Source organism: Aquimarina sp. RZ0 (genome assembly GCF_008370685.1).
Lineage (GTDB): Bacteria > Bacteroidota > Bacteroidia > Flavobacteriales > Flavobacteriaceae > Aquimarina.
In genome coordinates, this window is record NZ_VTZU01000021.1 from 1 (window position 1) to 57671 (window position 57671).

49 protein-coding genes and 1 tRNA gene (1 of these 50 running past the window's edge) are annotated in these 57671 nt (G+C 33.0%); 20 read left to right on the forward strand and 30 right to left on the reverse strand.

All coding sequences use genetic code 11. From position 1 onward, the window contains the following. Positions 1-509: 509 nt before the first annotated feature. From murA to F0000_RS09560, 7 genes are all read right to left on the reverse strand, one after another. Positions 510-1823 carry a UDP-N-acetylglucosamine 1-carboxyvinyltransferase gene (murA, locus tag F0000_RS09530; protein ID WP_149624491.1) on the reverse strand — a complete coding sequence of 438 codons (1314 nt, stop codon included), beginning with the start codon at positions 1821-1823 and terminating at the stop codon, positions 510-512. A gap of 27 nt (positions 1824-1850) precedes the next feature. Continuing rightward, entirely contained in the window at positions 1851-2537 is a 687-nt protein-coding gene (locus F0000_RS09535; protein ID WP_255452686.1) for a DUF4290 domain-containing protein, read from the reverse strand. Between the two features lie 179 nt (positions 2538-2716). Then, positions 2717-3010 carry a DUF493 family protein gene (locus tag F0000_RS09540; RefSeq protein WP_149624492.1) on the reverse strand — a complete coding sequence of 98 codons (294 nt, stop codon included), beginning with the start codon at positions 3008-3010 and terminating at the stop codon, positions 2717-2719. Positions 3011-3067: 57 nt separating this feature from the next. Then, positions 3068-3679: an NTP transferase domain-containing protein gene (locus F0000_RS09545; protein ID WP_149624493.1), complete on the reverse strand. Its 612-nt coding sequence runs from the start codon at positions 3677-3679 to the stop codon at positions 3068-3070. Then, the gene (locus F0000_RS09550; RefSeq protein ID WP_149624494.1) at positions 3672-4736 is read right to left on the reverse strand and encodes an XdhC family protein; all 1065 of its coding nucleotides are present in this window, start codon (positions 4734-4736) and stop codon (positions 3672-3674) included. The genes F0000_RS09545 and F0000_RS09550 overlap by 8 nt, the downstream gene beginning before the upstream one ends. A gap of 3 nt (positions 4737-4739) precedes the next feature. Beyond that, positions 4740-6893 (reverse strand): xanthine dehydrogenase family protein molybdopterin-binding subunit, encoded by a 2154-nt coding sequence (locus F0000_RS09555; RefSeq protein WP_149624495.1) that lies wholly within the window; start codon positions 6891-6893, stop codon positions 4740-4742. A 22-nt stretch (positions 6894-6915) separates the two neighbouring features. Then, positions 6916-7377, reverse strand: a complete 462-nt coding sequence (locus F0000_RS09560) for a (2Fe-2S)-binding protein (protein ID WP_149624496.1) — start codon at positions 7375-7377, stop codon at positions 6916-6918. A gap of 182 nt (positions 7378-7559) precedes the next feature. On the opposite strand from F0000_RS09560, the gene F0000_RS09565 reads away from it, so the two are divergent. The 5 genes from F0000_RS09565 (at position 7560) to F0000_RS09585 (ending at position 12122) form a co-directional block, all read left to right on the forward strand. Then, positions 7560-8117, forward strand: a complete 558-nt coding sequence (locus F0000_RS09565; RefSeq protein ID WP_149624497.1) for an AAA family ATPase — start codon at positions 7560-7562, stop codon at positions 8115-8117. 5 nt (positions 8118-8122) lie between these two features. Beyond that, positions 8123-10015, forward strand: coding sequence for an ATP-dependent DNA helicase RecQ (locus F0000_RS09570; protein WP_149624498.1), 1893 nt, complete (start codon positions 8123-8125; stop codon positions 10013-10015). A gap of 7 nt (positions 10016-10022) precedes the next feature. After that, on the forward strand, positions 10023-10970 hold the full coding sequence (gene fmt / locus F0000_RS09575) for a methionyl-tRNA formyltransferase (protein WP_149624499.1): 948 nt from the start codon (positions 10023-10025) through the stop codon (positions 10968-10970). Positions 10971-11156: 186 nt separating this feature from the next. Next, positions 11157-11429 (forward strand): HU family DNA-binding protein, encoded by a 273-nt coding sequence (locus F0000_RS09580; protein WP_149624500.1) that lies wholly within the window; start codon positions 11157-11159, stop codon positions 11427-11429. 132 nt (positions 11430-11561) lie between these two features. Beyond that, on the forward strand, positions 11562-12122 hold the full coding sequence (locus F0000_RS09585) for a YqgE/AlgH family protein (protein ID WP_149624501.1): 561 nt from the start codon (positions 11562-11564) through the stop codon (positions 12120-12122). Positions 12123-12131: 9 nt separating this feature from the next. On the opposite strand, the gene F0000_RS09590 is transcribed toward F0000_RS09585, so the two are convergent. Both F0000_RS09590 and F0000_RS09595 read right to left on the reverse strand, forming a co-directional pair. Further along, complete coding sequence (locus F0000_RS09590) at positions 12132-12977, reverse strand: aminotransferase class IV (RefSeq protein ID WP_149624502.1); 846 nt, start codon at positions 12975-12977, stop codon at positions 12132-12134. Between the two features lie 65 nt (positions 12978-13042). Next, positions 13043-13432: an START-like domain-containing protein gene (locus F0000_RS09595; RefSeq protein WP_149624503.1), complete on the reverse strand. Its 390-nt coding sequence runs from the start codon at positions 13430-13432 to the stop codon at positions 13043-13045. Between the two features lie 144 nt (positions 13433-13576). On the opposite strand from F0000_RS09595, the gene F0000_RS09600 reads away from it, so the two are divergent. The 3 genes from F0000_RS09600 (at position 13577) to F0000_RS09610 (ending at position 17541) form a co-directional block, all read left to right on the forward strand. Next, positions 13577-13650: transfer RNA gene (locus tag F0000_RS09600), tRNA-Met, on the forward strand. Positions 13651-14624: 974 nt separating this feature from the next. Continuing rightward, on the forward strand, positions 14625-15752 hold the full coding sequence (locus F0000_RS09605; RefSeq protein WP_149624504.1) for a hypothetical protein: 1128 nt from the start codon (positions 14625-14627) through the stop codon (positions 15750-15752). Between the two features lie 82 nt (positions 15753-15834). After that, a complete protein-coding gene (locus F0000_RS09610; protein WP_149624505.1) occupies positions 15835-17541 on the forward strand; it encodes a T9SS type A sorting domain-containing protein in 1707 nt (568 codons plus the stop codon). 92 nt (positions 17542-17633) lie between these two features. On the opposite strand, the gene F0000_RS09615 is transcribed toward F0000_RS09610, so the two are convergent. Beyond that, positions 17634-19580: a hypothetical protein gene (locus F0000_RS09615; RefSeq protein WP_149624506.1), complete on the reverse strand. Its 1947-nt coding sequence runs from the start codon at positions 19578-19580 to the stop codon at positions 17634-17636. Between the two features lie 425 nt (positions 19581-20005). Here F0000_RS09615 and F0000_RS09620 point away from each other — a divergent pair, with 425 nt between their 5' ends. Beyond that, on the forward strand, positions 20006-21805 hold the full coding sequence (locus F0000_RS09620; protein WP_255452687.1) for a M12 family metallopeptidase: 1800 nt from the start codon (positions 20006-20008) through the stop codon (positions 21803-21805). A gap of 311 nt (positions 21806-22116) precedes the next feature. On the opposite strand, the gene F0000_RS09625 is transcribed toward F0000_RS09620, so the two are convergent. From F0000_RS09625 to hisG, 15 genes are all read right to left on the reverse strand, one after another. Continuing rightward, the gene (locus F0000_RS09625; RefSeq protein WP_149624507.1) at positions 22117-24171 is read right to left on the reverse strand and encodes an OmpA family protein; all 2055 of its coding nucleotides are present in this window, start codon (positions 24169-24171) and stop codon (positions 22117-22119) included. 3 nt (positions 24172-24174) lie between these two features. Next, positions 24175-25092 (reverse strand): type IX secretion system membrane protein PorP/SprF, encoded by a 918-nt coding sequence (locus tag F0000_RS09630; protein ID WP_149624508.1) that lies wholly within the window; start codon positions 25090-25092, stop codon positions 24175-24177. Positions 25093-25095: 3 nt separating this feature from the next. Continuing rightward, positions 25096-27891, reverse strand: a complete 2796-nt coding sequence (locus F0000_RS09635; RefSeq protein WP_255452688.1) for a gliding motility-associated C-terminal domain-containing protein — start codon at positions 27889-27891, stop codon at positions 25096-25098. A gap of 549 nt (positions 27892-28440) precedes the next feature. Next, a complete protein-coding gene (locus tag F0000_RS09640) occupies positions 28441-29319 on the reverse strand; it encodes a hypothetical protein (RefSeq protein ID WP_223148891.1) in 879 nt (292 codons plus the stop codon). A gap of 618 nt (positions 29320-29937) precedes the next feature. Further along, a complete protein-coding gene (locus F0000_RS09645) occupies positions 29938-30168 on the reverse strand; it encodes a transposase (protein WP_149624509.1) in 231 nt (76 codons plus the stop codon). Positions 30169-30267: 99 nt separating this feature from the next. Continuing rightward, positions 30268-30462 (reverse strand): transposase, encoded by a 195-nt coding sequence (locus F0000_RS28585; protein WP_149624561.1) that lies wholly within the window; start codon positions 30460-30462, stop codon positions 30268-30270. A 275-nt stretch (positions 30463-30737) separates the two neighbouring features. Next, entirely contained in the window at positions 30738-31334 is a 597-nt protein-coding gene (hisIE, locus tag F0000_RS09655) for a bifunctional phosphoribosyl-AMP cyclohydrolase/phosphoribosyl-ATP diphosphatase HisIE (RefSeq protein ID WP_149624510.1), read from the reverse strand. Between the two features lie 81 nt (positions 31335-31415). After that, positions 31416-32171 (reverse strand): imidazole glycerol phosphate synthase subunit HisF, encoded by a 756-nt coding sequence (hisF, locus tag F0000_RS09660; protein WP_149624511.1) that lies wholly within the window; start codon positions 32169-32171, stop codon positions 31416-31418. Between the two features lie 228 nt (positions 32172-32399). After that, entirely contained in the window at positions 32400-32909 is a 510-nt protein-coding gene (locus F0000_RS09665) for a DinB family protein (protein ID WP_149624512.1), read from the reverse strand. A 205-nt stretch (positions 32910-33114) separates the two neighbouring features. Next, positions 33115-33840 carry a 1-(5-phosphoribosyl)-5-[(5-phosphoribosylamino)methylideneamino]imidazole-4-carboxamide isomerase gene (gene hisA, locus F0000_RS09670; protein WP_149624513.1) on the reverse strand — a complete coding sequence of 242 codons (726 nt, stop codon included), beginning with the start codon at positions 33838-33840 and terminating at the stop codon, positions 33115-33117. Between the two features lie 158 nt (positions 33841-33998). Continuing rightward, the gene (gene hisH / locus F0000_RS09675; protein ID WP_149624514.1) at positions 33999-34586 is read right to left on the reverse strand and encodes an imidazole glycerol phosphate synthase subunit HisH; all 588 of its coding nucleotides are present in this window, start codon (positions 34584-34586) and stop codon (positions 33999-34001) included. A gap of 261 nt (positions 34587-34847) precedes the next feature. Then, positions 34848-35981 (reverse strand): bifunctional histidinol-phosphatase/imidazoleglycerol-phosphate dehydratase HisB, encoded by a 1134-nt coding sequence (gene hisB, locus F0000_RS09680; protein WP_149624515.1) that lies wholly within the window; start codon positions 35979-35981, stop codon positions 34848-34850. A 47-nt stretch (positions 35982-36028) separates the two neighbouring features. Beyond that, positions 36029-37078, reverse strand: a complete 1050-nt coding sequence (gene hisC / locus F0000_RS09685) for a histidinol-phosphate transaminase (protein ID WP_149624516.1) — start codon at positions 37076-37078, stop codon at positions 36029-36031. A 73-nt stretch (positions 37079-37151) separates the two neighbouring features. Beyond that, positions 37152-38438, reverse strand: a complete 1287-nt coding sequence (gene hisD, locus F0000_RS09690; protein ID WP_149624517.1) for a histidinol dehydrogenase — start codon at positions 38436-38438, stop codon at positions 37152-37154. A 13-nt stretch (positions 38439-38451) separates the two neighbouring features. Next, the gene (gene hisG, locus F0000_RS09695) at positions 38452-39309 is read right to left on the reverse strand and encodes an ATP phosphoribosyltransferase (protein ID WP_149624518.1); all 858 of its coding nucleotides are present in this window, start codon (positions 39307-39309) and stop codon (positions 38452-38454) included. A gap of 345 nt (positions 39310-39654) precedes the next feature. Here hisG and F0000_RS09700 point away from each other — a divergent pair, with 345 nt between their 5' ends. From F0000_RS09700 to F0000_RS09725, 6 genes are all read left to right on the forward strand, one after another. Further along, positions 39655-40569 (forward strand): OmpA family protein, encoded by a 915-nt coding sequence (locus F0000_RS09700; RefSeq protein ID WP_149624519.1) that lies wholly within the window; start codon positions 39655-39657, stop codon positions 40567-40569. Between the two features lie 12 nt (positions 40570-40581). Beyond that, complete coding sequence (locus F0000_RS09705; protein ID WP_149624520.1) at positions 40582-41085, forward strand: hypothetical protein; 504 nt, start codon at positions 40582-40584, stop codon at positions 41083-41085. Between the two features lie 448 nt (positions 41086-41533). Continuing rightward, positions 41534-41896: a hypothetical protein gene (locus F0000_RS09710; RefSeq protein ID WP_149624521.1), complete on the forward strand. Its 363-nt coding sequence runs from the start codon at positions 41534-41536 to the stop codon at positions 41894-41896. A gap of 232 nt (positions 41897-42128) precedes the next feature. Then, complete coding sequence (locus F0000_RS09715; RefSeq protein ID WP_149624522.1) at positions 42129-42746, forward strand: YqaA family protein; 618 nt, start codon at positions 42129-42131, stop codon at positions 42744-42746. Between the two features lie 48 nt (positions 42747-42794). Continuing rightward, positions 42795-44033 carry a mechanosensitive ion channel family protein gene (locus F0000_RS09720; protein WP_149624523.1) on the forward strand — a complete coding sequence of 413 codons (1239 nt, stop codon included), beginning with the start codon at positions 42795-42797 and terminating at the stop codon, positions 44031-44033. 64 nt (positions 44034-44097) lie between these two features. Next, complete coding sequence (locus tag F0000_RS09725) at positions 44098-44376, forward strand: DUF3817 domain-containing protein (RefSeq protein WP_149624524.1); 279 nt, start codon at positions 44098-44100, stop codon at positions 44374-44376. On the opposite strand, the gene F0000_RS09730 is transcribed toward F0000_RS09725, so the two are convergent. Together F0000_RS09730 and F0000_RS09735 are read right to left on the reverse strand one after the other, a co-directional pair. Continuing rightward, positions 44366-44953 (reverse strand): hypothetical protein, encoded by a 588-nt coding sequence (locus F0000_RS09730; protein WP_149624525.1) that lies wholly within the window; start codon positions 44951-44953, stop codon positions 44366-44368. The two genes, F0000_RS09725 and F0000_RS09730, sit on opposite strands and share 11 nt — an antisense overlap. A gap of 364 nt (positions 44954-45317) precedes the next feature. Next, entirely contained in the window at positions 45318-47363 is a 2046-nt protein-coding gene (locus F0000_RS09735; RefSeq protein WP_149624526.1) for an HD family phosphohydrolase, read from the reverse strand. 181 nt (positions 47364-47544) lie between these two features. On the opposite strand from F0000_RS09735, the gene F0000_RS09740 reads away from it, so the two are divergent. From F0000_RS09740 to nhaC, 4 genes are all read left to right on the forward strand, one after another. Continuing rightward, positions 47545-48723: an acetyl-CoA C-acyltransferase gene (locus F0000_RS09740; RefSeq protein WP_149624527.1), complete on the forward strand. Its 1179-nt coding sequence runs from the start codon at positions 47545-47547 to the stop codon at positions 48721-48723. 42 nt (positions 48724-48765) lie between these two features. Next, complete coding sequence (locus tag F0000_RS09745) at positions 48766-49515, forward strand: C40 family peptidase (RefSeq protein ID WP_149624528.1); 750 nt, start codon at positions 48766-48768, stop codon at positions 49513-49515. A gap of 820 nt (positions 49516-50335) precedes the next feature. Continuing rightward, positions 50336-53032: a carbohydrate-binding protein gene (locus F0000_RS09750; protein ID WP_149624529.1), complete on the forward strand. Its 2697-nt coding sequence runs from the start codon at positions 50336-50338 to the stop codon at positions 53030-53032. Between the two features lie 683 nt (positions 53033-53715). Beyond that, the gene (gene nhaC, locus F0000_RS09755) at positions 53716-55197 is read left to right on the forward strand and encodes a Na+/H+ antiporter NhaC (RefSeq protein WP_149624530.1); all 1482 of its coding nucleotides are present in this window, start codon (positions 53716-53718) and stop codon (positions 55195-55197) included. 115 nt (positions 55198-55312) lie between these two features. On the opposite strand, the gene F0000_RS09760 is transcribed toward nhaC, so the two are convergent. Continuing rightward, complete coding sequence (locus F0000_RS09760) at positions 55313-55711, reverse strand: acyl-CoA thioesterase (protein WP_149624531.1); 399 nt, start codon at positions 55709-55711, stop codon at positions 55313-55315. An 89-nt stretch (positions 55712-55800) separates the two neighbouring features. Between F0000_RS09760 and F0000_RS09765 the strand changes: the two genes are divergently transcribed. Beyond that, positions 55801-56430: an NAD(P)H-dependent oxidoreductase gene (locus F0000_RS09765; protein ID WP_149624532.1), complete on the forward strand. Its 630-nt coding sequence runs from the start codon at positions 55801-55803 to the stop codon at positions 56428-56430. 205 nt (positions 56431-56635) lie between these two features. Here the strand turns inward: F0000_RS09765 and F0000_RS09770 are convergent, their stop codons facing one another. Further along, positions 56636-57436 (reverse strand): DNA alkylation repair protein, encoded by an 801-nt coding sequence (locus F0000_RS09770; protein WP_188112076.1) that lies wholly within the window; start codon positions 57434-57436, stop codon positions 56636-56638. 76 nt (positions 57437-57512) lie between these two features. Continuing rightward, a protein-coding gene (locus tag F0000_RS09775; RefSeq protein WP_149624533.1) for a hypothetical protein crosses the window boundary here: on the reverse strand, positions 57513-57671 show its 3' portion. The gene runs 156 nt beyond the window's last position; 159 of the gene's 315 nt are visible here — the last part of the coding sequence; the start codon falls outside the window, past its right edge — the gene reads right to left on this strand; its stop codon occupies positions 57513-57515.

Consider the following 57671-nt stretch of genomic DNA (forward strand, 5'->3'; position numbering starts at 1 on the left):
AAAAATATAATAACCGTTTTTTTGAGTCCGCAAAACTACAACCTTTTTACAACTAAACAAGCATAATTAAAACCCTTTTTTTGAAATAATCCCAGAGAGACTGACAAGTAATAAGTTAGCATTAAAATTACTAAAATTTATTGGATTAAAAAAGCAAAAAAATCACCTATATCTCTATTGTATATTTTCGACCCTTTTAAAAAATGACAAACTCTAGTTTTATAAAATCATGTGACAATTATCAAAACGGTGATTGCACAAATTGTATACAACTGAAAACTGTATCGATTTACTATTAGGTTTGCCAGTGTTTTATGAGAAACAATAGAATTTATTACAAATACATTCTATCTTTTAACTGTATTTTGTTTTTTGAAGATTTAAACAAGTCTATCTTTGATGATACACTCTAAATGATATTGAATTCAATTTTATATAACAGTATAATTATAACAATATACATTATTGGGTTATTTAAGAAAGTGTTCAATGATAAGATAACCTCCTACCTATTCTATCCGGATTATTTTTGCACCAATAGCTCTTAATCGTTCATCTATATTTTCATATCCACGATCAATCTGTTCTATATTATGAATCGTTGAAGTACCTTTTGCACTAAGGGCTGCAATCAACAAAGAGATCCCTGCTCTAATATCAGGAGACACCATCGTTGTCGCTTTGAGTGTAGATTTAAAATTATGTCCAATAATTGTTGCTCTATGTGGATCGCAAAGAATAATCTTAGCACCCATATCGATGAGTTTATCTACAAAAAATAATCTACTTTCAAACATTTTCTGATGTACCATTACCTCTCCCCTTGCCTGCGTCGCAACTACTAAAATAATACTCAATAAATCAGGAGTAAATCCAGGCCACGGTGCATCTGCAATAGTCATAAAGGATCCATCAATATAACTTTCTATCTGATACCCATCTTTATGGGCAGGGATATAAATATCATCTCCAGAACGTTCTAAAGTAATTCCTAATTTCCTAAATGTATGAGGTATAACACCTAGATGATCCCAACTCACATCTTTAATAGTTATTTCGCTTTTGGTCATTGCCGCCAAGCCTATCCACGATCCAATCTCAATCATATCTGGCAATACTCTATGCTCACAACCCCCTAAAGATTCTACCCCTTCAATTGTTAACAAGTTAGACCCTACCCCTTTGATCTTTCCTCCCATGGAATTGATCATTGCACACAATTGCTGTAAATAGGGTTCACAAGCAGCATTATAAATAGTAGTAGTTCCTTTGGCAAAAGAAGCTGCCATAACAATATTGGCGGTCCCTGTTACAGAGGCCTCATCCAACAGCATATAAGTCCCTTGCAGACCTTCTGGTGCTTCTACACCATAAAAACGTTCTTCTTTATTATATCTAAATTCTGCTCCAAGATTAATAAAACCTTCAAAGTGTGTATCTAACCTTCTACGTCCTATTTTATCTCCACCTGGTCTGGGAATATATCCTTTACCAAATCTACCTAATAATGGACCGATAATCATAATAGACCCTCTAAGACCACTCCCTGCAACCTTAAATTGTTCGCTTTCCATATAATCCAAATTCAGATCATCACTTTTAAAAGTGAATTTACCTTTACCTAGTTTCTGAATTTTCACTCCAAGATTTCTGAGGATCTCAATTAATTTGTTAACATCTCTAATATCTGGAATGTTAGAAATTGTTACTTTTTCTGGAGTTAATAATACGGCACAAAGAATTTGTAGAGCTTCATTTTTAGCACCCTGAGGAGTGATTTCTCCTTTGAGTTGATGCCCTCCTTCGATCTGAAAAGTACTCATAAAAGTTGAATAGTTATTGGGGGTGGATTAATAACGTTTTTTACCGCGATTGTTGTTATTATTATTATTTCTATAATTCTTTTTGTTCGAACTGTTAGAATTACTACGATAATTTTTCTTTTTCCCTCTCATTAAATCTGAAGATGTACTAAGATCTTCCTCACTATTTCTCAAATCAATCATACCATCACTAAGTTCAAAAAGATGGTTAAAAATAGCTGAATCATCTACTACATCTTTATTCCAGTTCAAATAACATTTTTTCATGTGATTAGCAATCGTAAATGTTAATGCATTTTTCAGATCTCCATCTTCCCAACTATTAGCAACATCAATCATTCTTTTAATATTATTACCATAGTAGCGATATTTTGGAAAGTTTTGGGGATATTCTAATGGCTCTGGTCTTTCTTCTAGCTTCTCTTTTGTAAGTATAGGATAAGGAGCATCTACATCTAATTTGAAATCACTTATAATAAATAATTGATCCCATAGTTTATGCTGAAAATCAGGAACGTCCCTCAGATGTGGTTGTAGATTTCCCATAACAGAAATAATTGCTTTTGCAACCTTATTTCGTTCTTCTTTGTCTTCAATAACTATTGCGTGGTCTATCATTTTCTGCAAATGGCGCCCATATTCTGGTATGATGAGCTGATCACGTTCAGTATTATATTCTAAATTATTAATCTCCATAAAATTATTAACATCCATAAAAAAATATATGTAGTATGAGTTTATCTAAAAAGGGGCGGCGAGTTATTAAACTGACATTCCGGGGGTAGTAGACTTTTCAGTAGCCTCATTAATTGGTTTGCAAAATACTAAAATAAAAACAAGTACGTCTATTTTACCGTCAGAAAATCCATATTATCTAAAAATTGCATTTTTGATTATAACGAAATGACTCCTTCTACCTTTTCTGCGACTTCTTTATATTTTGTAATTACGTGATCTGGATTTTTCATTCGCACATTAATAGATACACTTGTATATTTTGCATTTTTAGACTGCTTTGTCGTAATAACTGCTCCTAAATTATCAAAGATACCTTCTACTTTTTTAATCTTCTCCGTATCCGTTGGAATAATAAATTTATATAAATATGCAGCTGGCCACAGCGCTGTATCTGCTAATTGGATTTTTAATTTTTTATAAAACTCTTCTGTTTTAGAATCATCACTCATCTATTTCATAATTTTGACAAAGATACATCTTCTGTTTTATAAAATAGAAAATGTATCTTACTCTTTCATTCTTTGTAATAAAGCTGTGTATTGTTCTAGCGTATCAATATCGGCTGTTTTATTATAGTCATCCACTACTGAAACTATAGAGTCTTTGTATTGCTTTAACAGATATCTGGCTCCGTAGTCCTCTGCAAGATTATACAATTCTTTAAAATAGCGTTTGGGAAAAATTGCCGGTACACCAAAATTATTCTTCCTTTGAGTGGCTATTATTTTATCGGGATGTTTTACACTTTTTTGCATTAAAGAATCTAGATGTTCCATATCTATTAGCGGTTGATCAATCAGCGTGATTAAAACATTTGTACAGTATCTCTGCTTTTCTAAAGCATATTGTATCCCACAACTAATGGATGTTCCCATCCCTGATTTCCAGTGTTGGTTATAAATAATTACAATTGGAAAATGAGCGATTTCTTTTTTTATAATTTCAAAATTAGCTCCTAAAACAACTACTGTAAAAACTTGAGCTAATTGTAATGATTTCTCAATCTCAAATACAAGTAATGAACTGTTTTTCCAAGGTAATAATTGCTTAGGACATCCCATCCGACTAGATGATCCGGCGGCAAGGATAAGTTGGACAGTATGAACAGGTTTAATCAACAAAACTATTTAGTATTCGCTCTGCGGAATTTCCATGAATTCCTCCTACTTTTTCTTGTAACGAAATTGGTTTTTGATTCCTGATAACCGAAAGTAATTCGGCAATAATAGAAATTGCAATTTCTTGTGGAGTTTCTGCGCCCAGATTAAGACCTGCCGGTCCATAGATACAATCTAAAAATTCATTATCAACATCCGGAAAATACTCTATAAACGCGGACAACAACTTTTCTCTTCGTCTTGCCGGACCAAGAAGACCAATATAAATTGGCGATACATCTTTTAATGCTTGTAAATACAATACATCTTTTGCAAAATTATGGGTCATTAAAACAATCCCTGTTTGCTTATCTACATTTTCAATAACAAGATTTTCTGGTGAAAGATTCGATACTTTATGAGCTTCTGGAAAATCCTTAGGAAATTTAGGGCTTTTGGGTCCGCTCACAACCTCAACTTCCCACCCTGTAGCGGATGCCAATTTACATAATTCTTTTGCGTCATGTTCTGCCCCAATAATTATCAGTCTGAAACACGGTAACATAACACGATCAAAGCATTGGAATAAGGAATTTTGCCTGAGATTCCTCACATCCATTTGATTAGAAAATGAAAAATCATTGACTCCATCAAAACATACTACTGAGCCCATCTGATTGTTATTTTCTTCTTCTTTAGAATAATATGATTTTATTACAAAAGAAGTTCTAGATGCCAGATACCTGTTAATATTATGAATCACTACATTACTAATAATAAATGGTTCAATTAATATGTATAAAATCCCTTCACATCCTAATCTATATCTGCCATTATATGTCATTATTTTAGCAGTTCCAGAAGCAAATACTGATTGCGACTGTCTAAACACTTCTTTCTCTACGCATCCTCCGCTAACAGCACCTATCATCTCTCCATTCTCAAGAAGAAGCATTCCAACACCAGGTCTGCGGTAGGAAGAGCCGTCTATATCTACAACAGTAGCTATAACGGCTCTAATTCCTTTTTTACTTGCTTTTTGATATGCGTTAATTATTTCTTTAAATTCATGTGTCATGAGTTATCCTAACAAATCTTTTTTATCCATATTATTAATAAAAGGCTGTTTTGTTAATCTAATTCCTTTTGCCGCTTTGATCGCATTAGCAATAGCAGCACCTGCAGGAGGCAATGTAGGCTCACCAAGACCTGTAGGTGCAATTTTACTTTCAATAAAATGAGTTTCCACCACAGGAGTTTCATTCATTCTGATAAGGCGGTAGGTATCAAAGTTTTTATGACTGGGGATTCCATTTTTAAAAGAGAATTCGCCAAACATAGCGTGGCCAATACCATCAATTACCCCACCTTCAATTTGGTTTTTTGCTCCCAGTGGATTTACGACGATTCCACAATCAACTACACAAGTTACTTTTTTTACCACAGGTTGATCATTTTCTAAGACAACATCTGCCACTTCTGCCACGTGTGTATTATGACAATAATAAGCACTAAATCCCTGATAGACTCCTTCTGGCTTATTACCCCATTCAGATTTCTCTACAGCTGTTTTAATAACTTTCTCAAGACGTTCTGGAGAATATTGTATCCGTTCATCCGTATTTCCCTTAACGTTTTGAAGTAAATTCAACCTAAGTTTTATACGATCAACTTCCATTATTTCGGCTATTTCGTCAAAAAAACTTTGTTCGGCAAACGCTAAGAAATTGGTATAAGGTGCTCTCCAGGCACCAATTGTAATATTGCTATCATATTTTGCAACATCTACCTGATAATTTTCAATAGCGCCTGCTGGGAAAAAATTAGGAATTAATCCATACATATTAGAATTCACTGCAGCTTCTTTAAGATGATAACCAGTTAACTTTCCTCCTTTAACAGAAGCGCTTATTTTATATTTGATTGCAGGACGATAAATCCCTGCAGACATATCATCTTCGCGAGAATATACCAGTTTAACAGGTTTCTTTGATATATTTGATATTTCTGCTGCTTCTAAAGCAAAATCACCGTATAACCTTCTGCCAAATCCACCACCCATTCTTGTCATATCTACAGACACTTCTTCTGGTTTTCTATCTAGCAGTTCTGCCACTCTTTTTGCAGTTCCGTCCGGAGTTTGTATTGGACCAACCAAGCGAACTTTCTCATCGGTAACATGGGCAAAAAAGTTCATAGGTTCCATACAATTGTGAGGTAAAAACGGAGATTCATAAACTCTCTCTATTACCTGATCAGCAGTAGCAAATGCTTTTTCAACATCTCCATCTTTGCGCATGGTATTAAATTCTTTCCCATTCAGCAGATCAGTAAGTATTTTATCATGATCTTCTGTGCTTTCTAATTTAGAACCATCTATCCAATTTGCTTTTAAGGATTTCTTCCCTTTCATAGCTGCCCAGGTATTTTTGGCCAATACAGCTATTTTATCCCCAAATTTAAACACATCAATTACCCCAGAGACTGTTTTAGATTCTGTAGCATCAAAACCTTCTAATTTTTTTCCGAAAGCAGGAGGTCTCAACACAGATACATATACCATTCCTTCTTCCTTATAATCCATACCATACAAAGGCTTTCCAGCAATGATATTGTCTACATCTACATTAGGAATATCTTTTCCTATAATGTTAAAATCTTTTGGATCTTTGAGCTTAACTTTTTCTGGTACTGATAAAGCTGCTGCTGCTTTTACCACTTCTCCATACCCCAGTTTATCTCCTTTGGCATTTGTAATCACACCCTGATTGGTAGTACACTCTGATGGATTTACACCCCATTTAACCGCAGCTGCATTTATTAACATTTGTCTAGCAGTTGCTCCTGTCTGTCGCAAAGGTTCCCAACCGAGTCTAATCGATTGACTTCCCCCGGCAACTTGTCTTGTATAATTTTTTGTATCCAAAGCTCCCTGAACTACAAGTACATTTTTCCAAGCTACATCTAATTCTTCTGCTATAAGCATAGGCATAGATGTTTTTACTCCTTGCCCAATTTCTGGGTTTGGAGAAAAAATAGTGACCATACCATTGTCAGCAATTTTGATGAATGCATTAAAATCATTAAAATTTATGTCTGCAATATCTACTGGAGGCACAACCTCTGGCTTACAAGCTTGAAAAAGGTTAAAACCAATTAAGATTCCTCCTCCAGCCAATGCTGATGTTCTTATGAATGACCTTCTGTTTAGAGAAGGTGTCGTGATTGTTTTCATTTTTCTTAGAATTTTAGGTTGGTTAACTCAGTTTACTTGCTGCCAATTCAACTGCTTTCTCAATCCTATTATAGGAAGCACATCTACAAATATTACCACTCATTGCATCTCTAATCTCTGATCTGCTAGGGTTAGGGGTTTCTTTAAGAAATGCAGCAGCAGACATCATCTGACCAGCCTGGCAATATCCGCATTGGGGCACATCAATCTCCTTCCAGGCTTGCTGTACAGGATGCGACGCATCTTCAGACAAACCTTCTATTGTAGTAATTTCCATTTCTGTAGCTACAGCTACCTGAAGCAAACAACTTCTGGTAGCCACACCATCTGCGTGAACGGTACAGGCACCACATTGCCCGATACCACATCCGAACTTTGTTCCTACAAGATCAAAATGATCTCTTAACACCCATAAAAGAGGTGTGTCTTCATCAGCCTCTACAGAAAGAGACTTACCATTTACTTTTAGATTAAAAACAGGCATGAATAATATTTTTAGGATTTGTGTTTAATTAGTCTAAATAAGACTTTAGCAAGTAATTTGCTAATGAAGTTACTAAAAAAGATAATGTCGAAATTAAATTTTAACAGACCTTTATGGTATCCGCCTTTCGCTATTTTTAGAAATCCCTTAATTATCACGAGATTTGCAATAAAAATATTCTTTTGGCAAAACATAAGGTTGTAATCACAGGAGGTCCGTCTACAGGAAAAACATCTATTATAAAAAAACTCGAAGAAGAAGGTTTTTTTTGTTTTCCAGAATTTATACGAAGTATTACTCAAGAAGTAAAAAGCAGTAAAAAAACTACCACTATAGTATCTAATCCCATTGCATCGGTATCTGATCCATATGATTTTAACAAAAAACTGATACAAGGCAGGATTCTTCAATATATAGATTCTAGAGCTGATGATAAGGATATTGCTTTTTATGATAGAGGTATCCCGGATGTTTTGGCCTACATGAAGCTCTTCAATCAATCGTATGATCCTTCATTTATACAGGCTTGTAATGATCATAAATATGATCAGGTTTTTTTATTACCTCCCTGGAAAGAGATTTATGTTTCAGATGAAGAACGCTATGAAAGTTTTGAAGAAGCACAGCAAATTTATCATCTTTTATTAGAGACATATTCATCATTTGGGTATAATTGTATAGAAGTTCCTTTTGGAAATGTAAAAGAACGTAGTACCTTTATATTACAATACGTAATATAGTTTTGATGAATACCCCGATCCAACTATTACAGCAAAATTGGAATTATAATACCTTTAAACCTTTACAGGAAGAAATAATAACTTCTGTAATAGAAGGTAATGATACCTTTGCATTACTTCCTACGGGTGGTGGAAAATCTATTTGTTTCCAGATTCCTGCACTTGTAAAAGAAGGAATTTGTATTGTTATTTCTCCGCTTATTGCACTTATGCAAGATCAGGTTCTCGGTTTGCAACAAAAAGGTATCAAAGCCATTGCATTATCCAGCGGAATCAAATATTCAGAACTGGATGCGCTATTAGATAATTGTATCTATGGCAATTATAAATTTCTATACCTTTCACCTGAACGCCTCCAGCAGGATTTAGTAAAAGAGCGGCTAAAAAAGATGAATATTAATCTCATTGCCGTGGATGAAGCTCACTGTATTTCTCAATGGGGAAATGATTTTAGACCATCCTACAGAAAAATTAAGATACTGCGAAAACTAAAACCTGCAGTTCCGATAATAGCCTTGACTGCTTCGGCAACAACGGATGTTGTAGATGATATTATAACTGAATTAGATCTTTTTCAACCCAAAGTATGCAGACAATCTTTCTCAAGAGATAATCTTGGGTATATAGTTTATTATACTTCTGATAAAAATTATAAAATACTACAAATACTTAAAAAGTATACAGGAAGCGCTATAATTTATGTACGAAATAGAAAATCCGCAGTAGAAATCAGTGATTTTCTAAATTCGAACGGTCATGCTGCTACCTATTATCATGGCGGTGTCGACACCAAGGAGAAAACAAAAAGATTTCAACTATGGCTTCAGGATGATGCCAGAATTATGGTAGCAACCAATGCTTTTGGGATGGGAATTGATAAACCTAATGTAAGAACTGTAATACATTTTAATATTCCCGAAAGTATTGAAAGTTACTTTCAGGAAGCTGGAAGAGCTGGAAGAGATGGTAAAAAGGCTTATGCTTTCTTGATAAAAAATGAAAATGATATTCTTAGAGTAAAAAATCAATTTATCAAAGTCTTACCAGATGTTGATTTTGTGAAACTAGTCTATAGAAAACTGAGCAACTTCTTTAGGATATCATACGGAGAAGGAGAACAGACTATACATGGTTTTAATTTTAATCATTTTTGCAAAACCTATGAATTTAATACCCTGCTTACTTACAACGCTTTACAATTTCTAGATAGATGCAGTATTATTAGCTTTGCGCAAAGGTTTACCAAAAAAAGCAGCATTCATATCACTACTACGGGAAACCAACTTTTGAGATATTTAGAAGAGAATCCACAATATGAAAATATCACCAAAGCAATATTACGTACATATGGAGGTATTTTTGATGAAGAAGTGCCAGTAAACCTATCCTTGATTGCTTCAAGAGTACAATCTCATGAATATGAGGTGATTGAGGTATTAAAAAAATTACAGGATCTGGACTTATTACAATTCAATCATACACTTACAGATGCAGAAATCATTTTTTTGGTCCCCAGAGAAGATGACCATACTATAAATAGAGTAAAACCAGATATTAAGGAACAACGATCATCAAAAGTAAAAAAGGTAGAAGCTATTATTAATTTTGTCCAAAATGACGTTATTTGTAGAAGCAAACAACTACTTACCTATTTTGGAGAAAAAAACACGCAGGATTGTGGAATCTGCGATGTATGCAATTCCAAGAATCATACAATAGGAAATACCAATAAAATAAGCAAAGAGATTATAAGATTATTACAAGAAAACCACTTATCATCCAGAAATATTATATCACAACTGGCATATCCAGAAGATATCGTATTAACTGTATTACGCGAGTTAAATGAACATAAAGTCATAAAGATCAATCAAAATAACAAATATCAACTAGTCTAAAATATCAATGAGAGATTTACGAATCCTTTTTATGGGTACTCCTGATTTTGCAGTAGAAACCCTAAAAACAATTATAAAACACAATTATAAAGTGGTTGGTGTTATTACGGCCCCGGATAGACCTGCAGGCAGAGGTAGAAAACTAAAAGCCTCTGCAGTAAAGGAATATGCTTTATCACAAAATCTAAACATCCTACAACCCACTAATCTAAAAGATGAAAGCTTTATTGATGAACTAAAAGTATTGGATGCAAATCTAAATGTAGTTGTTGCTTTCAGAATGTTACCAAAGGTAGTATGGAATATGCCGGTATATGGTACTTTTAATTTACACGCATCATTACTACCTGATTATAGAGGGGCGGCTCCAATAAATTGGGCGATTATTAATGGAGAAAAAAAATCAGGTATTACAACTTTTTTTATTGATGAAAAAATAGATACTGGTCATATCATTATGCAAAAAGAAGTTATGATCGGCAAAGATGAAACTGCCGGCAGTCTTCATGACAAATTAATGGTCGATGGCGGAGAATTGGTTGTTGAGACTATTAAAATGATACAAGATGACAACGTTCTTACTAAGGCGCAACCCAAAGATGGTGAATTAAAAACCGCATATAAGTTACATCGCGATAATACTAAGATCAATTGGAATGATGATCTACAAACCATTCATAATTTAATAAGAGGTTTAAGTCCTTATCCAGCAGCTTGGTGTCTTCTTTATAATAAAGGAGAAGAAGTTTCTATAAAAATTTATGAATCTAAAATAGAAGACTCCATTCATAATTTTACTATCGGAAAAATTATTGTTGAAGATACTGAAATTAAAGTAGTGGGAAAAAACGGATACATTATTATAAATAAAATTCAGCTTCCCGGAAAAAAAGCTATGGATTCTAAATCCCTATTAAATGGTTACACCTTTTTTAAAGAGGCAAAAATGGGCTGAGCCCACGCTATTACTAGAGTAATAAAATTCATATAAAACGTAGTTCTTTATTAACAATAGCCTTGAGTTATCAACAAAACCCCGTATTTACTGGGCTAATCCTTGCATGAATCATAAATCCGTATAAATTTGTAGAGCGTTTAACAAAAATTTGGTATAACCAACAATTAATTTAAAAACAGAATTATGAACAAAACAGAATTAATCGATGCAATGGCAGCTGATGCTGGAATTACAAAAGCAGCAGCAAAAAAAGCTTTAGAATCTTTTTTAGGCAATGTTGAAGGTTCTCTTAAAAAAGGTGGCCGTGTTTCTTTAGTTGGATTTGGATCTTGGTCAGTTTCTCAAAGAGCTGCTCGAGAAGGTAGAAACCCTCAGACAGGAAAAACTATCAAGATCGCTGCAAAAAATGTTGTGAAGTTCAAGGCTGGTGCAGATTTATCGAGTTCAGTTAACTAATAAAATTAGTTTTTGATATTATAGAAGCTCTCTATTTTTAGAGGGCTTTTTTTATGAATATCCTACAAAAATTGTATATCTACTTTGATTATTAGAAATAATTATTTAGTTTTAATATAAACTAAACCATCCATGATATCATTACAACCTGCAAAAGGACATCTACTTATTGCTGAACCATCTATTATTGGAGATGTTTCTTTCAATCGATCGGTTGTACTGCTAGCGGATCATAGTGATCAAGGATCCATTGGTTTTATTATGAATAAGCCACTGGATTATATTATTTCTGATTTAGTTCCGGATATAGAAGCTGAATTTAAAATTTATAATGGAGGTCCGGTAGAGCAGGATAATCTTTATTTTATTCATAAAATACCTCATTTAATTCCTAATAGTGTAGAAATTTCCTGTGGTATTTATTGGGGAGGAGATTTTTCTATTGTATCAGATCTAATTGCAAAGGATAAGATCACTCCAAATGAAATTAGGTTTTTTCTAGGATATTCAGGTTGGGATGCCGAACAACTTAATCAAGAGCTTGAAGCAAATTCCTGGGTAATTGTAGAGAATACCTATAAAAAAAATATTATAGGTAAATCTTATAATACCTTTTGGAAAGAAAAAATGATTGAATTAGGAGGAGATTATCTGCTTTGGTCAAATGCTCCAGAAGATCCTAGTTATAACTAACCTAAGCTCCTATCCCATTCTTATTTTAGCATTCAATATGCCTAGTAATTTTCTTGTGACTGTAGATTGATATTCTTTTTTTCTAAACTTAGTAACCGGTTGCAATCCTATTATCACATTGGTGACAAATATTTCATCTGCTTTTTGTAACTCAAAAGGAGAAATAGATGATTCTTCTATCTCATATCCGGTTAGTCCTTCTAAAATTCTGATCAATTGAGTTCTTAGAATTCCTTTTAAACAACCATCAGAAATCGGTGGTGTTTTTATTTTATTTCCTTTTACCAAAAAAATATTTCCATTTAGTGCTTCGACTACGTTTTTATGAGTGTTTAGCAAAAAACTATTTTGAAAACCATTTTCTTTTGCGAAAATCCCTCCTAAAATATTAACCAATCTATTATTTGATTTTAATGTAGAAAGAAGGTCTTTGGCAACATAATGATCTTTAAACAATGTCATTTCATATACAGTATCAGAAATACTATAAAATGGAGTTGTTAATGAGGCTAAAGAAATGCAGTAATCGATTTCATTTTGTAATGGAGTGTATAAACCTCCATCTTTTCTATGCACCATTATCTTGATTCGTACTGATGAATTCAGAAAATCATTTTCTTTAATAAGGCGTAAAATCTCCTCTTGCAAAAATTCAGGAGTGAAACTCATAGGAATCTCCATTCGTAAGATTCTCATAGAGGCCATTAATCTAAAATAATGATCTTCCCAAAAGAGAATAACTCCTGCATTAACTCGTATTGTTTCAAATAAAGCATCACCATACGTAAATCCACGATTGGTGACAGACAGGGTAGCTTGATTATCAGCTACCATATTTCCGTTAATATTAATCATAAAAAAAAGCCCCTATTACCAATGATCATTGGGCGGGGCAAATATACATTATAAAAGAGTAAGAATTAAGCGGAACCTAATACATGTTTTAAGTTACTGATCATATTTTCCCATAGCATTTTACTTTCCTCCATCTCATCATCATCAGAAAAATCTGTAACCATTAATGAAACATCTTTAGTGATTTCATCAACCTGAATACGCATCTCAAAAAAATAATCCGTACCATCGTCATCATCTATCCATCTAAATTTAATTCTTTCCCCACTTTTTTTACTTAAAAGCTTTGCTTCTTCTTCACTATCATCCCATATAAATGTAAACAATTCTCCCCTAGAGTTAACATTATCAGAAAACCATTCTGAAAGACCAGAAGGCGTTGAAATGTATTGATATAATAACTGTGGAGAAGATTGTATTACAAATTCAAGTTCGTATTTTATTTTTTCAGACATATTGCAAAATTGTTAGTAAGCCAATATATAGATTAATTATTTACTTTAAAAGTATTTGAAAAAAATTAATTCTACTTTATTGTTTGCTACAATGTATTTTGTTTTTATATTTGCACCCGAATTAAAATGATGTAGCATCTATTTGGCGAGGTAGCTCAGCTGGTTAGAGCGTTGGATTCATAACCCAGAGGTCGGGGGATCGTGCCCCCCTCTCGCTACATTAATTCAAAAAAAGCTGACTTATACTGGTCAGCTTTTTTATTTTAAACTTGTAATACCAATTTGAACGGATCAATTTTTATGTACTAGTAAACTACCTCGGGGCAGGCCCACGAGGCATTTATTGAAAAAAACATTTTGATTTCGAGGCAGGCTTCGGAGCATTTAAATCTCGATTATCGAGTAAAAACGGAAAAGAGCAAATCTTAGGGGTAATTTTTTATCAGGATGGTATTAGTTTCAGAAAACATATAATCAGTTAAGATACTTACTAGCTGTTTAAAACAATGCTCTATTTAATTGATTGAACAATCATTCTCCAAAATATGTAAGATATCTAACTTTTTTATATATAAATCCTTACTATTATTGTATACCCAACTTAAAAATATAACATTTTGAAGAATTTTTACTCCAGCGAACTTCTATTATCGCATATTACAATCTTTCTCCAATTAATTAACCTCTTATTACTCATCATAGTTCTTATTTTCATAACAAATCTTAAGAAAAAATTGCGAACCTTTATTACCTGAAAAATATTATAGCAAGCAACCATTGCTTATTTTACATACTTATTTTATCTAGTAAGAACTTATTACTCATTTAATTTTTTGATGATTTATCTTAAAATGTTTTACTACAGTGTATACTCTACATGCTGTTATCACTATTAGCACACCACTTTGAAAAACATTTTGAGTTATGCTTAATTATACAATTAACCATTGTTAAGAGTCCATATCAGTCAGTGATAAAATTAGTACCAATCTTAATCTTATACGATTTACGGGTGAGAATTTCGTAAAAATAGTGGCAAGGATTTTTCGCTAGATTGATGAATCAAATTAAAGAATAGCCATAGCTATTGTTTAATTTTATGAAGAAAATATAGTAGAAAAAGAATGTCATTAGATGCGGAATTTTTATTCGTAAATCGTATTAAAACCTAAATATAATTACACGAAAAATTATGAAAACACAAACTACTTTATTAATACTAATAATTGCTACCATTTGCAGTTATGGGCAATCACAGGACGAAATCCCAAAAGACATTTATGAATCTACATCTATGAGAAAATCACCATCATTGATGTCAAGAGGAGATGATATATTTCTACTGGACATAAATAGAAATAAACGTGTACAAGATAATAGTCAATCTAAACATCATAATATCTTATCCAATAAGATGATATCAAATCAACTTGAACAATCATTTGATGTAGTGACTAATTTACGCAGAAATCTAAGATCTAACCCTTCTTTAGCTGTCGGTACGGATCATATTCTTTTTACATATCGAGAAGGTTTTTCTATTTATGACAAAAAAGGGAATGATCTTTTGGGGGCTCTTTCTTTAAGGAATATCTTTAATTCTCGTATAAGATTGGACTATATCACAGTAAGTCATGATCATGCTTCTGATCGATGGGTGCTCACACGTATTGGGCGTTTCAACACTCTGGAAGTTGCTATATCTGAAGGTTCTAATCCCATTACAAGTGAGTGGACAATCTATGTTTTTAATGGATTTGACTTCAATGTTCGTCTTTCTGTCTGGAGTGATGCCTATTATGTAACTGCAAAGAATGGATCTAGCTCCAATAATTTATATGCATTAGATAGGGATGCGATGCTTGCAGGAGAACCTAGCGTGACTATTATCCGTTTTGAGCTACCAGGCGCCAATCAAGCATCGGGAAGAGTTCTTAACCCACAGGCGTTTAATGTAAGTAGTGAGCAAATGCCTGCAAAGGGTAATGCGCCAATCGTATATATGCAAGATGAAGAAACCTTTCTTAATACCACTCGCGATCATTTAAAAATATGGACTGTAAATGTAGATTTTGATACTCCAGCGGATTCCAGGATATCACAGCCCTCAGAACTTGATACGACACCGTTTACAGCGATCTTTAATAGTGGTCTAGGGCAACTGGCTCAACCCAACGGAGGAGATAAAATTGATACTCAGGATGCAGCTATTATGAATCAAGCACAGTTCAGAAAATTTGACACCTATAATTCTGCTGTGTTCAATTTTACTATAAATACAGGTATTAGGAAGACAACGTGCAAGTGTACGCTGGTATGAACTGCGACAAAGTGGAGATGGTCAGCCCTGGTCCATTTACCAGGAAGGTACCTATAATTCTCCAGATGATAAGCATGCCTGGATGGCTAGTATGTCTATAGATGCCCTTGGTAATATAGGTCTGGGATATACAGGTATGGGTGGAACAACCGATACATTTGTAAGTTCATACTTTACTGGTAGGTCTGTAGACGACCCTCTAAACACTATGACTATTCCAGAAACTCTTATTGCAAAAGGTAAAGAAAATATTCCTAATTACTTATACGGTTATTTTAGCAAAATGGATGTAGACCCAACCACAGATAGAAAACTTTGGTTTGTAACTGAGTATATGGGAGAAAACGGTAGATCAAATGTAGCAGGATCTTTCCAGATTGGCGAAAATTTTGATACTGATGTAGCCATTACTGATATAGACCTCCCTGAAGAAGGAGTTTTGAGCGATAGTGAAGAGATCACCATTACTCTTGCTAATTTTGGGAGCACTCCAGTGAGTAATCTTGAGGTAAGTTATCAGTTAAATAATAATCTTGCAGTAATTGAGACTTTTACCGGAACTATTGAGCCTAATAGCAGTAGTGAATTTTCTTTTTCTACAACAGCAGATTTATCAGTAGAAGGCTCAACATATATAGTTTCTGCTAATGTTGAATTATCCGGTGATAAGTTATTAAGTAATAACCTAAGACAACAAGAAGTTATTAGCTTGTTTAATCATGACATAGGTATTACAGAGATTATCAGTCCTAATACGGATGGAAATGAGTCACAACAAATAGTGAAAGTACTCATTTCTAATTTCGGTCAGTCAGCACAATCCAATTTTGACATTTCATATGCAATTAATGGAGGAACTCCTGTGATAGAAACCTTTACAGATACGATACCTCCGTTAGAAAACGTAGAATATAAATTTAGTACCCTTCCAGATTTCTCTAATCTGGGAATCTATACTATGTCTTCATCTACGATGTTACCTACAGATACCAGAGAAGGTAATAACAGCTCAGAAAAGACTTTTGATATCCTGCCAGGTGTTTGCTTGACTATTAGCAATGACGAAACCATGATCATACCGGATGACGATGTATTTCCAAGTTCAGCCATTTCTTCTATACAGATTGAGGAAGATTTTATAATAACAGATGTTAATGTTACTGTCAATATTGAACATGAGGAAGCCAGAGAGATTTATATTAGACTTAAGCCAGCAGAAGAGGATCCTGTTTTTGGAGATATAAGACTATTAAAAGCTCGAAGATTACCCAGAGGTATTGCAAATTTCACAAATACAACTTTTGATGACGATGCTGATATATCAATCCTTGATGGTACAGCTCCTTTTACAGGTAGCTTTATATCAATGGCACAAAGAGATGCATTAAGTGGTATAAACGGAACTTCTCCTAAAGGTGAATGGGTCTTAAATGTTTCGAATTTTTCGTCTCCCTTAGAAGGAAAATTACTTGATTGGACACTTGATATATGCGGGTATAAAAACCTGACACTGGATACAGGAGAAAATACTGTAAAAACCAATGCGTTCATGATATTTGACAAAGGAGATAACCAATTCGAAATTAAACTTATTACGACAAAAACAACAGATGTTGTAGAAATGAGCGTTTATAATCTCCTTGGAAAACGTATTTCTCTAAACAGCATAGAGCATAAAAATGGTATATACGTACACCACCTTGATATGTCTCACGTATCTTCTGGGATTTATTTCGTAAAACTGAATGATGATCAAGGCACCAAAACTAAACGATTTTTTGTTAAATAAAATTTTAATTTGACAGTTAGAAACGTCTCAAAAATGTGTTTTTTGAGACGTTTTCTGTTTTTAGCATATTGATCAATATTCGTTACCAAAGATCATTTTTTTACTCCATTACTTTTAAGAAAATAAAAAGAATATCCAAATTGTAACTGTGAGAAATTATTATTGATATTATCAAATTCATGAATTAATTTATAACGTAAGAATAATTTCCCTGTACTCGAAGTATCAAGATTTAAGTCTATATTAAAACTATTCAACCATCTGTTTTGTGATGTAACCAATTGATCCTCTATAGAACTTAATGGAATATCAGCATCCAGATTCTCAAACCAGGACAGCCTGTCTGTCAAAGAAATACTAAATCTTTTTTCTGGTAGTAGATGAAATTTATATTCTATCGGGATTTCAATATTATTGACAAACACTCCTTCTGTAATATCAGGATTATTAGCAACTCCTACCGGTACAAATCCACTGCGACCAAACAGAAATCCTGCATTAAAATACATATTTAGTTTTGCATTCTGATTCTCCATATTTATAATATTCAATATCCCTCCTATTGCATAGTTTCTATGCTGTAATAATGACAACGGTGTAAAAAAGGGATTTGATGTTACGACAATACCATTTTCATTTAATAGCATGCCTGTTTCAGCTTCCAGAAACTTATTATTCTTTTCAATCTTGGATACTTGTAATTGCGCATCAAAGTATTGAAAAAAACCTACTCCTTCAATTATCAAACCAGGAAAAAAAGGAGGTATTATCCCTGCCCACTTATTTAATCCTTTTCTTCTGGTGTTAATATTAAATCTTTTGTTTACCTCGGTTTGCACCAAACCATTAGGGTTTTCTTCATCAAACAGACTTAAAAAATCGGTATACACAATCGCTTCAAAAAGACGGGTAGATTCTTCTTTATACAACTTCGTTTTTTTCTGAGCTTCGCTATCCAATAACACCAATTGCTTTTTAGGACTCACATCATTGGCATTTACATCTACTTTTTTGACATATCTGATGACATCACTTAGATTTATTTTTAGTGAAACAACCTTAGGTTGCTGCTTGATACTTTCAAGCCTTAATATCTCTGAATACAATTTTAACAAAGCCGCTTTAAATTCCTTTTTTTTATTTTTTTCGAATTTAGATTTCAGTTCCAGTAATAAGGGTTCAATTTTTATTTCATCACTTTCTATATATTTTTCTATAAGTAATTTACTCAATAGTTTAGTAAATGCTTCTTTTTGTTTTGTCACATCATTAATATAAGAGTCTGGCAAGTAATCATCTAATATATTTTCTATTTGTATTCTACTATTATAAATGATGTCTTTAGTAAACCTATCTTCTGAATAAAGCATTACGGTAGATAGTTTTTTAATATTTTTAGTAGAACTAATACCTATAGAGTATTTATTACTAAAAGTTACAGCTTGATTTTTTACAACTCCTCTTATTTGTACTTTTTCTATAAACCCATCATAAAAAGTAATTTCTGCAGTTGCGTTCTTTAAGACACCTATAAGAGTGGAATTTAATGTCTCTTGCCTGACACTACTATATACATTAATAGTATCTTTTAGATAAATAGTGGCAACCTGTGGTCTTTCTTCTTCAGTATTAAAAAAAGTAACAATTTTGGCAAATTCTGTTACAGAAAGATTCTTAAATTTCTTAGTATTTATATCTTTCAGTAGTTTTAAAGTAAAGTTATTACCATCCATATTTTTTCTGGATTCTAAAAGATTTCTTAAATACATTTTGAATTTAGATTGAAAACTAGGATATGTTAGAGGTTTGAGTTTAAACTTTGTTGGAGTTTCCTGATATATCATTTCTATTTCATAAAATCCATCTTCATCTATTGCATACTTAATTTTTACATCCATATCACTTACTGTATTTTGTACAGCATTAGCATCTATAAATTCATCAATTAGTACTGTTGGTAATATGGATTCTTGCGCAACTACGCTTTTAACAAATACTAAAAAAATGAAACATACAATTCTTAAATAATTTTTCGTCATTACAAAAAGTTTATTAATTAATAAATACAGTATTAATTATGACGATGTTGTGAATCTTTAAAAATTATAACAGATCCTCGTATCCCTTACCTTAGTCACTCATATCAAATAAGTGATTATTAAGTAAAAGAGGAATTACAATTTTTGTTTGTCATTCTGGGATATCTCTAATTCTAAAAGTGAGTTAAAAAAATACTAGTGCTTTTTCATAAAAAATAGTCTAAATAACTAAAAGTACTTATAGAGCTATCATCTTCATTTTAGTATTCTAAAAATATATTCTTGGTCTGACAGTTAAGTTCGTGTTTTTTTTTGAAATTACAAGGGGAAAAGAACCCTTTTATTTACCAGTAATTCCCTGATTTTATAACAAATGTAACACGCTTATATTTGACCAAAATAATTAACTATAATCTAAAATAATAATGAAAACAAACATCGTATTAAGAGGGTTTATTGTAGCATTTACAATGAGTCTATTCATGGCTTGTGAGCAGGATTCTGTATCAGAAACAGAAAAAGTGGAGAATGTTATTCTCACTGAAGAAAGCTTACTGGAAAAAGCATTTCCCGAAGAAACCATCGGAGAGCTTTTAGATATCAATTATTTAGGTCAAGAGGTGACTGTGGAGAAAATTGAAGAACACTACATTTTTGAAGGAGATATCAAAATGATTCCAGATACCAAAAACTCAATACTAAAGAGTACTGGTCGAACACAAGGCAGATGGCCTAATAATACAGTATACTATGCTATAGAAAGTGGTTTACCCAATCAGGCACGAGTGACAGATGCAATAGCACATTGGGAATCTAATTCTTCTCTTCGTTTTATACCCAGAACGAGCCAGTCGGACTATGTTTATTTTAAAAATGGTGGAGGTTGCTCATCTTTTGTAGGGCGTATCGGAGGTAGACAGGACATCACATTAGCTAATGCCTGTTCTACAGGAAATACGATACATGAGATAGGACACGCAATTGGTTTATGGCACGAGCAGAGCAGAAAAGACAGGGATCAATATGTTACTATCAATTTCCAAAATATTCTGGCAGGGAGAGAACATAATTTTCAAACGTATATCCAAAGAGGTCATGATGGCGATGAATATAGTGCCACACTAGATTTTGGAAGTATTATGATGTATGGACCCAATGCTTTTTCTAAAAATGGACAGCCTACGATAATGAGATTAAATGGCAGTACCTATAGTGTACAACGTACTGCTCTTTCTGCGGCAGATATAGCTGGGATCAATCGCATGTACCCTGGTAATCTTATCCTGAGACGATGGGCTACCAGACAAGGTGGGTTCTGGGATGCTCAAAAATGGCTTAGCGGAGATTTTAATGGAGATGGAAAAGATGATTATGCCAAAGTATTTAAAGATGGTACTCAGGCGAGTATTGATGTACATATCTCTAATAGCACTAGTTTTACTATGAGACGATGGGCTACTAAACAAGGTGGATTCTGGGATGCCCAAAAATGGGTTACAGGAGATTTTAATGGGGATGGAAAAGATGATTTTGCCAAAGTATTTAATGATGGTGGAAAAGCTAGTATCGATGTGCATTTATCCACTGGGACAGGGTTTATTATGAAACGATGGGCTACTAAACAAGGTGGATATTGGGATGCTCAAAAATGGGTTACAGGAGATTTTAATGGAGATGGAAAAGATGATTTTGCTAAGTCATTTAAGGATTCCGGAAAAGCAAGTATCGATGTACATATCTCTAGTGGGAGCAGTTTTACCTTGAGACGATGGGCTACTCAACAAGGTGGATTCTGGGATGCTCAAAAATGGATGACAGGAGATTTTAATGGAGATGGAAAAGATGATTTTGCCAAAGTATTCAAAGATAATAATTCGGCAAGTATCGATGTGCATTTATCCACTGGGGCAGGATTTACTATGAGACGCTGGGCTACCAGACAAGGTGGATATTGGGATACACAAAAATGGATGACAGGAGATTTTAATGGGGATGGGAAACACGATTTCTCAAAAGCCTTTAAGGATAATAATCTGGCTACTATAGATGTTCATTTATCTAATGGTTCTTCTTTTGGCATGAGTCGCTGGATCAATAGACAAGGTGGATATTGGGATGCACAGAAATGGACTACGGGAGATTTTAATGGAGACGGAACTGATGATTTTACAAAATCATTTAAGGATAACAACCTGGCTAGTATTGACGTACATATTTCAAAATAAAATAAATACAAGAAACCTTTTAATACGATTTACGGGTGAGAATTTCGTAAAAATAATGGCAAGGATTTTTGGCTAGATTGATGAATCAAATTAAAGAATAGCCATAGCTATTGTTTCATTTTATGAAGAAAATATAGTAGAAAAAGAATGTCATTAGATGCGAAATTTTTATTCGTAAATCGTATAATACCAACACTGGTTTAAAAGGTTTCTGTCACATATTAATCATACTATAAGTCAAAAACATAGTATATTAAGAAAGAACATACTATGTTTTTTGACTTCTTACTGTTTTATATAAAAAAGCATTTTCAATATTTTACAATCTCAAATTCGCTTCTGCGATTGGTTTGATGTTCTTTTTCTGAACATGTTTTATTTTTGCAGTCAATTAATGGTTTAGACTCTCCAAATCCTTCGAACTTAATTCTTCTTGCATTTACATATCCAATGAGTGCTAAATAATTACGTGTAGATTCTGCTCTTTTTTCTGATAATAACTGATTATATGAATCACTACCTCTGCTATCAGTATGTGAATCAATTTTTATATATACCGTTTTATACTTATCTAACTTTAATGCAAATTCATCTAATACTTTTTTAGAATCTGCTCTAATATTCCATTTATCATAATCAAAATAAATAGGAGGTAAATCAAAATAAAGCTTCCCGTTTCGTTCTATAACCGGAGGCCCTACATTATCTGTTAATAATTTATTTTTGAGCTGCGCCGAGGTGAGCTCATTATTTTTAGGAATATTTCCGATATCAGGAATATCAATAGCCTCTTCTTTTTCATTTTCTGATGCAATAGTTTCTTTCTTTTTATCCAAATAAATAATGTATGTTTCTTCTTCTTTTTCTTTTACCAAAATAGGTTTCGTTTTAGACTCATAACCTTCTGCAGAGGCTGTAAACTCGTATCTAGCCGGAAAAAGATCAATACTAAAGACTCCTATAGCATCTAGTTTATTCTGATATAATATACTTTTTGCTGAATTATATAGTACTACAGCTGCATTTTCTATATATGTATCGGTTGCAAAATCACGTACCTCAAACCTTGCCGGATACGGTTTTAAAAATATTTCGCCAGTCTGCGAAAAAAAATACACGTCATCATCCGTTTTATTTTTCCTGTTGGAGGCAAAAAAACCATCTGTTTCATTATAATATGTCAATGAAAAATCATCATATCCAGAATTTACAGGAGCTCCCAGATTTACCGGCTTTGTTAATTCTCCTTCTTTCTTTTCTGAAACAAAAATATCCATCATGCCTAATCCCAAATGACCATTAGACGAAAAGAAAAGGTGTCCATCTCCAGAAACATAAGGAAACTGCTCCCTATTGGCTGTATTTATAGTATTTCCTAAATTTTTTATTTCTCCATAAGTACCATCCATCTCTATAGGAACTGCATAAATATCAAAATCACCGTAACCACCAGGCATATTAGAAGCAAAAAACAGTGTTTTATCATCCGCACTGACCGAAGGATGTTCTATTGAATAATACTTGTTATTAAAAGCGAGTTTTTCTGCTTCAGACCATGCTCCATCTACCTTTGTTGATTTATAAAGATGAATTGCATTGTTTTTTATACTATCGTATTTCTTTTTCCCTTTTTCAGAATTACTTTTTGAAAAATAAATAGTATTGCCATCAGATGTAAAACAGAAATTTCCTTCATGAAGCCTAGAATTAATTGCAGATGAAACTTTTTCGATTTCAGAAACAAGCTTATTATCTTCATTTACCTGTACTTTATAAATATCCAGAAAAGATCTATGTGTCCACTTATATTTTTTATCCATAAAACCATTAGAACTTCTGTCTGTTGTAAAATAAATAGTACTATCAACCCTAACAGCGCCAAACTCTGATGCGTCTGTGTTAAATTCCATCGGAGCGATTATATAATCATCCTCTTTAAGCTTAAAAGATTCAATAATAGAAACAGCATCTAATGTATTAAATGTGGTTCCCTTTTCATTTTCTTGATACAGTGCCAGAAAATCAATTGATTTTTCATATTTCCCTAAAGAAGAAAGTACTTGAAGCATCATGAAATTAAATGAATTCTCATATGTTTTATCTTTTTCATAAAATTTTCCGGAGATCAATAATGCCAGGTATCGATATGCCTGTCTAAACTCAAACGTATTATAATATGCTATAGATATATTTTTAAGAAGATGCTTAGAATATCCTTCTTGATTTAATTCTTCTTCATATTGTATGGCTGCATTTATATAATCTCTATTTTCAAAAAAACGGTCTCCTCTACTTTTTTTTTGAGAAAAAGATACTTGTGATATTAATAGTAATATCACTACAATATGTCTGTTTTTTATTTTCATAATCTAATAAAATCTCGGAGATGTATACTTATTACTAAAATTGAGCAAGTCAAAATTATACAGTAGAATAACTTCATGACTTCCATTATTATACCCACTCAATTCACTGGTGCTAAAGTCATAAGAATACCCGATCTTAAGACTGTTGGTTATATTAAATCCCGCTAATGCAATAAATGCATCTTCATATCGGTATGAAATTCCTAGCTCAAATCGATCATAAATAAGTGAATTCAGCGATACATCAAATGTTAATGGAGCGTCCACTACTTGTTTGATAACAATAGATGGTTTTAATTTTACTTCATCAACCAAATCAAAAATAAACCCTGAAATTCCATAAAGATGAGTTTTTGACTGTGAAACTCCAAATTCTCCAATACTGACATCATTGGGTAATAAATTAGGAGAAGATATTCCTGCATAAAAATTATTAGAAAATAAAAATAATCCAGCTCCTATAGTAAGTTGTAATTGCGCATTATTATCGGCAAAAGCAGGATCATCAAATACATCAGATGCAGACGCGTCCAGTTTAAAACTATTAACACCCGTTTTTAACCCATAAGACAATTTAAAACGGTCAGAAATTCTGGTTATATATGCAAAATCCACATTAAAGAAATTGTTATTTATAGCAACAGCATCTCCCACTCTATCGTTTACATAGTTTATACTTACTTCTACCTTCTCACTTACAGGAATATTGCTAAAAGCATTCGCAGTTTCTGGTGAGCCATCCAGAGCTGTCCATTGTTTCCTATACAAGAAACCAGCAGATATTAAACCGCTTTGATTCACTACATAAGCAGGATTCACCGTGCTCATATTATACATATATTGAGAATATTGAGGTTCTTGCTGCCCATGAATCAAGGCACAGAAGATGATTGCTATACTAAATAGTAGTCTTGACTTCATGAATTATCTGCTTAGGTAAAAACTTCCTTGAATCGGAAAATTATTTTCGAAATTAGGAGTAAAAATATAGAAATAAGTTCCTGAAGGAAGATCATCTCCTAATCGCAAGGATATATTGCTTTCTCCTCTGAACTCTTCTGTATCAATACTACCTTCATAGACTTTTGTTCCATATCTATTATAAATATCTAATACAAAATCCGGAAAAGCTTCGGCAATATTAAATTCATCTTCCAGTAACAAATCAAATGTATCATTCTGATTATTGCCATCAGGGGAAACACCATCCTGAAAATCAAGTGTGCATAATTCTCCATTCGAAAACCGTTCTCCCATATTGAGAATATTAATGGTCACCTTCACTCTTTCTGATTCACAATTATCGGCATCAACCGCTGCTATAAAATATACTTGATTATCAAAAAGTATTGGGTTATTAATAATCGGCACATCACTTTCTACAGTATCATACCAATTATAATTAACTACATCTACTTCAATATCATCTAGGTGTACAGCATCAAGAATACAAAACTCCTGATCCGGAACATCAGGCTCTGGCACATCAATAATCTGTACCGTTACCTGTAGCGATGACTCATCACAAGGAGCAGTATTAGGAATGACATATCTAAAGTTATATATATTATTAGTTTGGTTATCTGGATTAGGCAATAAGTCTAATTCTACAACCCCTTCTGGTGTCAGGGCTCCCGTATTTTCAATATCCTGAAAACTTCCGATTCTTGGTGTGTCATTATCCAATAGTGTAAAAAGATTTACGCGCCCCTCTATTCTGCAAAAAGAGCCACTTCTATCATTTCCTATCGATACAGGCTCAACAATAGTGATTGTTACGGTAGCCTGATCCTGAGTACTGCAACCAGGATTACTTCCTACTGTATAGGTATAATCTCCGGCTCCCAAAACAGGTAGCATATCATCATTGATATCAAAAACACCCAGATGATCAGGAGATGTATATCCAAAAGGACCTGTCCAGATTCCTGTGGTATCGGGATCTCCTTCTAATAAATCAAAGAGTGTTACTGTCAAATGATCAGAACATATCACAATATCTGATCCACTTCCAGCGCCAGCATTGGGTTCTTTAAAAATTGTAAATGAAAGTGTCGCTTCATCCCTACAATTACTGGTTGCATGATTTGTCTCATACGTAAATGAAAAAGTCTGATTATTTGTTATATCAGGAAATACAAAAACATCCTCTATGATGTTTCCATTATCATCCCGCCAAATACCCGTATCAGCAATAGTTTCTGTACCATTAGTTATCAATAAACTTCTAAGATCTACAGAACCCTGAGTCTCGCAAAAACTTAATTCCATAGTGTCTTCTCCGGCATAATCATATGGCAAAATCTCGACGGTAACCTGAGCGGTTATAACATCACAAGGATGCACGCAATACCCGAGTTCATTTTCTAAAGCAAATGGATTACATATGTCTAAAGGGTCTGGACAATTTATTTTGGGACTTACACCATATTCAAAAACATAAAGCCCAGGTGTTTCTTTAAAAGTATTTATTACGCCTTGGTGACCAAAACCTTCATCCCTTTGATCTATAATTCCCAGATCAGAGACTCCCGAAACCAAACGCCAATTCACATAGTTTTCGTTGGTATAAACAAAACCAGTTGTTCCTTCTACTGTAAAATTTAATAGATCAAATAACCGTATACCTCCAGGAGACTCATTTGCACATATCTGAAGTGGATCTTCTTGCTGACTAAATGGTCTTAATTGCTCATACAAAGTAAAAGAAACTGCCGTACTATCATTTCTACATACGCCTGACCGCTGATTTACCTTATAATAATAATCAAATGTTTCACATCCAAAACGTAAATTATTCCCGTTATCAACTAAATTATTGTATACTTCTCTTAGGTTAATAAAAGAATCTTGCTCATTCGATATTTGTCCGGTAGAGTCAATATCTGGTAACCATATTCCTTCTATATCTTCTCCCTGGAGATACATATCATCTCTTAGATCTATATCTGCATCAAATAGCCCTGCCAATATAGCATCTTCACAGATAGCTGTAACATCAGAATTTCCCGAGTCTACCTGTCTGACAACCGAAATTCTTACGGTAGTTTCCTGAGATATCTGGCAGGAATCAATTCCCGGAACAGTGTATACTAATTCAAAAACTTCCTGATCCACCAAAGGAAGCCCTGGTTGATAAGGAATTTCTACCGAAAGATCAGAATCCGAAATACTTATAAAACTAGAACTGTTACCACTATATGACCATTCTCCATTCAAATGTGGCGGTGGGATACTAGCATCAGAAACCAAGGCTTCAAACAAATCAAAAGATTCTGAATCACAGGTTTCTACGTTAACATTATTAATACCAAAAGGAGGCAATGCTACTCCCGAGTAAGGTCCTAAAATTAGCCGAATAGTCAATGCAATGTCATCACCACAATCTGCGTTACGAAGTTCAAAAATATAGTTATCAATTGTCTCGTCTATGGTAGAACGTTCTAATGACCATAAACCCACATTTCCTGTCACCGGATCCAGGACTATTGTTAATCTGGGATCTGTAGTCCAGGTTCCATTCTGAATGGTAAGCCCTGTAGCCGTAGTATATTCATCATATAAATTTATGATACCATCCGAATTACCGTCTCCATCAAAATCTATAGTTTCCATATTACAAACAGAAATAGTTTCCTGCAAATTACACTGAGAATGTAAGATTGATGAAGCTAAAAATAATCCAAAAAATAGGGTGAGTAGTTTTTCTTTATAAATCAAAATTAATTAGTTTTATACTTTATGTCGTACACAATGGATTTGTTACCTATGAAATCAATATTTTTTTAAAAACTTTATTGCTAAAAAAACCAATCGTTTCTTACTGTCAAAATTATATAATTTCTCGATCAATACCATCACTGTTTTCAGGGAATTGACCCCAATAAAGATATAAAAATATCGCATTAAATAAAAGCTTTAGAATGGATAGTATAAACTATTGTATTTCAATGTGACATACATCAAATATTTAAGCGAAATTCACAGTGGTATATATGATAATTCTCCGATATTTATTAAAAAAATCCTGAATCTACATAATATTTCTGAGCGGTCAAGAAGGTGGCGGGGTAGTTCATTTTATTCATTCTTAAATATCAAATTTTAGAATATTTCCATATCTGGTAATTTTAAAGATTTGACGATGCAGGCAAAGAGTACAGAACTTTTGTAACCATAAAACCCTATTTACTGCTATAAAATATATAGTATTGTATGATTAGTCACTTCCTCTTCTTTGATTGAAATACTATTTGAAAGTTCCAGTAGTTACGAATTGGAAATTAATAGCTTAAAAAAATTATTATCCCGCAAGCTTTCAAAATGTTTTTCATTTAGCAGTTCTTCTTGTAGGGTATCTGACAATTCTAGTGCCTTTTTTATATCTTTTAATGCTTCGGTTTGTTTATTCAATTTTGCATTGGCACAAGCACGCTGCCAGTATGCAAGAGAATACTCATCATCATATTCAATAGCAGCATTTAAAAGATTCAATGCCCAGCGTATTTCTCCTATTTCTAATAATGCATCAGCCTTATAGGTCATGGCTTCAATGTCATCCGGGTTTATAGATAAAATTTCATCATATATTGAAATTTTGTCTTCTTCACTTTTTTCTAGCCCAGCTCGCATCCATAAAGAGTGAATCGAATTTGTATTTGTTATGTTTTCTTGCGTTTCTATGATGATTTTCGATCGTTCAGTCATTTTCACCTCAATTTGCTTTAAACGACTTTCATAGTCCACGGTAAGAGTTTCTATTTTCTTTGCCATATCACTCTTTAGGCTCTTTTTTATATCATTCAGAGAACGCCAACCTAACAATACTAGTAATGAAGCTGCCGCTGTTATTATGTAAAAAACATTATTTATTGTACTTGTGGTATAATTAATTGCCCTATCTGATGACTCTAATTTTGCTTCAGAAATTTGTTTTGTAACCTGTGCTCTCAAGCTTTGATTTTCTTGTCTTAAACTTTTTATTTCATCAAGTATATATCTTTCAATTAATGGTTTGTATAGTGGCTGTTCAATTATATCCATTTTAGCTGTACTTTGGGAAAATAAAATAACTGGCATGTTTAAAAACATGATTGCTAAAAAAAAATTTGAAGTATTAATTTTGACTTCCCTTTTTGTTCTTTTCATTGTAATGCAAGTTTTATATTTATTGACACATACATTTTCTTTAACTTCTTCTCTTGGACCTAGGTATCAAGTTTTCTTATTTAGTCTATTGTACAATCGCGATGCTAAATTTTCATCCTTCCTTGTCATATTATTATATTTTAAGTTAATACTAATTATTTAATTTATAGATTAGAAGAACTCGTTTTGAATGTACGTATCCTCTAATCTATATTACATATATGCTTATGTATTACATTATCCATCCCCCGTTTTTTTAAAAAAGACATAATTAAGCTAAAAACAATAATGTAAATCACTATATTTCAACCTCATGACTCTGGATACATGTGTTTAAGTTTAATAAAGTTATCCAGACATAAAACCTCTCGAAACACTAGTGAAATCAATATATTATGTTTTGACAATAAATTTTCAAGGGATAGCTAATTATGTATTACACTGTAAAGACAATTAAAATGCAGATATAACCTAAGAAAGTAGTTTTTTTATGAAATCAAGTTAAATTTTGTAGTTCTTCAACAAAGAATTTAAATGAAATAGTTTTAACTTTTTTGATTCTAGTGAAAACATAGTGTTTTTTAATCAATTCAGAGTATGTTTAAAAATAATTTTTAGTTATTTTGTGATTCTATTGAGAATCATTTGACAATTTTGCCATAATATCCAAGATTCTTGACTTTCTGTTGTTTTTTCATAGTCTTTGTCAAGCCTTCGGAATAAATTAAAGATTCCAAAAGTTCTTTCTGTTACCCATCTCCATTTTAACGGAACAAATCCTTTGGAGGAAGGAGGTGCGGATGAGATCCCGACTTCGAATCCAGCTATATTTTCTTCTACCCACTTCATAAATGTTTTCTTGTCTATCTGTGATCACATGTCGTTTTCTACCGTTAATTTTTTTATTTCCATCTATTCCTTTGTCCAGATGTGTAAATGGTCTTGATTTTATCGACTGACTATCAATAGACTTGGCGTCTCTTCTTTTCCTTGTCGTATTCGTTCCATTTTATTCAAGCTAACATTCAGCATTTCCAAAGTACCATTGCTTTTCCACTTGCGAAAAAAATAATAAACACTACCCCATTTGGGAAAATTGTCTGGCAGATTACGCCACTGGGCACCGATGCGTAGTTGCCATATAAGATCGCATCAACAATGTCTCGCAACTTATATTTTCCTTTTTGTTTCACAGCTAGTATTTTTATTCATAATTTCCCGCTGCTGGGTAGTAAGTCGGGGGTAATATGAAACATTTCTCTGGTTTACGACAATGAAGAACACAGCAAAGGAAAATCACGTCAAAAACTATAATTATATTCTGGAACACGTATAATATGAAAACAACCAATGCAAAATTTCTGAAAGCCTACTATTGCCGGAGATAGTGCCTTTAAAAATTTTATTCAGATTATCTTTTAGCCTCTTGATTGTAAAATATTTACTACATCCTTTAAGGTATAACCTTTTGCTTGCAGTAGGATCAAATAATGGAATAACAAATCTGCACTTTCATTAAGAAACAATTCTTCGTTATCATCTTTTGCCTCAATCACAACCTCTACCGCTTCTTCTCCTACTTTCTGTGCAATTTTATTCATTCCTTTCCTGAACAATGATGCTACATAAGATTTCTCATCTTCTTTATTTTCTTTTCTATGCTTAATAACGGCTTCTAAGGTAGATAAAAATCCAAAAGATTGAGTATTTTCTTCATCCCAACAGGTATCTGAGCCTTTATGACAAGTAGGCCCGGTAGGGGTTACAGTAATCAGAAGTGTATCTTTATCACAGTCATTTTTTATATCGACCAGATTTAGAAAATTTCCACTTTCTTCTCCCTTGGTCCATAAACGATTTTTTGTTCTGCTAAAAAATGTTACTTTTTTAGAAGCTATTGTTTTTTGATAGGCATCTTGATTCATATACCCAAGCATTAAAACGTTTTTTGTGATAGCATCCTGAATAATTGCGGGTACTAAGCCATCATTATTTTTATTAAAATCTATTTCCATATTATTCTATATACATCAGCAAACCTAATCCCCACGATAAAAACTAAATCTATAAGTCTGGTAATCTACTGAAGTTTTTTTTTATAACCGAACAGGTATTGTATTATTTCTCAATTCCTTTTTTAGGACTTTAATGTCTATCTCTTTGAAATGAAATACACTTGCCGCTAATGCTGCGTCTGCTTTTCCTTCTTTAAAACTGTCAATAAAATGTTGAATATTACCCGCACCTCCTGATGCAATAATAGGAATATTCAATTCTGAAGATAGCCTGGCCAGTGCTTTATTAGCAAAACCATCTTTGGTCCCGTCATGATCCATTGAGGTAAATAAAATCTCTCCTGCTCCTCTTCTTTCTACTTCTTTTGCCCAATCAAAAAGACGCAATTCTGTAGGAACTTTACCTCCAACCAAATGCACTATCCATTCGCCATCTATTTGCTTGGCATCTATGGCAACTGTGATGCATTGACTCCCGAATTTTCCTGCTAGCTCATTAATCAGTTGTGGGTTCTTTACAGCCGAAGAATTGACAGAAACCTTATCTGCTCCATTTTGCAATAAAATATCAACATCTTCTATGGATGATATTCCGCCACCTACAGTGAATGGAATATTCACTCTTTCGGCAACTCGCAGCACGAGATTTGCCAAGGTTTTACGTCTTTCTTCTGTTGCAGAAATATCCAAAAAGACCAGTTCATCTGCTCCAGCCTCAGAATATAACTGGGCTAGTTCTACAGGATCACCTGCATCTCTTAGATCTACAAAATTTACTCCTTTCACAGTTCGACCATTCTTAATGTCCAGACATGGTATAATTCTTTTCGTTAACATAAATTACTATTATAAGTATTGGGTACTACATACAAAATCATATACTTACTACTTTATTATTTAGTGTCTGGGTCGGAAATAGACGATTTTCACAATTTGAAAGATTTTTGATGAAATTTAGACTTTATTTTTTGAAGTGGATGCCATAGCATCAGACAATTGAAAATAAATCTAAATTTCGCAAAAAGATACAAATTTGATTTTGCTGTATTTCCGACCAAACACTATTTATTCATTTTTTACATTTAGATCCATACCATCATAAAAGCCCAGGCTTTTATTTTTTAATTGTTTGGTCCAAAATGCTATTTGTCCCGTATGGTATGAATAATGCTCAGCTACGTGAATTGCGATGGCGATTCCAGAAAAGTTAAAACCTTGTACGTCTCGTTTTCGCATCAACTCATCTACAGATAGTTCATTAATTATTTCTATAGCGGTATACACTGTAGACGTTAATTTGTCTAAAAGTTGTCTTTTTGTAAAGCCTTTTTTCGTTTCGAATTCAAGATCACGCTCTCTGTTATCTTCTTTTTTTCCTAAAGAAGCAATGGCATATTGAGTAATATTTCCGCATAAATGTAATATCAAATTACCTACACTATTAGAAGATTCATTAAATCGTTTCCAGATGTCTTCTTCTGATAATTGCTCAAAACTTATTGAAATCATTCTAGAACTTTCATTTAGCCTATAGATGATGTGCTCTTTAAACTCATTACTTATTTCTTCATTCATAATTATTATAAATTGAAACCTGATACGTTTTTAAAAACCTATTATGATTAACCTAGTGAGTGATTTTAAACTTTTGTTAATTCGCTATAAAACCCTCTTTTCGACCCAATTTTCTGCGTTTCTCTACTATGAACTGCAAAAAACACATCAATTGACTAAAAAAACAACTATTTCTCGCCAGAATCAAAAAAGTTTAAACCATTTCCTACATTCCTATAATATAGTGCTCTAACTGTTTTAAACCAATTCTATTTTCATAAATAGCCTTACCTATAATAGTTCCCTCACAACCTAAATCAGCAAGTTTTGGCAGTTCATCAAAAGTAGAAATTCCACCAGAAGCTATTAATTTAATATCTTTTGTTTTATCCAAAATCTTTTTATATAAATCAAATGAAGGACCTTCTAGCATTCCGTCTTTACTAATATCAGTACAAATTACATACGCCACTCCTTCTTTTTGATATTCCTGAATAAAAGGAATCAACTCCTGATCACTTTCTTCTTGCCAACCACTTACGGCAATTTTTTCATGATGGGCATCTGCACCAAGAATAATTTTATCATTTCCGAATTTGGCCAACCAGGATCTGAATATATCAGGGTTTTTTACGGCAATACTTCCTCCAGTGATTTGATTTGCTCCACAATCAAAAGCGATCTTTAAGTCTTCATCTGTTTTTAAACCTCCTCCAAAATCAATTTTTAAACTTGTTTTTGAAGCAATTAACTCTAATACTTTATGATTGACAATATGTTTTGATTTTGCACCATCAAGGTCTACTAAATGTAAATATTGAATCCCGTGATCTTCAAACTCCTTGGCTACTTCTAATGGGTTTTCATTATATATTTTCTTTGTATCATAATCCCCTTTAGAAAGTCTAACGCATTTTCCTTCTATGATATCTATTGCTGGTATTATTCTCATGTGTTAAAAATTGAAATACGAAAATTGAAATTAGAAATATTCAGACTTTATTTTTTTTAGTTATTTTAATTAAACCCACTACAATTCTTTATAATTCATAAGCTTCTTCTGTTTTGGTTCTTACTTTCATATCCTCCACACCACTCAGTTTTGTTTTTCTAGTTTCCAATTTCTAAAAAATTCTTCAAAATTTTCTCACCAATCACACTACTTTTCTCTGGATGAAACTGGGTTCCGTAAAAATTATCTTTGTGTAATGCTGTAGCATAATCCACACCATAGGTTGTCCTGGCAATAGTATCGCTGGTAACAGGTGCATAATAACTATGCACCAGATAGATATAATCTTTCTCCTCTATCCCATCAAACAACGGGGATGATAAGGATTCTATCTGATTCCAGCCTATTTGAGGCACTTTGACTCCTGCATTAAACTTCTTTACTGCTACATCAAAGATCCCTAATCCTTTGGTATCTCCTTCTTCGGTGTGATTACACATCAATTGCATTCCTAAGCAAATCCCTAATACGGGTTGTTTTAGTTCTGGCACAACGATATCCAATCCAGAATCTTTGAGTTTTTTCATAGCACTACTCGCCTCACCTACTCCTGGGAAAATAACTTTATCGGCTGCTTTAATAACCAAAGGATCATCACTCAATATGGCTTCATATCCTAATCGCTGAATAGCAAATTTTATGGATTGAATGTTACCTGCTCCGTAATTTATAATAACTATTCTCATCTGTTCTCTTTGCTCGATAATCGAGATTTAACTGCTCCGAGGCTTGCCTCGAAATCAAAATGCTTTTATCAATAAATCCCTCGTGGGCTTCCCTCGAGGTAGTTTACCATTTTTTTGGTTGTCAGATGGTATTCTCCATCCAGACTTTGGTTTCGGTTAGTATGAATGCTGTTGGCACAGCTTGTTTTATAATCTAAATAACATTATAAATACCGTATTCATTTTAACGACTGTTTTACTTCTAACTTCTATTTTCCAGTATTATAGAACTCCTTTTGTACTTGGCAAAACCATTTTCTCCGGATCTCGTTTTACAGCGACTTTTATTGCTTTTGCAAATGCTTTGAATATGGCTTCGATTTTATGATGCTCATTCGTTCCTTCTGCTTTTACATTTAGATTTGCTTTGGCTCCATCCGTAAATGATTTGAAAAAATGATAAAACATCTCTGTAGGCATCTTACCGATCATTTCTCGTTTAAAATCTGCTTCCCAAACTAACCAGTTACGTCCACCAAAATCAATAGCTACCTGAGCCAAACAGTCATCCATCGGCAAACAAAAACCATAACGCTCGATCCCTAATTTATTTCCTAAAGCCGAACTAAAAACTTCCCCGAGAGCAATTGCTGTATCTTCTATAGTATGATGTTCGTCAACCTCTAAATCACCTTTTACTTTAATATCCAGATCCATTTGTCCGTGGCGCGAAATCTGATCCAGCATATGATCAAAAAAGTCTAACCCGGTGCTGATATTGCTTATCCCAGTGCCATCAAGGTTTACTTTTATATATATATCCGTTTCATTTGTTTTTCTTGAAATCTCAGCAACTCGTTCTTTCAGCTTTAGAAATTCATAAATTTTTTCCCAATCATTACTCTCTATAGCTATATGCGAATCTAATTCATCTCTTTTGATGGTGATTTCTCCGGTTCCCAGGTTTGTATGATCATTGATAAAAATGCCTTTGGCTCCAAGATTCTTTGCTAATTCCATATCTGTCAAACGATCTCCAATCACAAAAGAATTTTCTAAGTCATACGCATCAGAGAAATATTCTGTCAGCAGCCCCGTTCCAGGTTTACGTGTATTCGCATTTTCATGAGGAAATGTTCTATCAAGAAACACTTTATCAAACACAACTCCTTCATTCTCAAAAGATTTCAATATAAAATCATGTACCGGCCAAAAGGTATCTTCTGGAAAAACATCTGTTCCTAATCCATCTTGATTAGTAATCATAACTAATTCATAATCGAGTTCTTTAGCTATTTTCCCTAAATAGGTAAATGATTTAGGATAAAAAATCATTTTTTCGAAAGCATCGATTTGCTCATCAACAGTTTCTTTGATGATCGTTCCATCACGATCTATGAAGAGTACTTTTTTCATTTCTTATTCATTTTTTCTCTAAACCCCAAACATCAGGGGAATGGTATTTACAAGCTTTGCAATGTGTGTATTAATTTTTTATTTTCTACAGGACTACCTATTGTAAAACGCAATGTATTTTCGCATAGAGGTTGTGTATGTCTGTTTCTAATGACAATCCCATTATCCAGAAGTTGATTATACCTAAGAGTAGCATCATCGACTTTAACCAATACAAAATTAGCATCCGTTTTATAAATATGCTGAATACACGATATTTCTGAAAGTGCCTCAATTACCTTTACTCTTTCTTCTAAAATAGTAGTCACTTCTTTTTTTACAGTTTCTTGATCCGAAACTTTTTGTAAGGCTCTTTGCTGTGTTAACTCATTTACATTATAGGGAGGTTTAATTTTGTTTAGTACTCCTATAATTTCTGGAGATGCATAACAAATCCCCAAACGAATGCCTGCCATGCCATATGCTTTTGATAGTGTGTGGGTAACAATAAGATTCGGGAACTCTTTTATGCTATGTATCCAGCTTTTTTGAGAGGAAAAATCAATGTAAGCTTCGTCAATTACCACCAATCCTTCAAAACTACGTACGATCTCTATAATTCGCTGATCCGAAAAAGAGTTTCCTGTCGGGTTATTGGGAGAACATAGGAAAATAATTTTAGTACGGGCATCTATAGCTTTTAGGATCTTACCTGTATCAGGTTCAAAATCAGAATTTAATATTACTTCCCGCTCTTCTATATTATTTATATTTGCCAATACCTTATACATCCCATAGGTAGGTGGTAATGTAATGACATTATCTTCTTTTGGTTCGCAGAAAGCTCTAAATAATAGATCTAGTACTTCATCACTTCCGTTCCCCAGGAGAATGTTCTTTATATCTACTCCTTTTTGTTCTGCCAGCACCGTTTTTAAGGTTCTTTGCTGCGGATCCGGATATCGATTCACCCCATTTTCATAAGGATTCTCATTAGCATCCAGAAAAACCATCTCTGAACCATCAGAAACATACTCATCACGAGCAGAGGAATATGGTTTTAATCCTTTGACATTGTTTCGGATTAATCGTTGTATATCAAATTTTGTCGTGTTCATTCATTTTAGATTTTAGCAGTAAAAAATAAAATATCAATCTATCATATCTCTTGATATCAGATAGCACTCAATTCTATTTCTTTAAACTATCCAATCGTAAGGTCACTGCATTTTTATGTGCTTGTAATCCTTCTGCTTCTGCCATTAATTCTATTGCATTACCAATATTTTGTATCCCTTTTGCTGATATTTTTTGAAAAGTCATCGATTTCAGAAAACTATCCAGATTCACACCACTGTATTGCTTTGCATATCCATTTGTCGGTAATGTATGATTTGTTCCAGAGGCATAATCTCCCGCACTTTCTGGAGTATAATTACCTATAAATACAGAACCTGCGTTACTGATATTATCTATATAATAATCTTCGTCTTCTACACAAATAATAAAATGCTCCGGGCCATATTCATTAATTAATGCCAAAGCTTCCTGGTCAGTCTCTACATACATTAGTTTAGAATTTGCAATTGCAGCTTCTGCAATTTCTTTTCTTGGCAATGTTTTACATTGTGTATGTACTTCTTTCTCTACAGCATCTATAAGCATTTTTGATGTTGACACCAAGATGACCTGGCTATCAACACCGTGCTCAGCCTGACTCAATAGATCTGAGGCAACAAATGAGGCATTTGCGCTATCGTCAGCAACTACCAATAATTCACTGGGTCCTGCCGGCATATCAATGGCAACTCCAAATTTTGTGGCTAACTGCTTGGCTACAGTTACAAATTGGTTTCCAGGTCCGAATATCTTATATACCTGCGGAATTGTTTCTGTGCCAAAGGTCATTCCTGCAATTGCCTGTATCCCTCCAACCTTAAAAATTTTGGTTACTCCACAAAGATTTGCTGCATACAAAATAGCAGGATCAATTTTTCCCTGATTATTAGGCGGAGAACATAAAACAACTTCTTTGCATCCAGCTATATTTGCAGGTATTGCAAGCATTAGTATCGTAGAAAACAATGGAGCTGTACCTCCTGGGATATATAATCCAACTTTCTGAATTGGTCTTTTTTCTTGCCAGCAGGACACTCCTGCAGTAGTATCGACAGAAACTCTTTCAGTTTTTTGAGCCGTATGAAAATTCTCGATATTAGATTTTGCAAGAAGTATCGCCTCTTTGAGCTCATTACTCACTAATTTCACGGCTTCATTTATTTCTGAAGTCGCTACCAAAATTTCACCTAATACTACGTTATCAAATTTTTCTGTATATCTATTAATTGCTATATCTCCATCTTCCTTTACTTCATTAAAAATATTCAAAACAATATCTTCGATATCTGCAACTGTTTGCGTGGGTCTCTCCAGGATTTTGGACCAGGTATCCTTCTCTGGCTTATATATCTTCTTCATCGTATCTTACTTCTTATAATACCATCTTTTCTATTGGACATACCAAAATACCTTCGGCACCTTCAGATTTTAATTCATCAAGAATATCCCAAAATTTATTTTTCTCTACTACCGTATGAATAGAACTCCATCCTTTCTCTGCGAGTGGTAATACTGTAGGGCTTCTCATTCCGGGTAAGATTTTGACTATTTTATCAATCTTATCATTAGGCGCATTTAATAAAACATATTTGGATGCTCTTGCTTTGAGCACTGCTTTTATCCTAAACTGAAGTTTTTCTAATACTTTTATATTTTCATCACTAATTTTAGGTGATGAAGCCAGTACTGCTTCTGACGTGAGCATTACTTCTACTTCTTTCAGATTATTCTTAAACAAGGTACTTCCGCTAGAAACTATATCGCATATGGCATCTGCTAATCCAATATTTGGAGCAATTTCTACAGATCCCGATATTTGATGCAATTCTGCTGAGATTCCTTTTTCTTCCAGGTATTGATTCACTGTATTAGGATATGAAGTAGCAATTCTCTTTCCGTTAAGATCCTGGATTGAGTTATATTCAAAATCTTTGGGTACAGCAAGAGAAACTTTACATTTAGAGAAGTTTAATCGCTCTACAATGGTAATATCATTCCCTTTTTCTACCAATACATTTTCTCCAATAATAGCGATATCTACTACACCATCTCTTAGGTATTGAGGAATATCTCCATTACGTAAAAACATAACCTCCATAGGAAAATTTCTGGTAGCAGCCTTTAATTGATCTTTTCCGTTATCAATAGAGATACCACAATCTTTTAAAATTTGAACAGAATCTTCATTGAGCCTTCCGCTTTTTTGAATAGCAATTCTAATTTTTGACATTATTATTTATTGTTGTTATGTTTGATCAATTCCAAAACAAGTTTTAAAACAAAAAAACCCGTCTGAAAATGCTCAAACGGGTTATTATATATGATTAATCTTTACACATATCAACTTACCACGCCTGGGCGAGAATGTAAGAATGATGATGATGTAAAAGAATTATATTCATTTTAGTTTCCTTGATATACACACTGCGAATTTATAAAAAATATTTTTCTCTTAATTGTATTTCAGCTAAATTTTTTGCTATTCATCTTTTTTCCAAGTATAAATAGCTAAAATATAATCATTTAATAAAAACATTTTTATAACTTTAAGAAACAAATACTAACCAAACAACATATGAAAAATTTAATTTCATTTCTGATTTTTTTTCTTTTTGCATTCATTGGAATGTGGTGGTACTTTTCCTGTAATTGGTGTTTGGGATCAAAAAAAACAGAACCTTCTATTGTTAAAGAACAAACAGATCCGGCAGCAGAAGCACTTGCAAGAAAGGCATATGAAGATAGTTTAGCTTTAGCCCGAGGTTTATTTGCTAAAAATACATCAGGTGTCGATGTTTTTAGATATTCTGAAAATTTACGAATAAACAATGCTAATGGAGGTGTTCATATTCCTGACGAAATTCTAGACTTTAAAGAACAGATAGTCAATTACCTGGGCAAACAGCAGGATCAGGAATTAATCATTCTTGGATATGAAACTCATGTAGAAAAAAGTAGTGGAGCTAATTTGGGGTTATCAAGAGCTAATTTTATTAAAGATATTTTAATAAAAGCAGGAATCAATGGAGATCGTGTTATTACCAAACCCAGGTTATATGATTATGACTATAACGCTAATGGACATTATACTGGAGGAATCATACTTAATTTTAACAAAATAGATCAATCCAGACTGAAAGAGATTGAAAAAGGAATTACAAATAAAATTTTGTATTCTGATTTTGGCTCCAAAGATTTTAAACCAGACGCTACCTTAGCAAATTATGCATTAGAGCTCAAAAATTACTTAGGCAAATACCCCGACAAAAAAGTTATTTTAACCGGACATACAGATAATATCGGAGATGAAGAATCTAATCAATGGTATGGTTTAACACGTGCTAATAATGTAAAAAAATATTTAGTTTCCAAAGGTATTTTGATTACTAAACTAACTGCCTTATCCAAAGGAGAGTCTAGCCCTATTGCGCCGAATGATACAGAGGAAAGCAGGGCAAAAAACAGAAGAATAGAAATTATTGTAAATTAAATAACCATAACTATGTTAGATTTTTTAAATGAAGCGAATTGGTGGTGTCTACTACTATTATTATTCCTGGCCTTTTTATTAGGATGGTTTTTATCTAGATGGGCTATCAAAAATAAATACAAGGAAGATTTAGATAAATGTTTGAAAGAGAAAGAAAGACTTAGAAGTGGAAATTATCAAAAAGCGAATACAACTTTTAATAATACAATTCCTGCAGAAACGACAGTTGAATCAGAAACTATTCCAGCAATATCAGGTGAAAAAGAACAGCCAAAATTAAATTTTTCCAGTTTCGGAACAGCGGATGAATCACAAAAAGATGATCTAAAACTCATAAGGGGTGTCGGTCCTTTTATAGAGAAAAAGCTAAATAGCATTGGCATATACACCTTTGATCAAATTAGTAAGTTTGATAAAGAAGATATTGATACAGTGACAGAACTTATACAATTCTTCCCTGGACGAATTGAAAGAGATAATTGGAAGCATCAAGCTGAAACACTTAAAAACAAATAATCTGCAAAGAAATAGCTGAGACTTCGGTGAAGATCTATTATTAGATCTGGATGATTTTACTTCCTAAATTTAAAAAAAATTAAAACGAAATACCCCAAGAAGAACTTACCTCCTGTATTCAAGGAGGTAAGTGTTGGGGAAAACAAAAAAAGTAAGGGAAAAATTGTAATTGGAATACTTGTCAAAGATAAAAAGGATTAACGATATATGGTTACGGTTTTACCTCAAACTTTAGCTGGAATACAAGCATTACTTCTTTTTTTTAAAAATAAACATCTGATAACTAGGTATTTACAAGTAAAATCGTTCGGAATCAGGAGATTATTCCCTTATAAATATTTTTATTTAACATTTAAATTAAAATTAATTGTTTTAAAAGATTTTAAAGATTTATATAAAGGATTAAATTTGCGTAATTATTTTTTAATTAAATTTAATTCTATCATCCTTGGAAAATAAAAATGCGCTCAAATTAATCGACAAAATTCTGACAGATCTGGAACACTCAGGAATTAATAAAGATATATTAATTGATGATCTAAAAAGTCTGAGATCTCATGCTCTCGAAGAACAAATCCCATTAGTCGTTAAGGTATTAAGACTTACCTGTGAACATATCGTAGAGAATGATACTTTCTTAATTCCGATACCAGATGATGAACCTATAGAAGGCAATGAAACTTCTCTAAGTACTGATGAAAATGTAAATCCTACTGAAAGTCTTATGTACCTTGTATCTTTATTTAAGGATCTAAAAAATAAGATGAACCTTATGGATTTGAGTGATTATAGAAATGCATTATTAGCATAGTTAGCCTAAGAATATCTAGCTAATTTACTATAAAAAACAGCCTTGAAGTTTTCAAGGTTGTTTTAGTTTTAAAAAGTTTTATGTAGTGAATTTGTGCAATGTCACAGGGTTAAAACCCTGATTCTGTTATTTTTTTGTAATTTTTATTATACAATTACGACAAAATTTAAGATTTTATAAACAGCAAAAAAGTTAGAATCTATTATTTTTGTTCCCTTATGGAAAAATTGCTATGAAAACAAACTCCAAATCTGTTAAAAAAACACGCCTACAATTATTACATCAATATTACAGCTACACAGGGTTTTATAAATTTCTGGGAGCTAGTCTAAAAAAAGCACTACCTCCTATCCTACTTTTTATAGCAGCTTTGTTGATCCTCAATTTTTTTGTAATTAATATCAATGATCTACTGTTCTATGTTACAGAAAATTATGAGGATTATATAGTTTTCAGTGTATTCTTTGCCTCAGAATCATTGTTAGGGTTGATTCCGCCGGAAATTTTTATAGCCTGGAGTGACAAAGCAACAAGTCCGATACTTTATTTATCGATACTTGCACTACTATCGTATCTAGGTGGCGTTATCTCCTATTTTATAGGAAAATCGATTACCAAAATACCTTCTGTTCACGAATATCTAGAAGTAAAAATGGCTAAACATCTAAAAAACACTCGAAAATGGGGCGGTTTTTTAATAATTGTTGGAGCCTTGCTTCCTATTCCTTTTTCGATTACTAGTATCGCTGCCGGAATGATAAAATATCCATTTATAAATTATTTACTTTTTGGACTATTACGTTTCGTACGATTTTATTTGTATGCCGCAGCTATATTTAATTTGGTTTAGCTACAAAGTCACATTATCATAATATTTTAGAAAAAGATAGTAATCTGAATGAAAGAAATTACTCAGTATTTTCATGATCTTCTGGTATCAAAGGGTGTTTCTGAAGAAGTCGCTGTATATCTAAATGTTCTTATTGGTGTTATACTCCTATTACTTTTTTTATTTGTTATTGACTGGGTCATAAGAAAAATATTTCTAAATATTTTTAAAAAATATGCCTCAAAATCAAAAAACACCTTTGATGATTATCTGGTAAAAAATAAAACATTCGATTACCTGTCTCATGTTATTCCTTTATCGCTGAGTATTTGGATAATTCCGTATTTATTTGTCGCGTTTCCTACAACAGAAAGATATCTGGAAATACTATTTGATATTATCACAATCACCTTAACGATATGGATTGTTAGAAGTATCCTAAGAACATTCAGAGATTTTTTAAAATCACTAGAATCTTTTAAGGACAAACCCATAGATAGCTATATTCAGGTTTTTATGATCTTTATCTGGTCAATTGGAGGCATCTTTATTTTTTCGTCAATTACCGGAAAATCAATTTGGACTTTTCTCACTGCTCTTGGAGCCATGTCTGCAGTGATACTTTTAATATTTAAAGATACCATCTTAGGGTTTGTAGCAAGTATACAAGTAGCGGTAAATGATACAGTTCGCATTGGCGATTGGATTACCATGGAGAAATATGGAGCTGATGGTGATGTAATCGAGATTAATTTATCCTCTGTAAAAGTTCAAAACTTTGATAAAACAATTACTACTATCCCTACATATCACCTCACTTCTCAATCTTTTAGAAATTGGCGAGGGATGATCGATTCTGGGGGAAGAAGAATTAAACGATCTATTCTAATCAAGGCATCAAGTATTAAATTTTTATCAGAAAATGATATCGAAGGGTTAAAAAAAATAGTGCTTATAAAAGAATATCTCACTAATTCTCAAGCTAAAGTACAATCCTATAATAATCAGTATAAAATAGATAAAGAAGTTTTGATAAACGGAAGAAACCTTTCTAACATGGGAGTTTTTAGGAAATATGTAGAATTATATTTAGAAAATCATCCGTATATCAATAGTGATATGACAATAATGAGCCGTCAGTTACCACCAACAGCGCAGGGTACTCCATTAGAAATTTATGCTTTTAGTAATGATAAGGTCTGGAAAAATTATGAAAACATTGTTGCAGATATATTTGACCATTTACTGGCGGCTGTTTCATATTTTAATCTTGAAATATTCGAATTAGAATATAATGCTAAAAAATAGTTACTGTGTGTGATTCTAATAGGGTTATCACTTAAATTTACCTTTTTTATAAAAGATACATTCTATGATTACTATTTTTAGATTTATTAGCTACCTTGAAGGGATCTCCTATTTACTTATCCTCTTTGTTACGATGCCATTAAAATATTTTTTTGAATCTCCGGGACCTAATAAAATAATAGGAATGGCACATGGATTTTTATTTCTACTCTATATCGTTTTTGCTTTTTTGGTAAAACCAGAAAAAAAATGGAATATAAAAACATTAATGATTGTGCTGCTATGCTCTGTTATTCCTTTTGGAACTTTTTGGATGGATAAAAAATACTTATCTAAAAATTAACCGTCCCATTAAAATCTCCTTCATACATCGCATGAATGTTTAATACTGAATGAAATCCTCGCCCATGTTTTGGTTGCAAAGACAAACTACCGTCTTTTACAGCTATTTCCTGTCCGTTTAGAAGTATTGCAATTATTTCATTGTTTGATGAATTATGATACCCGTTATTATAATGATAATTATAGTCATCCGGATTCATGGTTCTTATAATCAGTTCTAGAGTTTCTCCAGTATCCAAGGTATATAATATACTCTCTGCTCCATTGTTCAATCCTCCTAAGCCGGCGTTAGTAACTTGATAAACATACCTACCTTGAGGGCCATTTTGATTTTGAATTTCTCCAAAACTATATACATCATTATGATTACATCTATGATCACAAGTATGTATTATAGGTCTGTTGGGTTTTGGTTTTCTAATAACAGGTTCGGGTCTTCTGGAGACCACTACTACTTCTGGAAGCGGAAGATCTATATTAATATCAATGGATACACCTCCTCCAATTCTTACTTGTGCAAAAGAAGTTAATGTACTAAGAAATAAGCTGGTAATTAGAAGTAATTGAGTCTTTTTCATGATTCGTTTTTTATATTGAATATCCTTATCAAATAACATACCATACTTTATTTTAAAAAAGAATAAAACTCTAATCACTTAGTACACTGAAAAATAAACTAGCTCGGCGCAAGACACGAGGTCTTTACTGAAAAAAATATTTTCCATTTCGAGGAATACGGAGCATTTAAATCTCGATTATCGAGTAGAAATAGAAAATATCAATTACTGATCACCAAAAATAACTGAGGTTTGTTATTGAACTCATCTTGAGTAATGGTTTTCAGCCGAAAAGTTTGGATTTTGTACTATAATGAAGTAGGTTTTTTTTCAGTATAGCCATAGATATGTTCGTATTTACAGTTAGCAACCATTTCTTAAAAAATCATTCGGGGTATTCTATCCTAAGATGATAAATATTGGTAAGCTTTCTTTTGAACACTTTTTTTATTTGCTGAATTTCTTTGAAGGTAATATTAGCATTCAGAAATTGACCGTTTTCCATTTGCTTATTAATAATTTTCTCTACAAAAGAATCAATTAAACTACTAGTAGGATTTTTTAAACTTTTTGAAGCTGCTTCCACACTATCGCTCATCATTAATATTGCCGTCTCTTTAGAAAAAGGCTTTGGTCCAGGATACTGAAAATCTTCGATGGCAACATTTTCATTAACTTCTTTAGCCTTTGTATAGAAATAATATACTGTGCTGGTTCCATGATGTGTTCTAATAAAATCAATAACACGATCAGGCAACTTATTTTTCTTAGCTATTTCTACACCTCTTATGACGTGGTTTATTATAATTTTGGCACTTTCTCCAGAAGATAAAACATCGTGAGCGTTACCTGATGCTGTTTGGTTTTCTGTAAAATAAATCGGATTAGTCATTTTACCAATATCATGATATAATGCTCCTACCCGCACCAACATGGCATTGGCCCCTATCTCATTCGCTGCTGCTTCTGCAATATTGGCTACATTTAGAGAATGATGAAAAGTCCCCGGAGCTTTGTCTGATAACTCTTTTAATAATGAAGAATTCGTATCACTTAATTCTAATAATGAAACATCAGAAATTAATCCAAATACTTTTTCATATGCATAGATTAAAGGGTGAACAATCAATGTTGCAAATCCACTAATTACAAAAAGACCTATAGTCATCCAGTCAATATCACTAATACTACCTTCATGAATAATATGAAAAGCAATATATGCCAAAATGTAGATCATCGTAATCTGTCCAACAGATACAAATAAATTCGCTCTCTTATAGGATTCTGAAATTGTTAAAATCGTAACAATCCCGGCGATAATCTGTAAAAAAGTATATTCATAACTATTAGGAACCACAAATCCTAAAATTAGTATTGTAACTACATGTGTAAACAATCCTAATCTGGAATCAAAGAATGCTTTTAGAATTAATGGTAATATACATATGGGTACTATATAAATATATTCTGATTTATATTTGACAACCAATGTGGTTATCAGTACCATGATTAAAACATTAAAAGCAATAAAGGTAATCTGGGTATTATTTTTAAATATTTCAGGACGATACTTTTTTATAAAAAGCAACAACATTAACAACGCTAATGAAACCAAAATACTATATCCAAAAACGATCCAATAAAAATTCTTATCACTCCAAACCTGCGATTGATACTCAGCCTTCAGAGAATTCAATATCTGCAAACGGTCTCCTTCTACTACTTCTCCTTTTGCTATAATTCTACTTCCTTTAGAAACACCACCTCGAGTAGATAATACTTGTGCAAGTTCATTATCTAATGTACTTTGTGTTAGTTTTTTATCCAGGGACACATTGGGTTTTACTAAATCATAAAATAATGCTACATACCCACTTTTGAATTTAACATATTCGCTATTTTCAATACGAGAATTAATAAGTTGCGTTACAGCATTAGGAGTCGCAATTTGGCCGTAAGTAATTGCTTCTGCTTTATTGCCCTTATTTAAGAATATTTGTCGTTTCTTATCATACGAATATGTTTCTTGTAAAACTCCATACCTATATATATCGTTCAATAAAATCCGTCCAAAAAGCTTAGCTTTTCTAGAAGCACTGCTTTGATCTAGGGTTTCTAAATTCTCTCTAAAAGCTCTATTATAATTATCCCTTGCGTTATTAGGTATAACAGTATCATACTTAAAATAAGGAATCACACTCTCTGTAATACGCTTTTTATCGGTGTCAATATCTTCCTGAGTTTTAGCAATAGCAAAATCAAAAGGCGCATATAGATTTTCATATTGCCAGGGTTTTCCTTTTATGAACTCATATTTAAACACTCCTCCTTTTGGGAATAAGTATACAATTAAAACCAAGGTTGTTATAAAAAGGAATACCTTATATATAAAAGATTGGTTTTTATAAAAATTATTTAGATAGTTTTTCACCAGAATACCCGTATAAATTAATCAAAAGTACTAAAAAATAAGTCAGTATAAATATCAAAAAAATGAAGTGTATCTCTAAAATTTAAACTTACGAAATCCAATATGTAACTTCCTTATGAAGATCCTTTAAAAATCATTAAATTCGCAAAAGAACAAACATACACATATTAAAATAACTATAATGAGTAAAGAAGTAGTAATAGTATCGGCTGTACGTACTCCTATTGGTAGTTTTTTAGGAAAGCTATCGACAATTCCTGCAACTCAATTAGGAGCAATTGCTATTAAAGGTGCGTTAGATAAGATTAACCTTGATCCTTCCTTGGTTGAAGAAGTATTCATGGGAAATGTTGTACAAGCTGGAAACGGACAAGCACCCGCCAGACAAGCTGCTATTGCTGCAGGAATTGGTCATAATGTTCCGTGTACTACTATCAATAAAGTATGTGCCAGTGGTATGAAAGCTGTGATGCACGCTGCGCAGGCCATTGCATTGGGAGATGCTGATATTATTGTTGCTGGAGGAATGGAAAATATGAGCCTGATTCCTCATTATGTACGATTAAGAACCGGTCACAAATTTGGCCCTCAAACTTTTGAGGATGGTATGCAAAAAGATGGTCTTGTTGACGCCTACGACAAAAATGCCATGGGTGTTTGCGCAGATTTATGTGCTACAGAACACAATTTTAGCAGAGAAGAACAAGATTCCTATGCCATACAATCTTATGAACGTTCTGCAAAGGCCTGGTCTGAAGGTAAATTTGATAATGAAGTTATACCTGTAGAAGTTCCGCAACGTCGAGGAGAACCTATCATCGTTTCTGAAGATGAAGAATACAAAAATGTAAAAATTGAAAAAATTCCTGCACTTCGTCCCGCATTCTCCAAAGATGGAACTGTAACCGCCGCGAATGCTTCTACCATAAATGATGGTGCCGGAGCGGTTATTGTTATGAGTGCAGAAAAAGCTGCAGAATTAAAACTTACTCCGTTGGTTAAAATAAAAAGCTATGCAGATGCAGCACAGGAACCAAAGTGGTTTACTACAGCTCCTGCCAAAGCTTTACCAAAAGCAATAGAAAAAGCAGGAATTACACTAAATGATGTAGATTTCTTTGAATTTAATGAAGCGTTTGCTGTGGTTGGATTAGCCAATATGAAAATATTAGGGTTAAACGATGCTAATACAAATGTGAATGGTGGTGCTGTATCACTTGGTCATCCACTTGGGTGTTCTGGAGTGCGTATCCTGATAACATTAATGAATGTACTGGAACAAAACGATGCTAAAACAGGAGCTGCAGCTATATGTAATGGCGGCGGAGGTGCTTCGGCTATGGTTCTTGAACGCATGTAAATTTAAATTTTTTATAATAAAAACCCGTAACTAAATCACTACATGCAATACGGTATTTGCAATCTGAGTATTGTCCCTTTACGTTTTGAACCCAAGGATTCCAGTGAGATGGTATCACAAGTTTTATATGGAGAACATTTTAAAATCCTGGAAAAACGAAAAAAATGGAGTCAGGTACGTTTGGCCTTTGACGCATACGAAGGCTGGATAGATAATAAACAATTTACAGAACTTACAAAGGAAGAATATAATCGTTTTGACACACAACCATTAGATTTGGCATCAGACCTGATAGACTTTGTTAGTCTTAAAGACAATCAATTAATGCCAATCCCGTTAGGTTCTTCCTTAGGTGCTCTGGATTTTTTTGACCATCAGTACGAAGGAAACCGAATTAATGGCATACAGCCTAAGGATAACGTGATAGAAACTGCATTTCTTTTTCTTAACGCACCATACTTATGGGGAGGCAAAACAAATTTTGGTATTGATTGTAGTGGTCTTACCCAAATGGTCTATAAACTCAATGGTCATAAATTATTGAGAGATGCTTCCCTGCAAGCTACACAAGGAGATCCTTTAAGTTTTATTGAAGAGAGTGAACCCGGCGATCTGGCTTTCTTTGATAATGAAGAAGGAGTGATTACTCACGTGGGCGTAATTATGAAAGATAATTACATTATCCATGCACACGGTAAAGTACGTGTTGATCGCTTGGATCATACAGGTATTTTTAATAATGAAAAACGTGCCTATACTCATAAATTAAGGGTTATCAAACGTATTATTTGATATCCTATCAAATAATACGTTTGACTGAGTTCTATAATCTTGTTTAGACATAAAGGAAAATTAAGGCATCTTTATAACCTTTATTTTATCATGAAATAGCAACAATAAAGATCAAATTTTAATGGGAAATTTTATATCTTGAATAGTATACTAGTTATTGAACATTTTTATAATTATCAACTAGAATTACCAGCATCTTAAAAGGAGAATTATCCCTGCATATTAAAACTTAATCTCTTAAAAAAATCTTAATACCTTTTTTATAAAAATCAAAACCTTTCTAAAAAAAAACCAACAACACACTCTATTACAACCAGTTATTTTTTACAAAAATTAACTAAAATTAACAATAAAAATTTGATATCATAAAAAAAACCTAATTAGTATTTTTTTAGAAAATTAAACTACCCAAAGTTTCAAAATTAAATCTAATTTTGTAGTAATATAAACTACTAAAAACACAAACCTACTACTCAATGAAAACAAAACTCAAAACGATCAAACCATTAGTAACTGAAATGGTAACGATTGGTTCTAAATATTCAATTAGAACCTAAAAACACTTTTATTTTAATTAAATCATCGTTAATTCTTTAGTGTTAACATAGGATAAGAAAGCTTATTTCTTCTATGGAAGGTTTTTTTAGTAAAAAACAATTTCACGGCTAGTAAACAGCTTTTTATTTTCGTATGCTTTTTGATATTATTTTGTATAAAATGATATCGAAAAAAGTTTCTTAATTTAAAAATTCCTGCCTCCTATTTACACTATCCATTGACGATTATAATTTCTTAAAAAAATTCTAACACAAACCAAATTATGAAAACTAGAATTCGTATTTTATTACTTATGGTCATTCTGACCACATTTGCTGAAGCCAACGCACAGCAACGACCATCCTTTAACAAAAGTAAGGATATTTTAATCGCTCAATTTGATAGTAAACCAGATATTGACGATATCCATGCGCAAGCAGCTCTAGGTAGCATGTTAGCTCATGATGATTTAAAAAATGTAAAGTATTATGCGGTTGCAGGTGCTATTGGAACTCAAGGAGGTAGATTTATCGACTCCGATGCACTCTTTAATATGGCTTTTGGTAATAACTGGACAGATGCTGATGCTAATTGGTCTGCATCAGTGAACAAGATTAAAAATAAAGTGATTCCTATCCTACAGAATGGTGGTAAGGTATGGGTACAAGAGGCTGGTCAGTCTGATATAACAGCAGACTGGATTGCTGAGGTATTAAAAACCGTTAATGCTGCGACTGTAAAATCAAATGTAATTGTAGTGCAACACAGTAAATGGAACGAAGACAAAACAACTAATTCTGACCTTCGCTATGTAAAAAACAAAGCAAAATATTTTGCTATTGATGACGGGAATGCTCCTGATGGTGCTTCTTGGGGAGATCGAGGACCTTGGGGAACTCCAGAATATAGAAATAAAAACAAAAGCTGGATCAATCGAGCAAAATCTTCTCCGAATGCCAAAGCAAAACAATTATGGATAGAAGCTGATCGCGTGATCCAAAACCATAATCACTTTCCATCACATTCGCATATTTCTTCTGGAGGTGTAGACTATTCTGACTGTGCAGAAAACTGGTGGATCTTTGAAATTGGAGCTAAAGCAAACAACATAACTAAATTTTGGAACAGATATGTAACCAATACTACAGGATCTAATCCTGATCCTAATCCTCCTGGAGGTGGTGATGGCGGTAACGGTGGTGACAGCTGTGTTGCTGTTGAACGAAATGGTGTAGCAGCAGTAGAAGCTGAACATTTTACTAGCCAGTCAAAAACTGGAAAAAGAAAGTGGTATACATTTGATCAAAATAATTCTAATGGACCTAAGCCAGATCCAGATGGTTTACATAAAAATGGTTCAAGTGAAGGAGGGTATCTTGAGATTTTACCAGATACCAGAGTAACTCACGGAGATCCTCTTAATGGTGATAACTTTAGTAATGATCCAGGAAAGCACGCTATAGTTAACTATAAAGTAAAATTCTCAAGTGCTGGTAAATACTTTGTTTGGGTGAGAGCGTATTCTTCTGGAACAGAAGATAATGGAGTGCACGTAGGAATCAATGGAACCTGGCCAGAATCTGGAAAAAGATTACAATGGTGTGCTGGTAAAAATCAGTGGACCTGGGAGAGTAAGCAACGTACTGGAGCTAATCACTGTGGTGAAGCACAAAAGATATTCCTTAATGTTCCTAGCGCAGGAGTACATACAATTTCATTCTCTATGAGAGAAGATGGATTCGAAATGGATAAATTTGTTTTATCCAAAGCATACAATAAGCCAACTGGAACAGGACCTGCAGAAGTACTTACAGATTGCAATGGTGACGGCGGAGGAAACCCTCCTACATCTGCTAAAATTAAAGTTCCTGGAACTTTTGAAGCTGAAGCTTTCCAGAGTAAAAATGGAAGTGTTAAAACAGAAAACACTCCTGGATCATCAGGAAAAAATCTTGGGTTTATTAAAAATGGAGATTATGTAGATTATCAGGTTGAAATAGCGTCTGACGGAACCTACTCTCTTGATGTAATGGCTTCTAGTGCAGGAGCAGGAGGAAAAATTGAAGTACTTGAAGCTGGATCTGTTGTTGGTACGATTAACATCACAGCAAATGGTAAATGGCATACTTACAAAAAGTATTCTGCTAATGTCTCTCTAAAAGCTGGTACCAAAAAATTAAGACTATTATTTAAAGGCGGAAATGGATTTTTATTCAATGTAGACAAGATCATTACCAAAAAAGTTGGAAACAGTGGTTCTGGTTCTCAGTCCAAAACGGTAACTTTATCTCCTATCCACGATGCATATTTAGATAGAAATACCAGACATAATATCAATATGATTAGAATAGAACAAGCTAAACGTTCTGGATATTTAATGTTTGACCTTTCTTCTGTAAAAGGTAACATTCAGAAAGCTGAACTTAAATTCACAATTGCCGGAGATGCAGGAAATGGTAATGTTACTGTCCATAGAGGTAATAAAAATAACTGGACAGAACAGAATTTATCTAAGAATAACAAACCAGGTAAAGCACAATCTTTGGGAAGTATAAATAGTAACTTTGCTGTTGGAAATACTAAAACAGTAGCGTTAAAAACCGGATCAATTACAGGTGATAAGCTTTCTTTAATTATAGAAGCTACCTCAGGAAATGATTTTGCTATTGCTTCTAAAGAAAATGCTGCTGGTAAACCTCAATTAGTGATTACATATACTACTACTAGAGAAAATAATATTGAAGAAAATGCAATTAAGATTTTCCCTAATCCAGTAGTAGAAACTATTAATTTCTCAAGTGAAATAAATATCGGTCGCGTGAAAGTGTTTAATTCTATAGGAAAGTTACAAAAAGATGTAATTTTTGAAGAAGGAGAAAATACTCTTGATATCAAAAATTTATCTACAGGATATTATATCCTTAAAATTATCGATACAGAGAATAAAGTAATAGCTGTTCAAAAAATAGTTAAACAATAATAAGACTTTACCGTTTTATAAAATTTAACTAAATATCGTAACATTTTATTTAGGGATGTTTTCTATTCATATAGAATAGAAAGCATCCCTTTTTTTTATCTGATATTATCATCTTAAGTTTGCATTAGCTTATTCTTATTTTAAGATCACCTACAACACTTAAAATATTACTATATAAAGCTTCGGATATTTGAGTAATGCTGACCTGCAAAATTTACACTTTGCACGCTAATTTTGTTGATTTTTTCAACCATAGCAATGACTATACTGAAAAAAACCTACTTCAGTATAACACAAAAGCCAAGCTTTTCGGTTGAAAACCATTCCGCCTAAGATGAGTTCATATTATAAAACCAAATAAGCCTCATCTCTGAGGCTTATTGATTTGTTAAACTTAACTTCATGAGAAGTTAAAAATTCCAATTTTTCTTTTACTTCTTCTCTTCTGATATCAAAAATAGGATTGTCTTATTATTTCTCAAAAAAATATTAAGAAACGGAGGCTGTATTATCGACAAAAAACAATTAAAATCGACAAAAGACATGTAGCTATTAACTTCTCCGAACATTAACAAGGTTTGGTAAAAAGTTTCATCATATAAATCTAATTAAACGCCAGTAATACATTGCATAAATTTCATTAATATCGTAACATTACATCTTCAAAATTTGTAATTCACTTTATGGAAAGTCAAAATATTCACCCTACAGACCCTCAAAATGAAGAAATCATTGAGAATAAAGAATTAAATATTATAGAAGCTTTAATTCCTATAATTGCTTTAGTTGGAATGTTATTTTATAATGTATACCATGCTTTTGGAGATGGTGCATTAGAAGGTAGTAATCAATTTATATTACTTCTTGGAGCAGCAGTAGCGGCTATAGTAGGATTTTTTAATAAAGTATCTTATAAACAAATGATGGAAGAAGTTGCAAAAAATGTAAAATCTACCACGGGAGCTTTACTTATTTTATTAATGGTAGGGTCATTGGCAGGTACTTGGCTTATCAGTGGCATTATACCAACGATGATCTACTATGGGTTACAAATTCTTAATCCTACTATTTTTCTAGCTGCCTCTGTAATAATTTGCGCAATCATTTCTATTGCCACTGGCAGTTCCTGGACAACTTCTGCCACAGTAGGCATCGCACTTATCGGTATTGGGGACACACTGGGAATTTCTTCTGGTATGACTGCCGGAGCAGTTATCTCTGGAGCATATTTTGGAGATAAAATGTCTCCTCTTTCTGACACTACCAATCTGGCTCCGGCCATGGCAGGTGGAGAATTATTTTCTCATATAAAGTATATGACGTATACAACCGTACCTACCATCATAATTACCTTACTTATTTTTATTATTATAGGTTTTGTGATTGATACAGATGGTACTCCAGAAATTAATGGACAACTTGAAGCCATTAAAAATGCTTTTAATATCTCTCCCTGGTTATTTATAGTACCAATTCTTGTTATTGGACTTATCATCAAAAAAACGCCTCCGTTAATTGCATTACTTGCCGGGACATTATTGGGAGCTATTGCCGCTATTATTGCGCAACCAGAAATAGTTATGAATATAGCCGGTAGTACGACCTTAAATTTTAATTCTGCATATATAGGTGTTATGAAAGCTATGACTGTAGATACGGCTGTGGAGACAACGAGTAAAGAACTAAATGACTTATTCACTGCAGGTGGTATGTCTGGAATGCTAAAAACTATCTGGTTAATTATGTGTGCCATGGTTTTTGGAGGTGTTATGGATGCTATTGGAGCCTTGGCAAGAATCAGTAATGCGTTATTAAGATTATTTGATACCGTATTTGGATTGTTTGCCAGTACAGTAGTAAGTTGTCTCGCTCTAAATGTTACTGCTTCTGATCAATATCTTGCCATTGTAGTACCTGGCAGAATGTATGCCAAAGCATTTAAGGATAAGGGGCTCGCTCCAGAAAATTTAAGCAGAACATTAGAAGATTCCGGAACAGTTACTTCTGTTTTAATTCCCTGGAATACATGTGGTGCCTATCAAAGTGGTGTTCTTGGCGTTCCTGTTATTGATTATTTCTTTTTTGCCGTTTTTAATTGGTTAAGCCCATTTATGACCTTGTTTTTTGCAGCTTTTAGAATAAAAATAAAGCAATTAAGAGATTAATAGATACCCTATGAGTAAGGTATAAAAATTAAACTTTTTCAATTTGAAATCTATAACCAATATAGCTTTACATCAAAAATGTTCTATTGTATTAAGTGTACATTTTTTTTACGTATTAGCTTTCTATATCAATTATTGGTGTTGGTTTTTTATCGTTATCTATTGCTACAAATTTAAACATGCCAGAAACTGCTATTTCTCTGTCATAACTATACATATCTTCTTTATAAATGTCAACCTGTACCATACAACTAGTTCTACCTACTTCAATTACTTTGGCTATTAATTCAATAATAGTCCCTTCAGGAATTGGTTTTTCAAAATCTATTTTACCTGTAGAAATCGTAACTACTTTCTTTCTGCTAAAACGAGTTGCACAAATAAAAGAAGCCTCATCCATCAGCTGCAAAGCTGTTCCACCAAATAAGGTTTCATAATGATTTGTTGTATTAGGAAAAACGGCTTTAAAAATTCTGGTTTCGGATTTTTCAATTAATTTATCTATAGTTTTCATATAGGTATATATAGTTTTTTCTTATCTTATTACCTTTCAAAGGTAATTTTTATACCAGTATCTTTACGTTATATTTTTAAAAAACTAGAATGGAAATTATAGAGAGCCTTAAATGGAGATATGCAACAAAAAAGTTTGATGCTTCCAGAGTTCTTCCGCAGGAAAAAATAAACACACTTATTGAAGCTTTTAATCTCACAGCTACATCATATGGATTACAGCCTTTAAAACTTATAGTTTTAAAAAATAAAGAGATTCAAAAGGAACTTACAGCACACTCCTGGAACCAACAACAAATTGCTGATGCATCTCATGTACTTATCTTTTGTATTGAAAAAACAGTGGGTGAAGAGTATATAAATCAGTATTTTGAAAATGTAAAAGCGATACGAAACACCTCTGAAGAAATTCTCAAACCTTTTAAGGAACAGCTTGTAGATTCATTCAAAAATAAACCTTCTGATGAAATTTCTAATTGGGCAACTAAACAAGCATATCTTGCAATGGGTAATTTATTAACTGTTTGCGCTACAGAAAAGATAGATGCCTGTCCTATGGAAGGATTTATACCCGAAAAATATGATCAGATTCTTAAACTTGAAACATTAGGACTTGCTTCTGTCCTGGTATTACCGATAGGATATAGAGCTACTGATGATGTGTTTGCTGATTTCAAGAAAGTAAGACGTCCAATAGAAGATACTGTTATTAATTTATGATGACCCCACCTGAGTATTGACTCGGTGAATTGAAAATACTTCCTGGCAATTATAAGCAGTAGTATGCAATCAACATGGTACTCGATAATCAAAGATTTAAATATTCTCAGGCCTGCCTAGAAATCGAAATGTTTTTTTCGATAAAAGCTTCTCTTGGGCTTACCCCGAGATAGTTTACTACGCTTTCTTGACAAAGAAATATTTGCTATTTATTAATAGTTCGCAATGCTTTTTTAAGAATATAAGCTGTATGATTCCCAGGTGATTCTTTTTTCCAGGTATTGCATAAGTCCGATACCCAATCTGGTCTGGTTTTACTTGCATCATTCAGCCAATTCCCTACTGCGTCTCTAACATATTTTGATGTATCAGATTTTAATGGTTCCAAAAGACTCAATCCTTTTTCAGGATGCGCTTTTAATTCATCAATTTTTTTTGTCCATACGCCTATGGGGCGAGTGGCTTCTGCGGCAAAACGTCGTATATTTTCATCAATATCCGTTGTCCAGCTATTTAGAATCTGAATTGCCTCTGTCAGTTCTTCAATTATAAATTCCTTGCTGGCAAATATGGCGACTTCTCTAACGCCAAAATGAGTATCAGCGGCATATTGCCTAATGATTTCTAATCTTTCTGAAATAGACATCTCAAGAGCTGCTGTATATTGAGCTGCCCAACATCTTGCTACATCAGAAGTATGATCTGACAAATGATTAATTACTTTTTTATCATTAGTCAGTTGTGAAAAAGTATTCCCAATCAATTTGGTATTAGAATTAGCTGTCGGTTTTTTCTGTTGAGATACTACTTCATAAAAACTATCATACCAATCTGATTTTCCTAATTCTTTTAGAATTTGCTGTAACAGTTTTAGCTGGTCAACAGCCAGCCATTCCATTAAGTTCGCTGTTTCAACAGATCCTTTATTCAAATATTCTATTACTTCCGGGTCAAGATCCTTTAAACTTCTTGGTCCTTTTCTATGGATGATATGTTCTGGAATCATTACTTACATTTAATAAAATGATAGATACTACCAAATCTAATAAATTGATAGTATCTATACGACACGATTTGATAAATTATTCTTCGAAGTGATTGAAAACATTAAAATGGTACATATCAACTGATGTTGATTTGATAACTTTAAAAATAGTTTCAGATTTTTGGTCTTTCATAATAGTTTCTGCCGCTTTTTTTGCAGACTCCATGGTATCCCAATATACTAGGTCTATATATTT

Coding starts and splice junctions, on each gene's coding strand:
- murA (WP_149624491.1), bottom strand. CDS start 1,823: ATGAGTACTTTTCAGATCGAAGGAGGGCATCAACTCAAAGGAGAAATC.
- F0000_RS09535 (WP_255452686.1), bottom strand. CDS start 2,537: ATGGATGTTAATAATTTTATGGAGATTAATAATTTAGAATATAATACT.
- F0000_RS09540 (WP_149624492.1), bottom strand. CDS start 3,010: ATGAGTGATGATTCTAAAACAGAAGAGTTTTATAAAAAATTAAAAATC.
- F0000_RS09550 (WP_149624494.1), bottom strand. CDS start 4,736: ATGACACATGAATTTAAAGAAATAATTAACGCATATCAAAAAGCAAGT.
- F0000_RS09555 (WP_149624495.1), bottom strand. CDS start 6,893: ATGAAAACAATCACGACACCTTCTCTAAACAGAAGGTCATTCATAAGA.
- F0000_RS09560 (WP_149624496.1), bottom strand. CDS start 7,377: ATGCCTGTTTTTAATCTAAAAGTAAATGGTAAGTCTCTTTCTGTAGAG.
- F0000_RS09570 (WP_149624498.1), top strand. CDS start 8,123: ATGAATACCCCGATCCAACTATTACAGCAAAATTGGAATTATAATACC.
- fmt (WP_149624499.1), top strand. CDS start 10,023: ATGAGAGATTTACGAATCCTTTTTATGGGTACTCCTGATTTTGCAGTA.
- F0000_RS09580 (WP_149624500.1), top strand. CDS start 11,157: ATGAACAAAACAGAATTAATCGATGCAATGGCAGCTGATGCTGGAATT.
- F0000_RS09585 (WP_149624501.1), top strand. CDS start 11,562: ATGATATCATTACAACCTGCAAAAGGACATCTACTTATTGCTGAACCA.
- F0000_RS09590 (WP_149624502.1), bottom strand. CDS start 12,977: ATGATTAATATTAACGGAAATATGGTAGCTGATAATCAAGCTACCCTG.
- F0000_RS09595 (WP_149624503.1), bottom strand. CDS start 13,432: ATGTCTGAAAAAATAAAATACGAACTTGAATTTGTAATACAATCTTCT.
- F0000_RS09605 (WP_149624504.1), top strand. CDS start 14,625: ATGAAAACACAAACTACTTTATTAATACTAATAATTGCTACCATTTGC.
- F0000_RS09610 (WP_149624505.1), top strand. CDS start 15,835: ATGGCTAGTATGTCTATAGATGCCCTTGGTAATATAGGTCTGGGATAT.
- F0000_RS09615 (WP_149624506.1), bottom strand. CDS start 19,580: ATGACGAAAAATTATTTAAGAATTGTATGTTTCATTTTTTTAGTATTT.
- F0000_RS09620 (WP_255452687.1), top strand. CDS start 20,006: ATGAAAACAAACATCGTATTAAGAGGGTTTATTGTAGCATTTACAATG.
- F0000_RS09625 (WP_149624507.1), bottom strand. CDS start 24,171: ATGAAAATAAAAAACAGACATATTGTAGTGATATTACTATTAATATCA.
- F0000_RS09630 (WP_149624508.1), bottom strand. CDS start 25,092: ATGAAGTCAAGACTACTATTTAGTATAGCAATCATCTTCTGTGCCTTG.
- F0000_RS09640 (WP_223148891.1), bottom strand. CDS start 29,319: ATGAAAAGAACAAAAAGGGAAGTCAAAATTAATACTTCAAATTTTTTT.
- F0000_RS09645 (WP_149624509.1), bottom strand. CDS start 30,168: ATGAAGTGGGTAGAAGAAAATATAGCTGGATTCGAAGTCGGGATCTCA.
- hisIE (WP_149624510.1), bottom strand. CDS start 31,334: ATGGAAATAGATTTTAATAAAAATAATGATGGCTTAGTACCCGCAATT.
- hisF (WP_149624511.1), bottom strand. CDS start 32,171: ATGTTAACGAAAAGAATTATACCATGTCTGGACATTAAGAATGGTCGA.
- F0000_RS09665 (WP_149624512.1), bottom strand. CDS start 32,909: ATGAATGAAGAAATAAGTAATGAGTTTAAAGAGCACATCATCTATAGG.
- hisA (WP_149624513.1), bottom strand. CDS start 33,840: ATGAGAATAATACCAGCAATAGATATCATAGAAGGAAAATGCGTTAGA.
- hisH (WP_149624514.1), bottom strand. CDS start 34,586: ATGAGAATAGTTATTATAAATTACGGAGCAGGTAACATTCAATCCATA.
- hisB (WP_149624515.1), bottom strand. CDS start 35,981: ATGAAAAAAGTACTCTTCATAGATCGTGATGGAACGATCATCAAAGAA.
- hisC (WP_149624516.1), bottom strand. CDS start 37,078: ATGAACACGACAAAATTTGATATACAACGATTAATCCGAAACAATGTC.
- hisD (WP_149624517.1), bottom strand. CDS start 38,438: ATGAAGAAGATATATAAGCCAGAGAAGGATACCTGGTCCAAAATCCTG.
- hisG (WP_149624518.1), bottom strand. CDS start 39,309: ATGTCAAAAATTAGAATTGCTATTCAAAAAAGCGGAAGGCTCAATGAA.
- F0000_RS09700 (WP_149624519.1), top strand. CDS start 39,655: ATGAAAAATTTAATTTCATTTCTGATTTTTTTTCTTTTTGCATTCATT.
- F0000_RS09705 (WP_149624520.1), top strand. CDS start 40,582: ATGTTAGATTTTTTAAATGAAGCGAATTGGTGGTGTCTACTACTATTA.
- F0000_RS09715 (WP_149624522.1), top strand. CDS start 42,129: ATGAAAACAAACTCCAAATCTGTTAAAAAAACACGCCTACAATTATTA.
- F0000_RS09720 (WP_149624523.1), top strand. CDS start 42,795: ATGAAAGAAATTACTCAGTATTTTCATGATCTTCTGGTATCAAAGGGT.
- F0000_RS09725 (WP_149624524.1), top strand. CDS start 44,098: ATGATTACTATTTTTAGATTTATTAGCTACCTTGAAGGGATCTCCTAT.
- F0000_RS09730 (WP_149624525.1), bottom strand. CDS start 44,953: ATGAAAAAGACTCAATTACTTCTAATTACCAGCTTATTTCTTAGTACA.
- F0000_RS09740 (WP_149624527.1), top strand. CDS start 47,545: ATGAGTAAAGAAGTAGTAATAGTATCGGCTGTACGTACTCCTATTGGT.
- F0000_RS09745 (WP_149624528.1), top strand. CDS start 48,766: ATGCAATACGGTATTTGCAATCTGAGTATTGTCCCTTTACGTTTTGAA.
- F0000_RS09750 (WP_149624529.1), top strand. CDS start 50,336: ATGAAAACTAGAATTCGTATTTTATTACTTATGGTCATTCTGACCACA.
- nhaC (WP_149624530.1), top strand. CDS start 53,716: ATGGAAAGTCAAAATATTCACCCTACAGACCCTCAAAATGAAGAAATC.
- F0000_RS09760 (WP_149624531.1), bottom strand. CDS start 55,711: ATGAAAACTATAGATAAATTAATTGAAAAATCCGAAACCAGAATTTTT.
- F0000_RS09765 (WP_149624532.1), top strand. CDS start 55,801: ATGGAAATTATAGAGAGCCTTAAATGGAGATATGCAACAAAAAAGTTT.
- F0000_RS09770 (WP_188112076.1), bottom strand. CDS start 57,436: ATGATTCCAGAACATATCATCCATAGAAAAGGACCAAGAAGTTTAAAG.